The 54,601-nt window shown below is 71.0% G+C and carries 61 protein-coding genes and 1 pseudogene (1 of these 62 cut by a window edge); 21 read left to right on the top strand and 41 right to left on the bottom strand.

The features are described 5' to 3' along the window. Positions 1–763 carry the 5' portion of a TIGR03619 family F420-dependent LLM class oxidoreductase gene (locus ASE01_RS00310; protein ID WP_056747640.1) on the bottom strand. It extends 92 nt beyond the left edge of the window, so the window shows 763 of its 855 coding nt (coding positions 1–763); the start codon lies at positions 761–763; its stop codon lies off the left edge, out of view. 181 nt (positions 764–944) lie between these two features. On the opposite strand from ASE01_RS00310, the gene ASE01_RS00305 reads away from it, so the two are divergent. Beyond that, positions 945–1,793 carry an IclR family transcriptional regulator gene (locus tag ASE01_RS00305; RefSeq protein WP_082605674.1) on the top strand — a complete coding sequence of 283 codons (849 nt, stop codon included), beginning with the start codon at positions 945–947 and terminating at the stop codon, positions 1,791–1,793. 58 nt (positions 1,794–1,851) lie between these two features. On the opposite strand, the gene ASE01_RS00300 is transcribed toward ASE01_RS00305, so the two are convergent. The 3 genes from ASE01_RS00300 to ASE01_RS00290 are packed head-to-tail and all read right to left on the bottom strand — an operon-like array spanning position 1,852 to position 4,083. After that, positions 1,852–2,643, bottom strand: coding sequence for an SDR family NAD(P)-dependent oxidoreductase (locus ASE01_RS00300; protein ID WP_056747638.1), 792 nt, complete (start codon positions 2,641–2,643; stop codon positions 1,852–1,854). Position 2,644: 1 nt separating this feature from the next. Beyond that, positions 2,645–2,938: a hypothetical protein gene (locus ASE01_RS00295; protein ID WP_200958704.1), complete on the bottom strand. Its 294-nt coding sequence runs from the start codon at positions 2,936–2,938 to the stop codon at positions 2,645–2,647. 11 nt (positions 2,939–2,949) lie between these two features. Beyond that, positions 2,950–4,083: a Rieske 2Fe-2S domain-containing protein gene (locus ASE01_RS00290; RefSeq protein WP_056747636.1), complete on the bottom strand. Its 1,134-nt coding sequence runs from the start codon at positions 4,081–4,083 to the stop codon at positions 2,950–2,952. Positions 4,084–4,223: 140 nt separating this feature from the next. Here ASE01_RS00290 and ASE01_RS00285 point away from each other — a divergent pair, with 140 nt between their 5' ends. After that, positions 4,224–4,847 carry a TetR family transcriptional regulator gene (locus tag ASE01_RS00285; RefSeq protein WP_056747634.1) on the top strand — a complete coding sequence of 208 codons (624 nt, stop codon included), beginning with the start codon at positions 4,224–4,226 and terminating at the stop codon, positions 4,845–4,847. Further along, on the top strand, positions 4,844–5,623 hold the full coding sequence (locus ASE01_RS00280; RefSeq protein ID WP_056747632.1) for an SDR family oxidoreductase: 780 nt from the start codon (positions 4,844–4,846) through the stop codon (positions 5,621–5,623). The genes ASE01_RS00285 and ASE01_RS00280 overlap by 4 nt, the downstream gene beginning before the upstream one ends. A 127-nt stretch (positions 5,624–5,750) precedes the next feature. On the opposite strand, the gene ASE01_RS00275 is transcribed toward ASE01_RS00280, so the two are convergent. Next, positions 5,751–6,509: an SDR family NAD(P)-dependent oxidoreductase gene (locus ASE01_RS00275; protein ID WP_056747621.1), complete on the bottom strand. Its 759-nt coding sequence runs from the start codon at positions 6,507–6,509 to the stop codon at positions 5,751–5,753. Between the two features lie 100 nt (positions 6,510–6,609). On the opposite strand from ASE01_RS00275, the gene ASE01_RS00270 reads away from it, so the two are divergent. The 8 genes from ASE01_RS00270 (at position 6,610) to ASE01_RS00235 (ending at position 16,169) form a co-directional block, all read left to right on the top strand. Further along, a complete protein-coding gene (locus ASE01_RS00270) occupies positions 6,610–8,220 on the top strand; it encodes a class I adenylate-forming enzyme family protein (protein WP_056747620.1) in 1,611 nt (536 codons plus the stop codon). Further along, positions 8,217–9,488: an NADH:flavin oxidoreductase gene (locus ASE01_RS00265; RefSeq protein ID WP_056747619.1), complete on the top strand. Its 1,272-nt coding sequence runs from the start codon at positions 8,217–8,219 to the stop codon at positions 9,486–9,488. Before ASE01_RS00270 ends, ASE01_RS00265 begins: the two co-directional genes overlap by 4 nt. A gap of 20 nt (positions 9,489–9,508) precedes the next feature. Next, the gene (locus ASE01_RS00260; protein ID WP_157537009.1) at positions 9,509–10,462 is read left to right on the top strand and encodes an ABC transporter permease; all 954 of its coding nucleotides are present in this window, start codon (positions 9,509–9,511) and stop codon (positions 10,460–10,462) included. Further along, positions 10,449–11,495, top strand: a complete 1,047-nt coding sequence (locus ASE01_RS00255) for an ABC transporter permease (protein ID WP_082605673.1) — start codon at positions 10,449–10,451, stop codon at positions 11,493–11,495. The genes ASE01_RS00260 and ASE01_RS00255 overlap by 14 nt, the downstream gene beginning before the upstream one ends. Beyond that, the gene (locus tag ASE01_RS00250; protein WP_056747618.1) at positions 11,492–12,529 is read left to right on the top strand and encodes an ABC transporter ATP-binding protein; all 1,038 of its coding nucleotides are present in this window, start codon (positions 11,492–11,494) and stop codon (positions 12,527–12,529) included. Before ASE01_RS00255 ends, ASE01_RS00250 begins: the two co-directional genes overlap by 4 nt. After that, the gene (locus ASE01_RS00245) at positions 12,519–13,577 is read left to right on the top strand and encodes an ABC transporter ATP-binding protein (protein WP_056747617.1); all 1,059 of its coding nucleotides are present in this window, start codon (positions 12,519–12,521) and stop codon (positions 13,575–13,577) included. Before ASE01_RS00250 ends, ASE01_RS00245 begins: the two co-directional genes overlap by 11 nt. 5 nt (positions 13,578–13,582) lie before the next feature. Further along, a complete protein-coding gene (locus ASE01_RS00240; protein WP_200958702.1) occupies positions 13,583–14,989 on the top strand; it encodes an amidase in 1,407 nt (468 codons plus the stop codon). Between the two features lie 196 nt (positions 14,990–15,185). Further along, the gene (locus ASE01_RS00235) at positions 15,186–16,169 is read left to right on the top strand and encodes a type IV toxin-antitoxin system AbiEi family antitoxin domain-containing protein (protein WP_157537008.1); all 984 of its coding nucleotides are present in this window, start codon (positions 15,186–15,188) and stop codon (positions 16,167–16,169) included. Between the two features lie 161 nt (positions 16,170–16,330). On the opposite strand, the gene ASE01_RS00230 is transcribed toward ASE01_RS00235, so the two are convergent. Then, a complete protein-coding gene (locus tag ASE01_RS00230; RefSeq protein WP_056747612.1) occupies positions 16,331–17,953 on the bottom strand; it encodes an ABC transporter substrate-binding protein in 1,623 nt (540 codons plus the stop codon). 247 nt (positions 17,954–18,200) lie between these two features. On the opposite strand from ASE01_RS00230, the gene ASE01_RS00225 reads away from it, so the two are divergent. The 3 genes from ASE01_RS00225 to ASE01_RS00215 all read left to right on the top strand — a co-directional run bounded on the left by ASE01_RS00225 (position 18,201) and on the right by ASE01_RS00215 (position 21,373). Then, a complete protein-coding gene (locus tag ASE01_RS00225) occupies positions 18,201–19,013 on the top strand; it encodes an alpha/beta fold hydrolase (protein WP_056747611.1) in 813 nt (270 codons plus the stop codon). 34 nt (positions 19,014–19,047) lie between these two features. Continuing rightward, entirely contained in the window at positions 19,048–19,491 is a 444-nt protein-coding gene (locus ASE01_RS00220; protein ID WP_157537007.1) for a PaaI family thioesterase, read from the top strand. Positions 19,492–19,804: 313 nt separating this feature from the next. After that, positions 19,805–21,373, top strand: a complete 1,569-nt coding sequence (locus ASE01_RS00215) for a GAF domain-containing sensor histidine kinase (RefSeq protein WP_056747609.1) — start codon at positions 19,805–19,807, stop codon at positions 21,371–21,373. On the opposite strand, the gene ASE01_RS00210 is transcribed toward ASE01_RS00215, so the two are convergent. The 30 genes from ASE01_RS00210 to ASE01_RS00065 form a co-directional block, all read right to left on the bottom strand. After that, positions 21,354–21,650: a hypothetical protein gene (locus tag ASE01_RS00210; RefSeq protein ID WP_056747607.1), complete on the bottom strand. Its 297-nt coding sequence runs from the start codon at positions 21,648–21,650 to the stop codon at positions 21,354–21,356. The two genes, ASE01_RS00215 and ASE01_RS00210, sit on opposite strands and share 20 nt — an antisense overlap. Beyond that, complete coding sequence (gene flhA / locus ASE01_RS00205; RefSeq protein WP_056747605.1) at positions 21,647–23,716, bottom strand: flagellar biosynthesis protein FlhA; 2,070 nt, start codon at positions 23,714–23,716, stop codon at positions 21,647–21,649. The genes ASE01_RS00210 and flhA overlap by 4 nt, the downstream gene beginning before the upstream one ends. 106 nt (positions 23,717–23,822) lie before the next feature. Further along, the gene (locus tag ASE01_RS00200) at positions 23,823–24,953 is read right to left on the bottom strand and encodes a flagellar biosynthesis protein FlhB (protein ID WP_056747603.1); all 1,131 of its coding nucleotides are present in this window, start codon (positions 24,951–24,953) and stop codon (positions 23,823–23,825) included. 28 nt (positions 24,954–24,981) lie between these two features. After that, positions 24,982–25,749, bottom strand: coding sequence for a flagellar biosynthetic protein FliR (locus ASE01_RS00195; RefSeq protein WP_056747601.1), 768 nt, complete (start codon positions 25,747–25,749; stop codon positions 24,982–24,984). Positions 25,750–25,762: 13 nt separating this feature from the next. Then, positions 25,763–26,032: a flagellar biosynthetic protein FliQ gene (locus ASE01_RS00190; RefSeq protein ID WP_056747598.1), complete on the bottom strand. Its 270-nt coding sequence runs from the start codon at positions 26,030–26,032 to the stop codon at positions 25,763–25,765. 4 nt (positions 26,033–26,036) lie between these two features. Next, positions 26,037–26,792, bottom strand: a complete 756-nt coding sequence (fliP, locus tag ASE01_RS00185) for a flagellar type III secretion system pore protein FliP (protein WP_056747596.1) — start codon at positions 26,790–26,792, stop codon at positions 26,037–26,039. Continuing rightward, on the bottom strand, positions 26,789–27,307 hold the full coding sequence (locus tag ASE01_RS00180) for a FliO/MopB family protein (protein WP_056747594.1): 519 nt from the start codon (positions 27,305–27,307) through the stop codon (positions 26,789–26,791). Before ASE01_RS00180 ends, fliP begins: the two co-directional genes overlap by 4 nt. A gap of 6 nt (positions 27,308–27,313) precedes the next feature. Continuing rightward, the gene (fliN, locus tag ASE01_RS00175) at positions 27,314–28,129 is read right to left on the bottom strand and encodes a flagellar motor switch protein FliN (protein ID WP_056747593.1); all 816 of its coding nucleotides are present in this window, start codon (positions 28,127–28,129) and stop codon (positions 27,314–27,316) included. Next, on the bottom strand, positions 28,126–29,052 hold the full coding sequence (locus ASE01_RS00170; RefSeq protein ID WP_235535812.1) for a flagellar motor switch protein FliM: 927 nt from the start codon (positions 29,050–29,052) through the stop codon (positions 28,126–28,128). Before ASE01_RS00170 ends, fliN begins: the two co-directional genes overlap by 4 nt. A gap of 140 nt (positions 29,053–29,192) precedes the next feature. Beyond that, positions 29,193–29,630, bottom strand: a complete 438-nt coding sequence (fliL, locus tag ASE01_RS00165) for a flagellar basal body-associated protein FliL (RefSeq protein ID WP_056747589.1) — start codon at positions 29,628–29,630, stop codon at positions 29,193–29,195. After that, complete coding sequence (locus ASE01_RS00160) at positions 29,627–30,631, bottom strand: flagellar motor protein MotB (RefSeq protein WP_056747588.1); 1,005 nt, start codon at positions 30,629–30,631, stop codon at positions 29,627–29,629. The genes fliL and ASE01_RS00160 overlap by 4 nt, the downstream gene beginning before the upstream one ends. Next, complete coding sequence (locus tag ASE01_RS00155; RefSeq protein ID WP_056747586.1) at positions 30,631–31,401, bottom strand: motility protein A; 771 nt, start codon at positions 31,399–31,401, stop codon at positions 30,631–30,633. Before ASE01_RS00155 ends, ASE01_RS00160 begins: the two co-directional genes overlap by 1 nt. Next, on the bottom strand, positions 31,398–31,715 hold the full coding sequence (locus tag ASE01_RS00150) for a flagellar FlbD family protein (RefSeq protein ID WP_082605759.1): 318 nt from the start codon (positions 31,713–31,715) through the stop codon (positions 31,398–31,400). Before ASE01_RS00150 ends, ASE01_RS00155 begins: the two co-directional genes overlap by 4 nt. A 101-nt stretch (positions 31,716–31,816) precedes the next feature. After that, positions 31,817–32,665 carry a flagellar hook protein FlgE gene (locus ASE01_RS00145; RefSeq protein ID WP_056747584.1) on the bottom strand — a complete coding sequence of 283 codons (849 nt, stop codon included), beginning with the start codon at positions 32,663–32,665 and terminating at the stop codon, positions 31,817–31,819. Between the two features lie 27 nt (positions 32,666–32,692). Beyond that, positions 32,693–33,160, bottom strand: a complete 468-nt coding sequence (locus tag ASE01_RS00140; protein WP_056747582.1) for a flagellar hook assembly protein FlgD — start codon at positions 33,158–33,160, stop codon at positions 32,693–32,695. A 55-nt stretch (positions 33,161–33,215) separates the two neighbouring features. After that, positions 33,216–34,355: a flagellar hook-length control protein FliK gene (locus ASE01_RS00135; protein WP_056747580.1), complete on the bottom strand. Its 1,140-nt coding sequence runs from the start codon at positions 34,353–34,355 to the stop codon at positions 33,216–33,218. Continuing rightward, positions 34,355–35,305: a transglycosylase SLT domain-containing protein gene (locus ASE01_RS25475; RefSeq protein ID WP_056747578.1), complete on the bottom strand. Its 951-nt coding sequence runs from the start codon at positions 35,303–35,305 to the stop codon at positions 34,355–34,357. Before ASE01_RS25475 ends, ASE01_RS00135 begins: the two co-directional genes overlap by 1 nt. Next, positions 35,302–35,742 (bottom strand): flagellar FliJ family protein, encoded by a 441-nt coding sequence (locus ASE01_RS00125; RefSeq protein ID WP_056747576.1) that lies wholly within the window; start codon positions 35,740–35,742, stop codon positions 35,302–35,304. The genes ASE01_RS25475 and ASE01_RS00125 overlap by 4 nt, the downstream gene beginning before the upstream one ends. Beyond that, entirely contained in the window at positions 35,739–37,073 is a 1,335-nt protein-coding gene (locus ASE01_RS00120) for a FliI/YscN family ATPase (RefSeq protein WP_056747574.1), read from the bottom strand. Before ASE01_RS00120 ends, ASE01_RS00125 begins: the two co-directional genes overlap by 4 nt. After that, positions 37,070–37,717 carry a FliH/SctL family protein gene (locus tag ASE01_RS00115; RefSeq protein WP_056747572.1) on the bottom strand — a complete coding sequence of 216 codons (648 nt, stop codon included), beginning with the start codon at positions 37,715–37,717 and terminating at the stop codon, positions 37,070–37,072. The genes ASE01_RS00120 and ASE01_RS00115 overlap by 4 nt, the downstream gene beginning before the upstream one ends. 112 nt (positions 37,718–37,829) lie before the next feature. After that, positions 37,830–38,861, bottom strand: a complete 1,032-nt coding sequence (fliG, locus tag ASE01_RS00110; RefSeq protein ID WP_056747570.1) for a flagellar motor switch protein FliG — start codon at positions 38,859–38,861, stop codon at positions 37,830–37,832. Beyond that, the gene (gene fliF / locus ASE01_RS00105; protein WP_056747567.1) at positions 38,858–40,462 is read right to left on the bottom strand and encodes a flagellar basal-body MS-ring/collar protein FliF; all 1,605 of its coding nucleotides are present in this window, start codon (positions 40,460–40,462) and stop codon (positions 38,858–38,860) included. The genes fliG and fliF overlap by 4 nt, the downstream gene beginning before the upstream one ends. A 10-nt stretch (positions 40,463–40,472) precedes the next feature. Then, positions 40,473–40,802: a flagellar hook-basal body complex protein FliE gene (locus tag ASE01_RS00100; protein WP_056747566.1), complete on the bottom strand. Its 330-nt coding sequence runs from the start codon at positions 40,800–40,802 to the stop codon at positions 40,473–40,475. Then, the gene (locus ASE01_RS24885; RefSeq protein ID WP_056747563.1) at positions 40,802–41,194 is read right to left on the bottom strand and encodes a flagellar basal body rod protein FlgC; all 393 of its coding nucleotides are present in this window, start codon (positions 41,192–41,194) and stop codon (positions 40,802–40,804) included. The genes ASE01_RS00100 and ASE01_RS24885 overlap by 1 nt, the downstream gene beginning before the upstream one ends. Then, on the bottom strand, positions 41,194–41,565 hold the full coding sequence (gene flgB / locus ASE01_RS00090; RefSeq protein ID WP_056747561.1) for a flagellar basal body rod protein FlgB: 372 nt from the start codon (positions 41,563–41,565) through the stop codon (positions 41,194–41,196). Before flgB ends, ASE01_RS24885 begins: the two co-directional genes overlap by 1 nt. Positions 41,566–41,731: 166 nt before the next feature. After that, positions 41,732–42,211, bottom strand: a complete 480-nt coding sequence (locus ASE01_RS00085) for a hypothetical protein (protein ID WP_056747554.1) — start codon at positions 42,209–42,211, stop codon at positions 41,732–41,734. A gap of 37 nt (positions 42,212–42,248) precedes the next feature. Next, positions 42,249–42,608, bottom strand: coding sequence for a response regulator (locus tag ASE01_RS00080; RefSeq protein WP_056747553.1), 360 nt, complete (start codon positions 42,606–42,608; stop codon positions 42,249–42,251). 39 nt (positions 42,609–42,647) lie between these two features. Next, positions 42,648–43,145: a chemotaxis protein CheX gene (locus tag ASE01_RS00075; RefSeq protein ID WP_056747549.1), complete on the bottom strand. Its 498-nt coding sequence runs from the start codon at positions 43,143–43,145 to the stop codon at positions 42,648–42,650. Then, positions 43,142–43,534, bottom strand: coding sequence for a response regulator (locus tag ASE01_RS00070; RefSeq protein WP_200958733.1), 393 nt, complete (start codon positions 43,532–43,534; stop codon positions 43,142–43,144). The genes ASE01_RS00075 and ASE01_RS00070 overlap by 4 nt, the downstream gene beginning before the upstream one ends. Positions 43,535–43,545: 11 nt before the next feature. Continuing rightward, positions 43,546–44,388: a CheR family methyltransferase gene (locus ASE01_RS00065; RefSeq protein WP_056747545.1), complete on the bottom strand. Its 843-nt coding sequence runs from the start codon at positions 44,386–44,388 to the stop codon at positions 43,546–43,548. Positions 44,389–44,460: 72 nt separating this feature from the next. On the opposite strand from ASE01_RS00065, the gene ASE01_RS00060 reads away from it, so the two are divergent. Continuing rightward, positions 44,461–45,519, top strand: a complete 1,059-nt coding sequence (locus ASE01_RS00060; protein WP_235535811.1) for a protein-glutamate methylesterase/protein-glutamine glutaminase — start codon at positions 44,461–44,463, stop codon at positions 45,517–45,519. A 137-nt stretch (positions 45,520–45,656) separates the two neighbouring features. Here ASE01_RS00060 and ASE01_RS00055 read toward each other — a convergent pair whose 3' ends face one another. From ASE01_RS00055 to ASE01_RS00035, 5 genes are all read right to left on the bottom strand, one after another. Continuing rightward, positions 45,657–45,998 carry a hypothetical protein gene (locus tag ASE01_RS00055; protein ID WP_056747542.1) on the bottom strand — a complete coding sequence of 114 codons (342 nt, stop codon included), beginning with the start codon at positions 45,996–45,998 and terminating at the stop codon, positions 45,657–45,659. Next, the gene (fliS, locus tag ASE01_RS00050; RefSeq protein ID WP_056747540.1) at positions 45,995–46,387 is read right to left on the bottom strand and encodes a flagellar export chaperone FliS; all 393 of its coding nucleotides are present in this window, start codon (positions 46,385–46,387) and stop codon (positions 45,995–45,997) included. The genes ASE01_RS00055 and fliS overlap by 4 nt, the downstream gene beginning before the upstream one ends. 10 nt (positions 46,388–46,397) lie before the next feature. Further along, positions 46,398–47,732 carry a flagellar filament capping protein FliD gene (gene fliD / locus ASE01_RS00045; protein ID WP_056747538.1) on the bottom strand — a complete coding sequence of 445 codons (1,335 nt, stop codon included), beginning with the start codon at positions 47,730–47,732 and terminating at the stop codon, positions 46,398–46,400. Positions 47,733–47,845: 113 nt separating this feature from the next. Further along, positions 47,846–48,646 (bottom strand): flagellin, encoded by an 801-nt coding sequence (locus ASE01_RS00040; protein WP_056747536.1) that lies wholly within the window; start codon positions 48,644–48,646, stop codon positions 47,846–47,848. Between the two features lie 106 nt (positions 48,647–48,752). Next, positions 48,753–49,601 (bottom strand): sigma-70 family RNA polymerase sigma factor, encoded by an 849-nt coding sequence (locus ASE01_RS00035; protein WP_082605670.1) that lies wholly within the window; start codon positions 49,599–49,601, stop codon positions 48,753–48,755. A 249-nt stretch (positions 49,602–49,850) separates the two neighbouring features. Between ASE01_RS00035 and flgN the strand changes: the two genes are divergently transcribed. The 6 genes and pseudogenes from flgN to ASE01_RS00005 all read left to right on the top strand — a co-directional run. After that, complete coding sequence (gene flgN / locus ASE01_RS00030) at positions 49,851–50,330, top strand: flagellar export chaperone FlgN (protein WP_056748540.1); 480 nt, start codon at positions 49,851–49,853, stop codon at positions 50,328–50,330. Then, a complete protein-coding gene (gene flgK, locus ASE01_RS00025) occupies positions 50,330–51,724 on the top strand; it encodes a flagellar hook-associated protein FlgK (protein ID WP_056747533.1) in 1,395 nt (464 codons plus the stop codon). The genes flgN and flgK overlap by 1 nt, the downstream gene beginning before the upstream one ends. Continuing rightward, complete coding sequence (gene flgL / locus ASE01_RS00020; RefSeq protein ID WP_056747531.1) at positions 51,724–52,614, top strand: flagellar hook-associated protein FlgL; 891 nt, start codon at positions 51,724–51,726, stop codon at positions 52,612–52,614. The genes flgK and flgL overlap by 1 nt, the downstream gene beginning before the upstream one ends. 32 nt (positions 52,615–52,646) lie before the next feature. Continuing rightward, positions 52,647–53,036 (top strand): flagellar assembly protein FliW, encoded by a 390-nt coding sequence (gene fliW / locus ASE01_RS00015; RefSeq protein WP_235535810.1) that lies wholly within the window; start codon positions 52,647–52,649, stop codon positions 53,034–53,036. Positions 53,037–53,046: 10 nt separating this feature from the next. Beyond that, on the top strand, positions 53,047–53,289 hold the full coding sequence (gene csrA / locus ASE01_RS25515) for a carbon storage regulator CsrA (protein WP_056747527.1): 243 nt from the start codon (positions 53,047–53,049) through the stop codon (positions 53,287–53,289). 730 nt (positions 53,290–54,019) lie between these two features. After that, positions 54,020–54,601: pseudogene (locus tag ASE01_RS00005) on the top strand (hypothetical protein); the annotation flags it as partial.

Below are 54,601 nucleotides of genomic sequence, written 5' to 3'. Positions count from 1 at the left end.
CGCCGGCCGCGCGGGTGCGGGCGACGGCGCGACGGGTCCGGTCGGGATCGCCGAGGGGGTCGACCGGCCGCCCGGCGCCGAGGATGACCTCGAAGCCCTCGGGCAGCGGCGCCTCGTCGAGCATCGCCCGGAGCCGGTCGTGGGGGAGCCCGAACGGCACCCACCCGTCACCGTGCTCGCGAGCCCGACGCAGGCTGCGGGGCGTGTAGCCGCCGATCCAGAACGGCACCCGGTCCTGGACGGCATGGGGTTCGACGACCAGGCCCTCGAACGAGAAGTGCGGGCCGTCGTACGACGGCAGCCGCTCGCCGAGGCTCGCGCGGAGCGCTGCGAGGGCGTCGTCGGCGACGGCGCCCCGACCGGCGTACTGCGCGCCGAGGAGGTCGAACTCCTCCTCGATCGAGCCGACGCCGAGGCCGAGAACCAGGCGACCGCCACTGATCAGGTCGAGTGTCCCGAAGCGCTTCGCGATCTCCAGGGGGTGGTGGTAGCCGAGCACGAGGACCTGGGTGACCAGGCGGATCCGGGTGGTGCGGGCGGCGAGGTAGCTGAGGGTGGCGAGCGGGTCCCAGTACGTCCCGCCGCGCTGCTCGGCGATCTCGACGGGTACGGCGACGTGCTCGGAGCAGGTGAGGTGGTCGAAGCCGAGCCGGTCCGCCGTCTCGGCGATCCGGACCAGGTCCTCGATGCCTGCGGACCGCTCCCATGCGCCGAAGTGGCCGGGCAGGGCGGTGACGATCGGGCTGGTGATGCCGATGCGCAAGGGGTGCTCCTCGAGGTGGCGTGCCGGGGTCCCATCCAAGCGGTCGCGAGGTGGTCGGGGGAGGGTTCGGTCCCGATCAGCGGAAGTAGAATGAATTTCAGAAATGGTCTTCCCGGGCGTCGATCCCGGTGTTACGGTCGTCACCAGAATTCATTTCAGTTCTGGGTCCGAGGGAGGAACCATGTCGGCGCTCACGATGGAGCAGGCAGACGTCGCGACAGGCGTTGCAGCAGATGGTGCGCAGGGCGAGTCCCAGCGCAACCTGCCGCCTTCGATGGTCGAGCGGATGACGCTCATCCTCGATCTCTTCGCCAGCCGCGAGACGTGGCTGACGCTCGAGGAGATCGCCCGGACCACGCAGCTGCCGCGCTCCACCGCGCACCGGATCCTGGACCAGCTGGTCCGGCTGACCTGGCTGGACCACTCCGTGAGCGGCTACGGCCTGGGCCGTCGCTCGCTCGACCTCGGCGGCGGGGCCGACGACCACGCGGACCTGCGCTCCGCGGCGTCCCCCTACCTCCACGACCTGCTGCTCCGCACCGGCGCCGTGGTGCACCTCGGCGTCCTCGACGGCAGCCGGGTCCGCTACCTCGACAAGCTCGGTGGCCGGTTCGCCACCTCCGTGCCCTCCCGGGTCGGGGGCTCGGCGCCGGCCCACTGCACCGGGCTCGGCAAGGCCCTGCTCGCCTGGCTCGAGCCCGAGCACGTCGACGAGCTGGTCGGCGACCAGCTGCCGTCGCGCACGCCCGCGACCATCTCCGAGCTCGACGTCCTGCACGGCGAGCTCGCCCGGATCCGGATGCGCAGCGGCCTGGCCCTCGAACGCGGCGAGTGCTTCCCCGAGATCGCCTGCGTGGCGGCTGCCGTCCGTGGACCGCGCGGTCCCGTGGGTGCGATCTCCATCGTGGCCGCGGCAGGTACGGCGCTCGAGCGGGTCGCCCCGCTGGTGGTCGACGCGACCCGGCGCATCTCCGAGGACCTGTTCCCCGAGGCCGACGTCCGGAACCGGCGGCTGCACGTCGTCGACTGAGGGTCGACTGAGGGGCGGTGGCGGGTGCTCGTCACACCTCGACCATCGGGCGGATCGCTCAGGCGTGCGGCACCAGCGCGCGCATGACCTTCTCGGTGCCGGCGACCAGGCGGGCCCGGTCCGTGCTGCAGCGCATCTCGATCAGCCGCTCGTTGCCACTGATCACGTGCACCGGTCCGTCAGGAAGTGCGGCCAGGCCCTCGCGGGCGACGTCGGCGGGCTCGGAGACGTGCATGCCGGGGACGTCGAAGTTGAGGCCGGCCCGCTCCATCGCGGGGGTGCGAGTCACGCCGAGCACGAGCTCGAGGACGTGCACGTCGTACTCCCGCAGCTCCGCCCACAGGCCCTCGGCGAAGATCCGGCCGAAGGCCTTCACGCCGCCGTAGATGCCCTCGGTCGAGGTGCCGACGTAGCCGGCGAGCGAGCCGACCAGCAGGATCCCGCCGCGGCCTCGCGCCTTCATCGGTCCCGCGTAGTGGTGGGTCAACCCCAGCATGGCGGTGATGTTGAGGTCGATGACGCTCTGGAAGCCGGGCAGCTCGCCGTCGGTGAACCGGCGGCCGTAGCTGTTGGCGCCGGCGTTGTAGACCAGCAGCCCGACCTCGACATCGGCGGTGGCGGTGGTGATCGACGCGATCGCGGCCGGGTCGGTGAGATCGGCTGCCACGGTCCGCACCTCGACACCGAGCGCGCGGACGGTCGCCGCGGTCTCCTCGAGCGGTCCGGGCTTGCGGGCCACCAGGACCAGGTTGATCCCGGCGCCGGCCAGCTCACGGGCGAACTCGGCGCCGACGCCCTCGGAACCGCCGGCGATGACGGCCCACGGGCCGTAGGGGGTCAGGTCGTTCACGTCAGTGTGCCTCCGGGTTCGTCTTGAGGGGTTCGTCGTCGGTCACGGTGAGGGTGCCTCGTACTGCGGCTTCCCGGACCGAGGCGCGCAGGGCGGAGCAACCGGCGAACGCAGTGCGGTTGGGGCGGTTGCGGCGCTCCGACGGTTCGATCGGGGTCCGGCGTTCCTCGCACCGCTCCAGCGCCGCGGCCGTCCACTGCACGGTCGACTGGTCCCAGCTGCTCTTGCGCGCCTCCACCTGCGCCCCGCACGCCCCGCACTCGACGGGCTGCATCGGCGCGGTCTCGAGACGCACGTCGGGCCGGCTCACGACTGCCGGGCCGCCAGGTTCTTCTCGACCTCTGCGCGCCAGGCCTCGTTGGGCCGGGTGGTGTCGATCTCGAACTCGAAGCGGTCGGTCATCTCGGGCGTCACCTCGGCCGCGTCGACGTAGAACTGCTGGTACCACCGGCGCAGCTGGTAGACGGGGCCGTCCTCCTCGCACAGAAGGGGGTTGTCGATGCGGGCCTTGCTCTTCCAGATCGCGACGTCCTGCTCGAAGCCGTACTTGATGAACTTGCCGGTCTTCGCGGCCATCAGCTCGGCGTCCTCGTCGGAGATGCCGTCCTTCTTCTCCACGATGATCCCGTACTGCAGAACGAAGGAGTTCTCGTCGATCGGGTAGTGGCAGTTGATCAGGATCGTGTCCACGTCGAGGTCCTCGTAGTGGTAGGTCACCTCGTCGATCATGAAGCTCGGGCCGTGGTACGCCGCGACGCTGGTGGTGCCGAGGACCGTCGGGTTGTTCTTCGACGGCGTCGGGGGACGTACGTCGTCGCGGCCGTCGCCGTTCATGTACTGGTGGGCGGTGGTGCCCTCGAAGACGTTCTTGAAGTACGTCGGGAACGAGTAGTGGATGTAGAAGAAGTGCGCCATGTCCACGACGTTGTCGACGATCTCGCGGCAGTTGGCGCCCTCGATGACCGTCTCGTACCAGATCCAGTCGGTCCAGCGGTCGTCCTCGACCTGCGGGATGCGGGGGATCGTGACGTCGGCCGGAGGCGGGTTGCCCTCGGGGTCGTTCCAGACGAAGAGCATGCCGTCCTGCACCAGCGTCGGCCACGACGCCGTACGCGCGCGCAGCGGAACCCGCCGTGCATAGGGGATCTGCTTGCAGCGGCCGTCGCCTCCCCACCGCCAGTCGTGGAAGGGGCAGGCGATCTCGTTGCCCTTGACCTGACCCTGGGAGAGATCGCCACCCATGTGGCGGCAGTAGGCGTCGAGCACGCTGATGGTGCCGTCCTCGCCGGCGAACACGACGAGCTTCTGCCCGAACGCGTTGACCTGGTGCGGGGTGCCGTCGGCGAGATCGCTGGCGAGGCCGAGGCAGTGCCAGCCGCGGGCGAACCGTCGCGGGCCTGCGTCCACCTCGATGTGCCGGATGTCGTCGTTGCGCGTCATGGTTCCGAGTCTGTGACGGCAGGCGCGGTCACGGCCGGACAGGTCCCACTGAGCGGTAGCCTGCAGGGACCTCGAGGTGCACCCGGCACAGGATGGTCACCGGTCCGGCACTCGGGCCCACGACCACACCAGGAGCACGCGTGCCGAGAATCGCCGAGGCCAGGCAGCCCGCCGAGCCCACGTCGGCCGATCAGAAGGACCGCTACCAGCGGATCCTCAAGGCCGCCAGCAAGCTCGGCGCCGAGCACGGGCTCGAGCGGATGCAGATGAACGACGTGGCCAAGGAGGCCGGCGTCGCGATCGCCACCCTCTACCGCTACTTCCCGTCCAAGACGGACCTCTTCGTCGGCGTCCTGCACAGCCAGATCCAGCGGCTCGGCGAGACGCCCGCCGTGGTGTCGACCGGTACTCATGCCGACGCGGTCGCCGACATCCTCATCGCCGCCGGCCACCGGATGCTCGTGCGTCCCCAGCTGGCCACCGCGATGCTGCAGGCCAACAACGCTGCCCAGCTGAAGGGCGGCCGTGAGTACACCGAGGCCAATGCCGCCTTCCACCGGGTGCTGCTCGACGCCCTCGGTGTCGGCGTCGGCGCTGCCGAGGACCAGGACTTCCGGATGGTCCGGATCGTCGAGCAGACCTGGTACGGCGTACTGGTGTCCGTGCTCAACGGCGTGATCACCATGGAACAGGCCGACGAGGACGTGCGGCTCGCGGCCCTCCTGCTCCTCGGACCGCGCTACGACCAGGGGGACCGCGCATGAGCCGCACCGTCGTCGTCACCGGCGAGGCCTCGGGCATCGGCTCGGCCACCGCCGCGCTGCTCCGCGAGCGTGGCGACCGGGTGATCGGCGTGGACCTGTCCGACGTCGAGGTGTGCGCCGACCTGTCGACCCCCGCCGGTCGCGCCGCTGCCGTGGAGGGCATCGCCGCGCTCCTGGGTGAGGAGCCGCTCGACGGCCTGGTCACCTGCGCCGGCCTGAGCCGCGCCGGTGCGCCCCAGGTCAGCGTCAACTACTTCGGCACCGTCGACCTCGTCGCCGGCCTCCAGCCCCACCTGGCCCGTTCCACCGCCCCGCGGGTCGCCCTGGTCAGCTCGATCTCCTCCACCCAGCCCAGCGACGCTGCGCTCGTCGAGGCCTGCCTGGCCGGCACCGAGCCCGACGCCCTCCTCCTCGCCGAGGCCGCCGTCGCAGAGGGTCGCCCGCACGAGATCTACGCCTCCACGAAGACCGCGCTGAACCGCTGGCTGCGCCGGGCGGCGGTCTCCCCAGAGTTCGCCGGAGCAGGCATCGCGGTCAACGCGATCGCGCCCGGCGTCGTACTCACCCCGATGACGGCGGAGCTCGTCTCCAACCCGCAGTGGAAATCGGTCATGGACGCCGCCGTCCCGATGCCGCTCAACGGCTACGCCCCGCCTGAGGTGATCGGGCACGCGCTGTTGTGGCTCCTCGCGCCCGAGAACAGTCACATGGCCGGCCAGGTCGTGTTTGTCGATGGTGGGGCTGAAGTGGTGACCTGTGGCAGTTTCACCGCCTAAGCGGTGAAACTGCCTCTGGGCGCATGAAACTCCGTGTGCCCAGAGGCAGTTCTGTGTGCCCAGTTCGGCAGTTTCACCGCCTAAGCGGTGAAACTGCCGCCGGCCTGCCCGCCCACCGGCACCCCCCTCAGAAGTGAGCCTGCCCCCCATCAAGCGGAATCGTCGCCCCGGTCAGGTACGCCAGGTCCGGACCGACCAGCGCGACGACGGCACGACCGATGTCCGCCTCGGGGTCACCGATCCGCTTCATCGGGATCGCGGCGACGAACTCTGCCGCCTCCTCCGGGTGCGTCTCGGTCCACCACTTCAGGCCGGGGGACAGGGCGTGGGGTGCGATCGAGTTCACTCGGATCCCGTCAGGTGCCCATTCGACGGCGGCGGTGCGGGTCAGCGAGCGGAGCGCGGTCTTGGCGGCGGCGTACCCGCCGTAGTTCGTGGGGTCCCAGCGCACCATCGCCGACGTCACGAGGTTGACGATCGAACCGCCACCGGCGGCGACGAGGTGGGGGTGGGCGGCCTGCATGAAGGCGAACGCGGCGAAGGGACCGGAGACGAAGCCCTTGGTGAAATTCTTCAGGCTCATGTCGAGCAGCGGCATCATCACGCCGTCGTAGGCGTTGTTGACCAGCACGTCGAGCCGTCCGAAGTCGCTGACCACCTGTTCCACCAGGGGCGCGATGGCGTCGGTGTCGAGGAGGTCGACGGAGTACGCCTCGGCGCGCACGCCGCGTTCGCGCAGCAGCTCGCACGTCGACTCCAGCTTGGCGACGGTCCGGCCCACGACGGCGACCGAGACACCCTCGGACGCGAGGGCCAGCGCGATGCCCTGGCCGACCCCCTGTCCGGCGCCGGTGACGATCGCGACCTTGTCCTGCAGTGCACTCATGGCGTCACCTTCGCCCGTCGTCCGGCGGGTTCCGGCCCACGGTCCCGGTGACCGGGAGCCGCGCGCGCCCGAGGAGGCCGGCCCGACGAATACTCGCGACATGAGCGCGACGGCAGGTACGACGGTCAACAACGAGCTGGTGGTGGAGGACGTCCTCGGGGCGCCGGTGCAGGTGTTCGCGGATCGCTTCCGCGCACTGCACGAGGTGCTCGCCGCCTCGGTCGCCCACGGCGACCGGCCCTACCTCGTCACGCTCGACTCGACGCTCACCTTCGCCGAGCACGCACGCCGGGTCTCCTCGCTCGCCCACGCCCTGCGCACCGAGTACGACGTCCGCCCGGGTGACCGGGTGGCGATCGCCGCCGCCAACTCGCAGGCGTGGGTCGAGACCTTCTGGGCGACGGTGTCGATCGGTGCGATCGCGGTCGGGTGCAACGCCTGGTGGTCTGGGCGCGAGCTGGAGAACGCACTCGAGCTGGTGCGCCCGGCCGTCGTGGTGGTCGATGAGCGACGTCGCGCGCTGCTGCCTGCCACCGTCGCGGACGTCATCGGCATCGACACCGACCACGAACGGCTCGCGACGGCCCACCCCGACGCGCCCCTGCCGCACGCCGAGGTCGGGGAGGACGACCCCGCGGTCATCCTCTTCACCTCCGGCACGTCGGGTCGGCCGAAGGGTGCTGTCCACACCCACCGCAACCTCTGCTCGGTGCTCGGCTTCCACCGCAGCATGGACGCGATGGCGGCGCAGTACGGCGACCCGGTCGCCCCGCAGGACAAGGTCTACCTGCTGGCGATGCCCCTGTTCCACGTCGGCAGCCTGCACAACCTCGTCGTACCCCGCCTCGCGATCGGCAGCACCGCCGCGATGCACGTCGGCGCCTTCGATCCCGCGCGCGTCCTCCAGCTCGTCCAGGACGCACGCGTCACGCACTGGGGCGCGGTCCCGACGATGGCCAATCGGCTGCTCGACTTCGACCGGGTCCGCGACTACGACACCTCCTCGCTCTACGCCTTCTCGCTCGCCTCGGCACCGTCGTCGACGGCGTTCAAGGAGCGCCTGCGCACCCACCTCCCCTTCGCCGGCGCGCTCGTCGACAGCTACGGCCTGACCGAGTCCTGCACGGCGGTCGCACTCGCGACGCCGCTGGACCTGGCCGAGGCGCCCGGGACCCTCGGCACGCCGATCATCGGTGTCGAGATGGAGGTGCGTGATGCTCTCGGCAACGTGCTCCCCGCAGGGGAGGAGGGCGAGATCTGCGTGCGCAGCGCCTACAACATGCTCGGCTACTGGGAGAACCCGGACGCCACCGCCGCTGCGCTCGACGACGCCCGTTGGCTGCACACCGGCGACATCGGGACCTTCGACGACAAGGGCCGGATCCGCCTGTCCGCACGCCGTTCGGACCTCATAATCCGCGGCGGCGAGAACGTCTACCCCGCCGAGGTCGAGGGCCTGCTCATCGAGCACCCCGCGGTCCGTGAGTGCGTGGTGTTGGCCTCGCCGCACGACGACCTCGGCCAGGAGGTCGGTGTCGTCGTCGTCCCCGTCGAGGCCGGCGTGGACCCGGACCAGCTGGTCGCCGAGCTCAGGGAGTACGCCGCCGCGGGGCTCGCCCACTACAAGGTGCCCACGCACTGGCGGGTCGCCTCCGAGCCGCTGCCCCGCAACGCCACCGGCAAGGTCGTCCGACCGGCGGTGTCCCTGTGAGCGCCTCGACTCCCGACGTCTTCAGCCCGGGCCGGCTCGGCCCGGTGACGCTCCGCAACCGCACGATCAAGGCGGCGACGTACGAAGGCCTGAGCCATCGCGGGCGGGTCACCCAGGACCTGATCGACTTCCACGTCGCCTATGCGAAGGGCGGGGTCGCGATGACCACCGTCGCCTACCTCGCCGTCGACAAGGACGGGCGCACGGACCGGCACCAGATCCTCTGGACCGACGAGGCGATGCCCGGACTGCGCGCCCTCACCGATGCCGTCCACGCCGAAGGTGCGGCGGTCTCGGCGCAGATCGGTCACGGCGGCCCGGTCGCCGAGGCGCGGGGCAACCGCTCGCCGGCCCTCGCGCCGAGTGCCCGGCTCAACGCCATCGCGATGAACAAGTCGCAGGAGGCGACGGTCGCGGACCTGCAGCGGATCGTGGCCGCGCACGGCCGGGCCGCGGCGCGCGCGGTCGAGGCGGGCTTCGACGCCGTCGAGGTCCACCTCGGCCACAACTACCTGGCGAGCTCCTTCCTCAGCCCCAAGCTGAACCATCGCGACGACGAGTACGGCGGCGGCCTGCGCAAGCGGGCCCGGCTGGCCCGGGAGATCATGCAGGCCGTCCGTGACGCCGTCGGCGACCGGATCGCGATCGTGGCGAAGATGAACATGGACGACGGCGCCCCGGGCGGCTTCTGGCTCGACGAGGCCATCCCCGTCGCGCAGTGGCTCGAGGCCGACGGAACCCTCGACGCACTGGAGATGACGGCGGGCAGCTCGCTGCTGAACCCGATGTACCTCTTCAAGGGCGACGTGCCGCTGCACGAGTTCGCCGGCGTCATGCCGCAGCCGATCAAGGCGGGCGTGAAGCTGATCGGTCACCGCCTGCTGAAGGCGTATCCCTACACCGACGGCTACCTGCTCGAGGACGCCAAGCAGATCCGTGCGGCGGTCGAGCTGCCGATGATCCTGCTCGGTGGCGTGACCACCCGTGAGGTGATGGACACCGCGATGGCCGAGGGCTTCGGTTTCGTCGCCATGGCGCGTGCGCTGCTCCGCGAACCCGACCTGGTCAACCAGATGCAGGCCGACGCCGGACGGCGTTCGCTGTGCAACCACTGCAACAAGTGCATGCCCACCAACTACACCGGAACGCGCTGCGTGCTCGTCGATCGCGGCACCACGCGCAGCGCCAGCTGGGGCAAGCCGGAGGGCTACGCCGCCTCGGGCGCGGCGCCTTCCGGTGAGTGGGACACGTCACACCCGACACCGTGATCCGCTGCGAGATTTCTTCCGTGGCCCGCCGATTCCTCCTTCCCGTCCTGGAGCTGGTCGCGGTCCTGTTCCTGGTCAGCCTCGGGGTGTTCCTGCTGCTGTCGCTGGTCCCCGGTGACCCCGCCGTGGCCGTCCTCGGCGAGGGCCGTACGCCCGCCGAGTACGACGCACTGCGCGAGCAGCTCGGACTCAACGACCCCCTGTTGAGCAGGTACGGCGACTGGCTCGGTGGCGTGCTGCACGGCGACCTCGGGACGTCGCTGGTGCCGCCGCAGACCGCCGTCGCGGACCGCATCGCCTCCGCCCTGCCGGTCAGCCTCGAGCTCGCCGTGCTGGGCCTGGTCATGGCGCTGGCCCTGGCCCTCCCGCTGGCCATGTGGTCGGCGTACCACCAGGGCGGCCGTGCCGACCGGGCGATCAGCGCGATCACGTTCGGGCTGCTGTCGATGCCGTCCTTCCTCATCGGTCTCGTGCTCATCGCCGTGCTGGTGAACTCGCTGGGGATCTTCCCGCGCAACGAGTGGGTGCGACCCGGGGACGGCCTCGGCGCGAACCTGTCGCACGCCTTCCTGCCGGCGTTGACGATCGCGTTGATGGAGGCGGCGATGTTCACGCGGATCCTGCGCAACGACCTGGTCACCACGCTGCACGAGGACTTCATCCTCGCGGCCCGGGCACGCGGTATGTCGCCGCTGCGGATCATGGTCAGCGACGCCCTGCGCCCGTCCTCCTTCTCGCTGGTGACGGTCCTCGGGCTCAGCATTGGCCGGCTCGTCGGCAGCACCGTGATCGTGGAGTACCTCTTCGCACTGCCCGGCATGGGCAAGCTCGTCATCGACGCGGCCAACCAGGGCAACTACCCCGTGGTGCAGGGCGCCGTGCTCGTCATCGCCGTCATCTACGTCGCCAGCAACACGCTCATCGACCGAACCTACGGACTGCTCGACCCGAGGACCCGCCGTGCTCGCGCCTGAACCCATCGCCGTACGGCGTCGCGACACGCGGCCCGTCCTCCTGCTGACCGGCGCCCTGCTGCTGGCACTCGGCCTGGCCGTCGCCGGCTGGGCGGCCGGCACCACCGTTCTCGTCACCCTCGTACGGATGCTGGTGCTCGTCGCCGGGATCCTGGCCGCGATCGCCGGCCTGGGTCGGGTGGCTCGCGGGGTGCGGGGCAAGCCGGTGGACGTGGTGTTCTGGCTCGGGATGACCTGGCTGGTGCTGATCCTGGGCGCCGCCGCACTCGCGCCCCTGCTGCCGCTCGGCAACGCCGACGACTCGGTCGCAGGCCTGACCTCGCCGATCTTCGCGGCTCCCGGCGGCATCGGCGCGGAGCACCCGCTCGGCACCAACAACTACGGGCTCGACGTGCTCGCCCGCGCCGTCTTCGGTGCCCGGACCTCGATCCTGGTCGCGCTGATGGCCGTGTTGATCGGTACGACGGTCGGCGGGCTGGTCGGCATGGTGTCCGGCTTCGTGCGGGGCACCACCGACCGGATCGTCGGGATCTTGTCGAACGCGCTGCTCGCCGTACCCCCGCTGATCCTGCTCATCGCGCTCGGCACCGTGCTCGACCCGAGCATCCGCAGCATCGCGTTCGCGCTGTCCCTGCTGACGATCCCGAGCATGGTCCGACTGGCACGCGCCAACACGATCACGGTCGCCGAGCGTGAGTTCGTGCTCGCGGCACGGGCGCTGGGCGCGGGCCGGGTGCGGCTGCTGCTGCGCGAGGTGCTGCCGAACGTGGTGCTGCCGGTGCTGTCGCTCGCGGTCGTGATGATCTCGGTGCTGGTGGTCGCCGAGGCGTCGCTGTCATTCCTCGGCATCGGCATCGAACAGCCCGCACCCACGTGGGGCAACATGATCGCCGAGGGCCAGGGCGGCGTCATGGAGGACCACCCCTACATCGTCGTGGTGCCCGGCATCTGCCTGTTCCTGACGGTGTTCTCCTTCAACCTGTTGGGCGAGAAGGCCCAGAAGCGCTGGGACCCGAGGGCGGCGAAGCTGTGACCACTCCATCTGTTCCTGACCTGCTCGAGGTGACCGACCTCCGCACCGTCTTCCACACCGCGCGCGGTGACGTCCGTGCCGTCGACGGGGTCTCGTTCCGCCTCGCGGCCGGGGAGACCCTCGGACTGGTGGGGGAGTCCGGATCGGGCAAGTCCGTCCTCGGCCGCACCGTGATGGGCCTGATCTCGTCCGGCCCGACCACCACGGTCACCGGATCGGTGCGGATCGGAGGGCACGACGTGCACGCCCTCAAGCCGTCCGCGCGGCGCCGCCTGTGGGGTCCCGAGGTCGCGATGGTCTTCCAGGACCCGATGACCTCGCTCAACCCGGTGAAGCGCGTCGGCACCCACCTGACCGAGACCCTGCGCCGCCACCTGCACTGCTCGCGCACCGAGGCCACCGAGCGCGCCGTCGACCTGCTCCGCCAGGTCGGCATCCCCGAGCCGGCGCGGCGACTGCGGCAGTACCCCCACGAGCTCTCCGGCGGCATGCGCCAGCGGGTCGTGATCGCCACAGCCCTGGCCTGTGACCCGCGTCTGCTGATCGCGGACGAGCCCACCACCGCGCTCGACGTGACGGTGCAGAAGCAGATCCTCGACCTGCTCGGATCACTCGTCGCCGAGCGGGACATGGCGATGCTGCTGGTCAGCCACGACCTCGGCGCGGTCGCCGGACGCACCGACCGGGTCCAGGTCATGTACGCCGGCCGCACGGTCGAGTCCGGAGCCACCCGGCCGGTGTTCGCCGCACCCGAGCACCCCTACACGGAGGCGTTGCTCGCCTCGATCCCGAACCTCGCCCACCCGCCGCACACGGTGCTGCGCGCCATCGAGGGCAACCCGCCCGACATGGCGCGTCCTCCGCTCGGCTGCCGGTTCGCGCCGCGCTGCGGGCGGGCCGCGGCAGGCTGCACGGACGAGCTGCCGTTGCTGGTCGGCGTACCCGGGTCTGCCGGGGTGACCGGTCGCGAGGTCGCCTGTCACCACCCCGTCGGCCTGTCCGCACCCCTGGAAGGGAACCGTCATGGCCGGTAGCGGCACCGCGCACCTGCGCACCGACCGAGAGCGCTCGCTCGTCGTCGACGACCTGGTCGTCGAGTTCCCCGTCACGCACGGCACGGTCCACGCCGTGTCGGGCCTGAACCTCGACCTGTTGCCGGGGGAGACCCTCGGCATCCTCGGCGAGTCCGGTTGCGGCAAGTCCAGTGCGGGGCGGGCCGTCATGCAGCTGCCGCCGCCGACGTCGGGCTCGGTCCACCTGGGCGAGGTCGAGCTCACCGGCCTCAAGGCCCGCGAGATGCGGCGCGCGCGGGCCCGGATGCAGCTCGTGCTGCAGGACCCCGTGTCCGCGCTGAACCCGCGCCGCAAGGTCAAGGATCTCGTCGTCGAGGGCCTCGAGATCTGGGGATGGGCGGAGCGGCGACGCGACACGTTCGTCGACGAGCTGCTCACCTCGGTCGGCCTCGACCCGGAGTCGGTGCGGGAGAAGCGCCCGCACGAGCTCTCCGGAGGACAGTGCCAGCGGGTCTGCATCGCCCGCGCCCTCGCCCTCGACCCCGAGGTGCTGATCTGCGACGAACCGGTGTCCAGCCTCGACGTCTCCGTGCAGGCGCAGATCCTCAACCTGCTCGAGCAGGCCCGCGAGCGGTACGGGCTGAGCATGGTCTTCATCGCCCACGACGTCGCGGTCGTGAAGAACATCAGTGACCGCGTCCTGGTGATGTACCTCGGCAAGACCTGCGAGGTGCTGCCCTCCGACGGGCTGGAGCGCAACGCGCTGCACCCCTACACCCGGTTGCTGTTGGCCTCCGTGCCGAGCGAGGCCGACGCGGATCGTGCGCCTGCGGGCGTCGAGGCGGCCCCCGGGAGCAAGGCCGTCGAGCTGCCCTCACCGCTCGACCCGCCGTCCGGCTGCCGCTTCCGCACCCGCTGCCCGCTCGCCACCGACCGGTGCGCCGCCGAGGAACCCCGGTTGCGCGAGCTGCGGCCCGGACAGTTCGTGGCCTGTCACCACCCCGACCCGACCCTGGCCGACCCGACCCTGGCCGACCCGACCCTGGCCGACCCGACCCCGGAGGAATGACCCCGATGTACGACGACGCGATCGCGACCGCTGCAGCCATCCGCTCGGGAGAGGTGTCGGCCCGCGAGGTCGTCGAGGACGCCATCGGCCGGATCGAGAAGGACGGACCGACACTCAACGCCGTCGTCGCCGAACGCTTCGAGCGGGCGCTCGCCGAGGTCGACTCCGGCCTGCCCGCGGGCCCGCTCCAGGGGGTGCCGACCCTGGTCAAGGATCTCGGCATGCAGGTCGCGGGCCTGCCGCTGACCCGCGGCAGCCGACTGTGGGACGGGGACGTGCAGACCGTCGACAGCGAGCTGGTCCGTCGCTACCGCGCCGCTGGGATGGTCGTGCTCGGGATGACGAACAGCCCCGAGCTCGGCAAGAACGCCAGCACGGAGCCGCTGCTGCACGGCCCGACCCGCAACCCGTGGTCGACGGCGCACTCGCCCGGTGGTTCCTCCGGTGGCGCGGCTGCTGCCGTCTCGGCCGGCCTGGTGCCGGTCGCCCACGGCAACGACGGTGGCGGCTCGATCCGGATCCCCGCCTCGGCCTGCGGTCTGTTCGGCTTGAAGCCGAGCCGGGGCCGGGTGACGACGTACCCCGTCGCGGGAACGCTCGCCGCCCCGCTCTCCGCCAACCACGTGCTGACCAGGTCCGTGCGCGACAGCGCGCTCCTGCTCGACCTCTCCTCCTTCCCGATGCCCGGCGACGCCTTCGCCGCCCCGACGCCGTCCTCGCCGTTCGTCGAGCAGGCCGCGACGGCGCCGCTCCGGTTGCGGATCGGGCTGGTGACCCGCCGCGCCGACGGGGGAGTCGTGTCGCCGGAGGTGGTGGCCGCGGTGCGGCGTACTGCTGCGCTCTGCGAGGAGCTCGGCCATGTCGTCGAGGAGACCGAGCTCGCCTACGACGCCGACCTCGCGATGAGCGGATTCGCCACCCTGATGGGGGTTTCCCTGCTCGCGCAGGTCCAGCACCGGCTCGCGGAGCTCGGTCGCGAGCTGCGCGACGACGACCTGGAACCCTTCACCCGGATGATCCACGACCACTACCTCGCGACGATGACGCCGGTCCAGGTGTACGACGCCAACGCTGCGGTGCAGCAGGTCGGATGGCAGCTCGGCGCCCAGCTGCGCGAGTTCGACCTCCTGCTCACCCCCACCCTCCCGCTGCCCGTCCCCGAGCTCGGCGTCCTCGACACGACGGACCCGTCCGTCATGTGGGAGCGCGGCGGCGACTACTCTTCCTTCACGGCTGTCGCCAACGCGACGGGGATGCCGGCGATGTCCCTCCCCGCCGGCCTCGACTCCGCCGGCCTGCCGCTCGGTGCGCATGTCATCGGCGACCTCGGCAGCGAGGGCACCCTGCTCGCCCTCGCCACCCAGCTCGAGTCCGCCGCTCCTTGGGAGACCCTGGCTCCGTCGTACCGCTGACCCGCGAAGTGCGCCCTCCTCTCCGCCGAAGTGCGTGGGTTTCTCCATCGAGGTGCGCCTGAAGACCGGTCCCATCAGCCCCACGGGTGCCGAACGGAGCCGGGCGCCGTGATCCGGGGTGGGGATTGCGGCGGCGGTGCACAGCGTCTGGTCGGGGGCCTGCCCGAGGAGGGCTCGTCGACCCGAGCCTGTGGCGATGATCGACCTCTCCCTCTTCAACGGCCTCCCTTTCACCGCAGCGATGGCGCGCGACGCCGGGATCACGCGCAACCGGCTCCACAAGATGGTCGCGTCGGGGCTGCTCCGCGTCGTGCTGCACGGTGTGTACGTCGGCGCAGCGGTGCGCGACTCCCTGGACCTCCGCGCCCGGGCGGCTGCCCTCGTGCTCCCGCCGCACGTGGTGGTGGCCGATCGCGGGGCGTCGTGGTTGCACGGCATCGACATCCTCGACCTGGCCGAGCTCGACGCGATCCCGGCGCTCGACGCGGTGTCGACCGGCGGCAAGGGTCGTTCGAGACGAAGCGGAGTCCGCGGCGGGAAACGTGACCTGTCCACCGCCGAGGTCTGGGTGCTGCCGTCGGGGGTGCGGGTCACCTCACCGGTGCGCACCGCCTGCGACGTCGCCTGCCTCTTCGGCCGCTACCGCGCGATCGCGGCGCTCGACGAGTTCCGCCGCAAGCACGGCCTGTCGGTCGCGGACCTCTACGCGGCGCTGCCGCGGTTCCGCGGCCGGCGCGGCGTGATCCAGCTCAGGGAGCTGATCCCGCTCACGGTCGACTGCGCTGACTCCCAGCCCGAATCGTGGACCCGCCTGATGATCCACGACCACGGACTGCCGATGCCGCACGCGCAGGTCGACCTCATCGTCCCGGGATGGGGTGCCGCGCGGGTGGAGAACGCCTACCCCCACCTCCGGATCGCGATCGAGTACGACGGGGAGGAGAACCACACCTCGGACGAGGACCGCGAGCACGACCTGACCCGGAGGGCCGCCCTGGCCGCTGCGGGGTGGCTCGTCATCGTGCTGCGCAAGTCGGACTTCACCCCCGCTCGTCGGGCCGTCTGGCTCGCTGACCTCGCGTCCGCGATCGCCGAACGTACTCCGGTCCAGCCGAGCCGGCGGCACTACTCGCGGGGGCCCGACCACCCGTCGTACCCTCGCCGCCGGGCCCGGGCCTGACGTGCACCCGGGACACCTCGGAGGAGAAAACCGCGCACTTCGCGGGAGAAGACCGCGCACTTCGCGGGAGAAAACCGCGCACTTCGCGGGAAACGCGAACCCCCACCCGCTGACGCGGATGGGGGTTCGACGACCGTGCACGAAGCGCTGTTCCGGGAGGATCAGCCCTTCCAGGCGCCACCGAGGAGGAGCAGGGTCTCGGAGGTCGAGGTGATCCCGTGGACGTCCTCGTTCCACGGCATGAAGAACGCGCCGGCACCCATGGCGACACCGGGGACGGTCTCCTGCCACAGCTCGTTGATCTGAGTCAGCAGGTCGGTGGCCTCGTCACCGGAGGCCCCCTGCAGCTTGGCGATCAGGGCGTCCATGTCGGCGTTCGAGTAGCCCGACGGGTTCTGCGGCGACTGGCTGTTGAGGTTGGTGGACAGGCGCGAGTACGGGTCCTCGTCGGGGACGCTCATCGCGGACACGGCGAGGTCGTAGTCGTGGGTGACGTAGATCCGCTGGGTCTGGTCGGCGATGTTGCGCAGCAGGTCGGTCTCGACCTCGAAGCCGACGGCCTCGAGCATGGCCTCGACGGTGACGGCCTGGGTCTGCGAGGCCTGGTCGGACTGGCCGATGTAGGTCAGCTTGCCGTCGTACCCGTCGGCCTTGGCCTCCTCGAGCAGCGACTTCGCCTTGGCGACGTCGAAGTCGGCGGTGGTGATGTCGGCGAAGTACGGCGCGCTGGGGGAGTAGATGTTGCGGCCGGGCAGGCCTGCTCCGCCGTTGACGCGCTCGGCGACGACGGTGGGGTCGATCGCGTAGTTGATCGCCTGCCGCACCCGGACGTCGGATCCCGCGCGGCCCTCGCGGTTGTTCAGCCAGTACAGGCCGCCCAGCCCGCTCGGCGCCATGATGCCCGCGAAGCCGTCCTTGCGTGCCTTCTCCAGGGTCTGGGGCGCGCGGATGTTGGTGACGTCGACGGTGCCGTCGGCCAGCGAGGAGAGCCGGTCCGCGTCGCTGCCGAGCCACACGAAGCGCACGGCGTCGAGGTGCGGCTTGCCGTTCCAGTAGTCCGGGTTGGCGTTGAGCAGCAGCTCCTCGGCCGGCTTGTACTCGTCGAGCACGAAGGGCCCCGCGCCGATGGGCGTGAACTTCTCGGCCCCGCCCTTGTACGACGCCGGCGCCATGATCATGCCCGGCCCGCTGGCCAGCATGTTCGGGAACGTGATCCAGGCCTGGTTGAGCGTGAAGACGACCTTGGTCGCGCCCTCGGGCCGCATGTCCTTGATGTTCGTGGCGAGCAGGAGCGTGTTGTAGCCGGCGCTCTGCATGTAGTAGCCGATGCTGCCGACGACCGCGTTGGCGTCCAGCGGCGTGCCGTCGGAGAAGCTCACGCCCTCGCGCAGCTCGAGGGTCCAGGTGATGTTGTCCTCGGTGGTGAGGGACTTGGCCAGCCACGGCTCGAATGCGTTGGACGGCTGGTCGTAGCGCATGAGGACGTCGTAGACGGCGGCCAGGGCGTTGCCGCCGGCGGCGCCGTTCGGGATGGTCTTGGTCGGGTCGAGGCTGCGGGCCTCGGAGTAGTCGGCGAGGGTCAACGTGCCGCCCGTCTTCGGGTCGCCCTCGTCCTCGGAGGTGCCGACCACACCGGCGGCGTAGATCTCCTCCTTGCCCAGCGACGAGTCGCCCGACGACTCATCGCCGTCGCCGTCGCTCGAGCCGGCGCAGCCGGCCGCCAGCAACGTGGTTGCCAGGAGCGCGGTCGCGACCCGGGTCCGTGTGGTGATGCGGTTCCTCACTGAATCCTCCAGATTGGGGTTCGTCCGGACGCCACGAGATCGCCGGAGGTGTGTTGCGCGTCACGCTAGGAGCGCGGCCTCGACGGGCCGGTCGTCGATCCCACTCACCGGGAGGTCCGTCCGGACCCGGAATTTCTGTCCGGACAGGTGCTTGCGCTCAGCTAGCACTCGACCTACTGTCGGTATGCGCAACTACCAGTTGCACGTAAGTCGCACCAGCGTCGGTGCGCGGAATCGAGGACACGCCATGCTCGCCCACGAACGGATCGGTTCCGGAGAACCGCTGGTCCTCGTCCACGGGATCGGCCACCGTCGGCAGGCGTGGTACCCCGTCGTCGACCGCCTCGCCGAGCACCGCGAGGTCATCCTGTTCGACCTCCCCGGCCACGGCGAGTCCCCTGCCCTGGTGTCCGACGGTCGATCGGTCAAGGACCAGCTCCGCACTGTCCTCGAGGACTTCTTCGCCGAGCAGGACCTCGTCCGCCCCCACATCGCCGGCAACTCGCTCGGCGGCCGGATCGCGCTGGAGGCCGCCGCCGACGAGCTCGTCAGCAGCGCCACCACCCTGGCCCCCGCCGGCTTCTGGAACGACGGGCTCGAGTTCGCCTACATCCGCGCCGTCTTCGTCGCCCTCACCGGCGCCGCCACCCTCGCGCAGCCGGTCGCGCCCGCCCTGCTCCGCTCGCGCGCCGGCCGGGCCGCGGCGATGGGCCTGCTGATGACCCACGGCAGCCGGCTCGACCCCGAGCTCGCCCTCGGCGACCTGCGCGGCCTCGTCGCCGCCAAGCCCGCACTCCGCACGATCATCGAGGGCGGCGAGCCGTTCGACCGGGACATCGACCGCTCCGTGCCGGTCACCGTCGCCTGGGGCAGCCGTGACCTGGTCCTCCTGCCCTACCAGGCCAAGCGGGCCCGTACGGCGCTGCCGCACGCCACCCACATCACGCTGCCCAAGTGCGGCCACGTCCCCATGGTCGACGACATCGAGCTCGTCACGAAGGTGCTGCTCGAGGGCTCCGCGCACCCCAGGCTCGGCGCCGCGACGTACGACGTCGCCTGATCCACGCGGGGCCGGCGCTGAGTAGGTTGGCCCCGTGACCACACCTGAGGACCTGACTGCCCACGTCCGCCAGATGATCCCGATCTTCGCGGCGATGGAGCTCGAGATCGTCGAGGCCGGGCGGACGACCGTCGCGGCGCGGATCCCGGCGGGTCCGAACAGCAACCACTTCGGCTCGACGTACGCCGGCAGCCTGTTCTCGGTCGCCGAGGTCCTCGGCGGCGTCTATGCCAGCACCTCGCTCGTGCTCGAGGGCGCGGTGCCGCTGGTCAAGCAGGTCACCATCGACTTCCTGCGCCCTGCGACCTCCGCCGTGGTCGCGCGCGCCACCCTCGACGAGGACACCATCGCCCGGGTGCTCGCCGAGACCGCCGAGCGCGGCAAGTCCGACTTCGTCCTCGAGACCGAGGTGACCGACGAGGCCGGCGTGGTCGTCGCGCGGACGAGCGGGAACTACCAGCTGCGCAAGATGTTCTGATCATTGCGCGAGCGCGGCTTCGCCGCAGTGCGGGCAGCAAGCTGCCGGCGGCGGCTCTCGCCGCGCTGCCGCGCCGCGGTTGGCGTGGGTGGGTCCTGCCTTGGTCTGGCGGTGAGGCGGCTGTTGGTGGCCGGGGTCCCTGGTTCGGCGCCCAGCTGTCCTCACATGTGAGGACACCTGACCGGGACCACTCAGGACCGAGGTCCCGGTGCCGAATGGTTCGGTGTTCGTCGGTGCGTGACGAGTGCGCCGGGAGGGCCGAAAGGGATAACCTGTGACGTCAGCGATCGCTTTGGGAGGGGATCGACGCCTGATGGATCTCGAACTGCCGCCGGAGGCACGCGCACTGCTCGACGCGATCGTCGCGATCGGGTCGGACCTCGACCTGCGCGGCGTGCTGACGCGCATCGTCGAGGCCTCGTGCCGCCTCACCGACGCCGAGTACGGCGTCCTGGGGATCGTCGACGACAACGGTGAGTTCACCGACCTGGTCCCCAACGGCGCCGTCGCCGGGCAGTTCGACAAGATCGGCAAGATGCCCGAGGGCCACGGCCTGCTCGGTCTCGTGCCCCGCGAGCGGCGCGCGATCCGGGTCGACCACGTGGCGGACCACCCGGTCTCCACCGGCGCCTTCCCTGCCACGCACCCCGACATCGACAGCTTCCTCGGCGCCCCGGTGATGGTGGGCGAGCAGGCCTTCGGTCACCTCTACCTCGGCAACAAGAGCGGCGGCGCGCGGTTCACCGCGACCGACCAGGCGCTCGTCGAGGCGCTGGCTCGCGCGGCCGGCGTCATGATCGACAACGCCCGCGCCTTCGAGCAGGTCGAGTGGCGCCGTCGCTGGGTGGCGAGCACCGCCGAGGTCGGCAGTGACGTGTCCGGGACGCTGCGCGTGCAGGAAGCCCTCGACGAGCTCGTCGTCTCGCTGCGGGAGCTCTGCGGTGCCTCGTTGGTGGCCTACGTCCGCCGCGACGACGAGCAGCTCGAGATCCGGCAGGTCGCCGGCGACGGCGAGGCCGCTCCCGCGCTGGTCGAGCTCCTCGCCTCCGAGATCCGCGAGGTCGACACCTCGCGCGTTCCCCAACGTCTCCCGGTCGGCCCGGGCCGTGCGACGCTGATCGTGCCCGTCGTCACCCGCCTCGCCGGGTCCGGCGTGATCATCGTCGACCGCGCCGACGAGACGCCCTCGCTGCGGGGGATCATGCTCGAGCTCGTCGCCGTCACCGCGGTGCAGGTCGGGCTGATCCTCGACCGCGAGCAGGCACTGCGCGACCGGTCGCAGCTGCTCGTCGCCAAGGATCGCGACCGGATCGCCCGCGACCTCCACGACCTCGTCATCCAGCGACTCTTCGCGACCGGCATGCAGCTCCAGGGAGCCCGCAGCCTCGACGTCGCCGACATGCGGGACCGGGTCGACGGCGCTGTCGCTGATCTCGACGTCGCGATCAAGGAACTGCGCGCCGCGATCTTCGAGCTCGGCACCGGTTCGGGTCGTCCGTTGCTCGACGAGGTGCGTGACCTGTTGGGCGAGTACACCGCCCTGCTCGGCTTCCGGCCGATGCTGCGGATCACCGGACCGGTCGATCGCGCCCTCGTGCCCGAGGCCGGCAGTCACGTCCTGATGACCCTGCGTGAGGCCCTGTCCAATGTCGCCCGGCACGCCAAGGCGTCGTCGGTGTCCGTCGAGCTGACAGCCTCCTCGGCATGGTTCCGGGTGCGCGTCAGTGACGACGGCATCGGCTTCGACAAGGCCGCGATCCTCGAGGGCCACGGCACCGGCAACATCAGCGCACGGGCCGCCGACCTGGGCGGTCACGTCTCGGTCGACTCCGAGCTCGGTCATGGAACCACCCTGGAATGGGTCATTCCTGCCGTTGGCTGACCCCGGGGTCGACCTGGTCCTGGCCGGGAGCGACCTCCGCCGACGCCGAGGCCGACGTCGCGTTCCGCTCACCGGCGAGCACCGGCCACACCGTGCGCACGAACGCCAGCACCACGGTGCAGCCGAGCGCGACGAACAGGTAGCGGGTCAGCACCTGGTCGACCGAGAGCAGGCCCTGGCTCGCCTGCCACGCCGCCGGCGTCACCAGCAGGGCGGCCACCACCAGGACTCGTACGTCGATCAGGGCCGGCGTCTCCGGTGCGGGGCGGCGGCTCACGAGGCACCTGCAGCGGTGAGGGCGTGGTGGACGCCACCGGCGCCGACGACGGCGACCGAGCGGACCTGCCGGGCCGCGCCCAGCTCGGAGTAGGCCAGCACGGGCAGGCGTTCGACGGCTGGGCCGACCAGACGGCGTACCGCCGCCCGGATCTGGGGAGCGCACACCAGCACCGGACGGACGCCGGAGTTCTCAGCGGTCTGGGCTGCCTGGGCAAGACCGACCAGGAGGTTCTGGGCGACGTCCGGCCCGAGCACGATCACCGCACCCTGCTCGGTCGGGCGCAGGCCTTCGAGCATCTGCTGCTCCAGCGTCGGGTCGAGGCTGATCGCGTGCAGCGCCCCGTCGGTGACGTACGGCGCGGCGAGCGAGGGCTCGAGAGCGGTCCGAGCGGCATCGACCAGGCCGTCCAGGTCCTTCGAGGAGCCGGCGCGCACCGAGAGGGCCTCGAAGATGCTGACCAGGTCGCGGATCGGGATCCGCTCGTCGAGCAGCGCCCGCAGCACCCGCTGCACCTCGCCGAGCGGCAGCAGCGTGGGGGTGAGCTCCTCGATCACGACCGGGTGGGACCTCTTCACCATGTCGGTGAGCAGACGGACGTCCTCGCGCCCGAGCAGGCGGCTCGCGTGCTGGTGGACGACCTCGGACAGGTGGGTGGTCACCACCGACGCGCGGTCGACGACGGTCGCGCCGCCGATCTCTGCCTGGTGGCGCAGCTCGGCCGGGATCCACTTCGCCTCGAGCCCGAACACCGGCTCCTGCGTGGGCGTGCCCGGCAACGAGCCGAGGAAGTCACCGATCGCCAGCACGGTGCCGCGCGGGGCCTCGCCGCGGGCGACCTCCGCGCCGTACAACGTGATCGCATAGGTGCTCGCGGGGAGCTCGAGGTTGTCGCGGGTACGCACGGGCGGGATCACGATCCCGAGCTCGCCCGCGACCTTGCGACGCAACGCCTTCACGCGGTCCAGCAGGTCGCCGCCGGTGCGGGTGTCGACCAGGTCGATGAGATCGGCCGACAGCTCGAGTCCCAGCGGATCGACGCGTATCTCCGCGGCCAGTGCCTCGGGTGAGTCGGGGGACACGACCAGCTCGGCGCTCGCTCCTCCGGGTTCGCTGGCGCTCTCCCCGGGTTCCTCCTCGATCCTGCTCGCAGCGATCAGCATGATGCCGCCGGCGATGAGGAACGGCAGCTTCGGCAGACCGGGGATGATGCACAGCGCCAGCGCGCCGAACCCGGCGACGCGCAGCGGCATCTTGCGCGCGAAGAGCTGTCCGACGATGTCGGAGCCCATGTCGGAGTCGGCCACCGAACGGGTCACGATCAGGCCGGTCGCCACCGACAGCAGCAGTGCCGGGATCTGCGACACGAGGCCATCGCCGATGGAGAGGAGGGAGTAGGTCTCGATGGCCTCGCCGAACGGCATGCCGTACTGCGCGACACCGATCGCGAACCCGCCCAGCAGGTTGACCAGGGTGATCACGATCGCGGCGATCGCGTCGCCCTTCACGAACTTCGACGCACCGTCCATCGCCCCGTGGAAGTCGGCCTCGGCGTGCACCTCGGCGCGGCGGCGGCGGGCCTGCTCCTCGTCGATGAGGCCCGAGTTCAGATCGGCATCGATGGCCATCTGCTTGCCGGGCATCGCGTCGAGCGTGAAGCGGGCACCGACCTCGGCGACCCGGCCTGCGCCATTGGTGATGACGACGAACTGGATGACGAGCAGGATCGAGAACACGATCAGGCCGACGATCAGGGATCCGCCGACGACGAAGTGGCCGAACGTGTCGATCACCTTGCCGGCGTACCCGTCGAGCAGGACCAGCCGGGTGGCGCTCACGTTGAGGGCGAGCCGGAACAGCGTCATCACCAGGATCACCGAGGGGAAGGCGGCGAACTCGAGCGGCTTGTGGATGAACATCGCCACCATCAGGACCAGCAGCGCGCCGGTGATGTTGAGGGCGATGAGCAGGTCCAGCAGCATCGCGGGCAACGGCACCACGAGCATCACGACGATCATCACGATGCCCAGGGGGACACCGAGCTTGGTCAGCGACTTCACGGGCATGCGGCGGATCTGCCTCTCACGGGGCGAGCGCCGTCCGTGGCACTGAGGGTGGCGCCGTCCTGTCGCCGAAGGGCCCATCGGCGGCGCGGGGTCGCGGTTGAGGGATTCATGCACCGGCCACCCGCCGCCGCCGAGCCCGGTCCAGCACCTCCGGCAGCTCGTCGGTACGACGGGGCGTGCGGTGCTCCCCGCCGTACTGGCCGGCGTTGCGGCGACTCAGCACGAAGGCCAGCACCTGGGCCACGGCGGCCCACAGCTCGCGCGGGATCTCCTGGCCGACCTCGCAGTGCCGGTAGACGGCACGGGCGAGGGGGACGTCGCGCACGAGGGGGATCCGCTCCTCGGCGGCCCGTTCGCGGATCTTGGCGGCGATCGCGCCGGCTCCCCGGGCGACGACACGGGGAGCGCCGCGTTCGGGGTCGTAGCGCAGTGCGACGGCCACGTGGGTCGGGTTGACGAGCAGGACGTCGGCGGTGCTGACGTCGGCGATCATCCGGTTGCGCGCGGCGGCCAGCTGGCGGCTGCGGATCGCGCCCTTGAGCATCGGGTCGCCCTCGGCCTGCTTGTGCTCCTGCTTGATCTCGCTGTGGCTCATCCGGATCTGCTTGCCGATCCGGCGGCGCATCATCGCGTAGTCGGCGACCGCCATCACCAGGCCGGCGACGGCGACGGACAGCACGAGCTTGGACACCTCGTCGCCGACCTTGACGAGCACGGTCTCGATCGGCAGCAGGCCGCCGACCAGCGGCATCATGGCGCGGATCGCACCCCACGCGAGGAACGCCACGACGGAGCTCTTCGCCAGCACCTTCACGCCCTCCCACAGGGCGTGCGGGCCGAGGAGGCGCTTGGCGCCCTTCCAGGGGTCGAGCTTCTTGGGGTCGGGCTTGGCGAGCTTGGGGGAGAGGTAGAAGCCGCCCTGGGCGAGGGCCGACATCACGCCGATCACCATCACCATCGAGCCGAGGAGCACCAGGGTGACGAGCACGTGTTGCGCAGCGTCGCCGAGCAGGGTCATCGCGAGCGCGATGGAGGGACGCTCCGCGGCGCGCAGGTGCACGCCCATCATGGAGCGCAGGGCGTTGAGCTCGCGGTCGAGGAGCGGCCCCATCGCGAGGGTGACCACGAACAGGCCCATCCAGCCGCCGAGCTCGGGGGTCCGCGGGACCTGGCCGTCCTTGCGGGCCTTCTTCTTGCGCTGTGGGGTGGGTTTCTCGGTCTTCTCCTGGTCGCTCACCGGCTCACCTCCCGCGTCGAGACCGGCCTCATCCAGCGCCCGCCATCGCCGCCATCGCCTCGTTCGCGAGACCGACGAGCTTGTCGACCGCGGCGGGCAGCATCGGGAACGACATGCCGAGCAGCAGCAGGGTGAGCCCGACCTTGGCCGGGAACATGACGTTGAGGGCGTTGAGCTGCGGGGCCACCTTGGTGAGGAGCGCGAGCGCGAGGTCGGCGACGAACAGCACCGCGATCATCGGCAGCGCCATCTGGACCGCGATCGTGAAGAACATCGAGAACCCGGTGACCAGGACGCTCTCCCAGCTCGCGACGTCCGGCACCCCGGTCAGCGGCAGGTAGCGGAAGGTGCTGAGCAGGCCGCCGATCACCAGCAGGTGCCCGCCGGAGACGACGAGCAGCACGGTGGCGAGCATCTGGTGGAAGCGGCCGAAGACGGTGTTCATGTTCATGCCGAGCGGGTCCCACGCGGCGGCGAGCGCGAACCCGCCGAACAGGTCGATGAGTGCGCCGGCGGCGCCGATCGCGGCGAACAGCAGCATCGTCACGTAGCCCATCGCCACCCCGATCAGCGCCTGGGCGCCGGTGGCCATGAGGAGGCCCGGCGTCGTGCTCGGGAGGTCCTGGCCGGCCAGCGTCGGCGCCATCGACAGGGACAGGCCGATCGCCATCACCAGCTTCGCCATCGCGGGGATGCCCCGCGAGGAGAAGGGGGGTACGACGGCGAGCCACGCCACCACGCGCACGGAGGCGAGCAGCAGCGCCATCAGCTCGGCACCGTTGACGGTGAGGGTCACGGCCGGGCCCGCGTCAGACGAGCAGCTCGGGCAGGATGGCGAACAGCTCGGCCGTGAAGGCCATCAGCGTGTGCAGCATCCAGTTGCCGGAGAACAGCAGGGCCACGCCGACGCCGACGAGCTTGGGCACGAACGACAGCGTGAACTCCTGGATCTGCGTCATCGACTGGAACAGCGAGATCGCGAAGCCGATCACGAGCGAGGTCGCCAGGATCGGCGCGGACAGCTTGAGCGCCACCAGCATGGTCTTGAGGGCGATCTCGATGATCGCGGTGTCGGTCATGGCCTCAACCCGTCCCGTACGACGCGACGAGCGACTTGATGATCAGCGCCCACCCGTCGACCATCACGAAGAGCAACAGCTTGAACGGCAGCGACACCATCACCGGTGGCATCATCATCATGCCGAGACTCATCAGCGCCCCGCTCACGACGATGTCGATGACCAGGAACGGGATGAAGATGATGAACCCGATGATGAAGGCGTCCTTGAGCTCGGAGAGGACGAATGCCGGGATCAGGGTCGCGGTCGACACCTCGTCACGGTTCTCGGGGAGCTCGCGGTCCGCGACGCTGGTGAGGAGCATCAGCTCCTCGTCGTCGGTGTTGTCGAGCATGAAGGCGCGCAGCGGCTCCATGCCGTCGTGGAACGCCTCGGCCGTCTTCTTGTCACCGTCCAGGTAGGGCTGCACCCCGTCGTCGTTGATCTGGCCCAGGACCGGAGCCATGATGAACAGGCTCAGGAACAGCGCCAGACCGGCGAGGACCTGGTTGTTCGGGGTCTGCTGGAGGCCGAGCGCGTTGCGGGTCAGGCCCAGCACCACGAGGATCTTGGTGAAGCTCGTGCAGGTCAGCACGATCGCGGGCAGCAGGCTGAGCAGCGTCAGGGCGAGGAAGACGACCAGGCTCTGGCTGGGCTTGTCGGTCAGTCCGCCGAGGTCGATCTGCACGCTCCCGCCGCCGTCGGGACCGCCCGGCCCGTTGGGGCCGACCGGTTCGAGGACGCCGTGGACGGCGAGCACGAGGTGGTGGCGCAGGATCACGAGGCACGCTTCCCGGTGACGGCGGCGAGGGTCTGCTTCCAGGTCTGCGGGGACAGCACCGAGCCCGTGAGCGGGCCGGAGGGCATCGTCGGCATGGTGCGCAGCGCCGTCGGGATGCGGGGCCGAACGGTCTCGGCGCCGGTACGGCCGCCGGGACGGCCGTCGGTGTCGTCGTCGTGCTCCACGTCATCATCGAGCTCGCCGAGGTCCTCGACGTCCTCCTCCGCGAAGACGTCGATGCCGACCTCCTCGGGCTCGACCTCGGCCAGCAGGGTGATCTGGTGCTCGGTCGTCCCCAGCACCAGCACCCGTGTGCCCACCGAGACCACGGCCACGCCCTGACCGCGGCCGAGGGCCTGGCGGTGGACGACCTGGACGGTCGCACCGGCCGGCGCCTTGAACCTGCGGTTCACCCCGCGGGCGATCAGGAGCATCAGACCGACGACGACGATCAGCGATCCGAAGAGCCGGAAGGCCAGGTCGCCGATGCTCGGATCGGAGGTCAGGGCGATCATCGGAGCTCAGACGGACGCGGTGGCGTCGAGGATCTCGGTGACGCGCAGTCCGAAGTCCTCGTCCACGACGACGACCTCGCCACGGGCGACGAGTCGGCCGTTGACGAGCAGGTCGGCCGGGCTGCCTGCGGCGCGGTCCAGCTCGAGGACGGCGCCCGGCGTGAGGGCGAGCAGGTCGCGCACCGTCATGCGGGTGCGGCCGAGCTCGACCGTCACCTCCATGTCGACGCCGTGCAGCAGCTCGAGGCCGCGCTGCGGGACGATCGCGGGCGCGACGCCGAAGGCAGGCACGAACGGCTCGTCCACCACGGGGTCGGCCAGCTGCTCGGCGGCGCCGGGCAGCCCGGGCAGTGCCGTCGCGCTGGACTCGGTGATCGGCTCCCGGGCACCCGCGAGGGTCAGGTCGGGGACGAGGACGGCGGCGGCGATCCCGGTGCCGATGAGCGGCACCGTCTGGAAGCCGCCGGCGAGGACGGTGGTGATGTCGAAGTCGTCGGCCGCGAGGTCCAGGGTGCGCCCGCTGCGGGCCCGGGCGCCGAGGCGCAGGGCAGCGGCATCGAGGGCAGGCTGTACGGCAGCGGCGACGTCGAGGCCCCCCATCGGGCTGCTCGCCAGGGCATCGACGAGCTCGCGTCCGACGAGGACCACCACGCAACCGGGGACACCGCCGTCGAGGTCGGCGACCGCTCCGCCCGCGAAGGCGGCAGCCACGTGCGGCGAGCCGGGCTGGGCCGGGCCCAGGACGAGCGGCGTGACGGCCGGGAGGACCGCGGCAGCGGCCTCGGCGACGGACTCGGCGAGGGCGGTGGTGACGTCGGTCATGAGTTCTCCTCAGGCGTGGTGACGATGAGTGCGGCCAGACGCTGTCCGCGGGCGCCGGCCGTGGCATGGGCGAAGGTGGTGCCGGCGACGGTCACGTCCAGCGGCGCCGAGGCCGGGTGGGTGAGCCGCACGACCGACCCGGGACGCAGCTCCGCGAGGTCGGCAGGGTCGAGGCTGATCGGACGGAAGCGCACGGCGACCGCGACCGGGACCCGGTTGAACTGGGCCTGCAGCAGGGTGGCCGACTCGGCGCGCTGCGCGCGCTCGCGGTCCGAGACCGCGCCGCTGCCGGAGGCGTTGGTCAGGTGCGGCAGCAGTCCGCTGAACGGCAGGCAGACCGACATCCGGTGCCCGCGCTCCCCGATGCGGAGGTCGAAGGTGACCACGACCATCACGTCGGCCGCCGCAGCGACCTGCGCGAACTGGGGGCTGTACTCGACCCCGGTGACCGTCGGCTCGAGCGCCACGATCCCCTCGAGGGAGTACCTCATCTCGCCGAGCAGCCGCTCGACCAGCCCGCGGATCACGCCGTCCTCGATCTCGGTGAGCGGCCGGTCCGGCTGCTCGTCGGACCCCGGACCGCCGAGCATGTGGTCGACGCACGACATCGTCGCGAAGAGCGGGATCTCCAGCACGCCTGTGCCGGGCATGGGGTCCGCGGAGAACAGCGTCAGGTACGTCGAGACGCCCAGGCTGTCGACGTACTCCGCATAGGTGCGTTGCTCGATGCCCACCAGGGCCACCGTGCAGACCGTGCGCAGCGAGCTGGTGAAGACGGTCGTCGCCTGGCGGGCGAAGCCGTCGAAGCCCAGCTGCAGGGTGCGCTGGTGCTCACGACTGAGCTGGATCGGGCGCCGGAAGTCGTACGGCGTGGGCTCGGCCGTGCGCGCACGGCGTCGGGGCCGCTGCGGTGTGAGGGTCACGGATGCCACATCGTCGCGGCGTCGGGCGACCTGAGGGGTCGCTGGTACGCCGGGCGGTCAGGGTCCCGTGGTCACAACGAGTCATGGAGGGTCCCGGGGACGGTCCCGGGTCCGGGTGATCTGTGGTGCGGGTTCGCCCCCTACTGGGTGACGAACTCGGTGAAGTACACCGCCATCACGTCACCGTGGTAGCGGTGGTCGAGCTCCTTCTCGAGCTCCTTGCGCAGCTCCTCGCGGGCCTCGGGCTTGTTGATCTCGCCCACGGCCATCCCGCTGAACACGCCGATCGCCGCATCGAGGGCCTTGCTGCCGTCGACCTCGTGGGCCGTCTCGGTGAGCTGGAGCGCCATGCCCAGGCGCAGGTAGTGGCCACCCGCGAGGTTGACCTGGATCGGCTCGACCTTGACCACCTCACCGGGCTTCGGTGCGCTCTCGGGGGTGGGGCGCAGGAAGAAGTACCAGCCGGCGGCGCCGACGGCGATGACCAGGACGAGGATGCCGATCAGCTTGGTCCGGCCACCTCCAGCCGGTGCGGCCGCGGCGTCCGCGGGTGCGTTCGGGGTGAGAGTGGTGCTCACGGGAGCTCCTCCGTTCGGGAGTCGGGTCGTCCGGCCGCGTTGGCGCCGGAGGTGGGGTCGCTGTCGTCGTCGCTGGAGACGAGCTCGGGCAGCTCGTCGTCGTCGAGCCCGGCCTGGCGCCGCAGCTCGTCGTAGGCCTCACCCATCAGGGCCCGGGTCTCGCCTGGCGTCTGGCTGAGCACGATCACGTCGACCCGCTTGTTGATCTTCTGCGAGCCGGCGCGGGCCGGGTCGATCAGTGGCTTGGTGTGGCCGAAGCCGGTTGCCCGCAGTCGCGAGGTGCGGATGTCGTGGATCTCCTCCAGGCGGCGCAGCACGTGCACCGCGCGGGCCACGGAGAGCTCCCAGTCGGTGGGGTAGTACTTCGGCTTCACCTTCTCCTGGTTGGTGTGGCCGTCGAGCTCGATGGGCTCGGCCAGCTCGCCGAGCACAGGTGCGAGGGTGTCGACCACCCGGCGTCCCCGGGTGGTGAGCTCGGCGACGTTGGGCTCGAACACCACGTGCTCCGAGACCAGGCTCACGACCAGCCCGCGCTCGTCGATCGTCGCCCGGACGTCGTCGCGCAGGCCCTGGCGCCGCAACGCCCGGTCGATCTTCTGCCACACCTTGATCAGCCGCTCGACCTCGACCTTCGCGTCGCCGTACGCCCGCTCGCGGCGCAGCCGCTCGGTCTCGTTGACGATCGCCTGCACCATCTCGCGCTGGCCCTCGGGCACCTGCGACATGATCACCTGGTGGCTGGTCTCGCCCGGGTCGTCGACGCCCTTGGCGTTGGTGGCGGGGGTCGCGCCGTTGAGGATGGACTGCTCGCGGCCGAAGCCGACGGCCAGGCCCTGCTTGAGCTGTTCGTACTTCGTCTCGTCGACCTGGCTCATGGCGTAGAGCACGATGAACAGCGCCATCAGCACGGTGATCATGTCGGCGTACGACACCAGCCAGCGCTCGTGGTTCTCGTGCTCCTCCTCGTGTCCGCCCCTGCGGCGGTTCGGTCGATGGGACATCAGGCAGCCTCGTCGACCTGTTCGCCAGCAGGCAGCAGCGAGCGCAGCTTCTGGGCGACGACGCGGGGGTTCGCGCCGGCCTGGATCGCCGCGACGCCCTCGATGACGATCTCCATCCGGGTGCACTCCAGCTCGCTGAGCCGCTTGAGCCGGGCCGCGATGGGCAGCCAGAGGACGTTGGCCGACAGCACGCCCCAGAGGGTGGCGAGGAAGGCAGCGGCGATCATGTGGCCGAGCTCGTCCGGCTTGGCGAGGTTCTCCAGGACGTGGACCAGGCTCATCACGGTGCCGACGATGCCGATGGTCGGCGCGTAGCCGCCGGCGTCGGTGAAGAACTTCGCGGCGTGCTTGTCGGTCGAGCGCTTGGCGTGCAGCTCGGCCTCCATGATGTCGCGCAGCTCCTCGGGGTCGATCCCGTCGACGGCCAGCGTGACGCCCTTGACCAGGAACGGGTCGTCGATGCCCTCGAGGCGGCTCTCGAGGGCGAGCATGCCCTCGCGGCGGGCCGCGTCCGAGAGGCCGACGACGACGGGTACGACGTCCGCCGAGGTGGCGACCTTGCCGAACAGTGCGGTCCTGACCGAGGTGACGGCGTTCTTCGCGTCCGCCATCGTCCCGCCGGCGACGCTCACCAGCAGCGTGCCGCCGAAGACCAGCAGCAGCGGAGGCATCAGGAAGAGGCTCGCCGGGCTGCCGCCCTCGAGGATGTTGGCGAGCATGATGACGCCGAGGGCGCCGCCGATGCCGATGCTGCTCGCGAAGTCCTTCATGACTGCCCTCCCTGATGACGATCGCGGGGTCGATCGGTGCCACCGCTGCCCGGCAACGGCACGGCGCTCAGCCGCGGGGACCGCACACCTCCGCGAACCGGCGGCAGCATCGCAGCGTCCGGCAGGGCAGCGCGGGCGACGATCGCCGCGCGGTAGTCGACGACGGCCGCGAGGACCTCGTCCAGGGATTCCGAGACGAGGTACTTGGTTCCGTCCACCAGGGTCACCACGGTGTCAGGGGTGCAGTCCACGCGTTCGACGAGATCCGCGTTCAGCAGGAACGTGGTCCCCGAGAGTCGGGTCAACGAGATCACCGCGGCACCTCCGTGTGCGTGGTTTCGAAGCTCGAGTGCCATCCGTGGCACTACGTCGCTTCCATCGGCCCGGACGGCGCTGCCCTGAGAATTCCGGTGATTCAGCGCTTGATGTTGACGAGCTCCTCGAGGACCTGGTCGCTGGTCGTGATGACGCGCGAGCTCGCCTGGAAGCCGCGCTGGGCCAGGATCAGGTTGGTGAACTCGGCGGACAGGTCGACGTTGGACATCTCCAGCGCGCCGGCCATGATCTGGCCGCGCTGGCCCTCGCCGGCGACGCCGACCTGGACCGGGCCGGAGTTGGCGGACTCGCGGAAGGCTGTGTCGCCGATCTTCTCCAGGCCCATCGGGTTGGTGAAGTCCGCGACGGCGAGCTGGCAGACGTCGCGCTGCACGCCGTCGGAGAAGACGCCGCGGACCTTGCCGTCGGCGGCGATGGAGTACGACGTGAGCTCGACGCCCGGCGGCAGGGTGCCGTTGATCATGGTGAGGTCGACATCGGTCAGGCCGCCCGTCGGCAGGCCCGCGCCGTCCAGGGCGTAGCCCTGCACCCGCATGCCGCTCGGCGCCACGAGGAGGCCGGACTGGTCGAAGGTGAAGGCACCGGCGCGGGAGTAGACGTTCTCCGCGCCGTCACGCATCACGAAGAAGCCGTCGCCCTGCAGCATCACGTCGGTCGGGCGGCCGGTCAGCTGCGCCGAGCCCTGGCCGAAGTTGGTCGACGTCGCCGCCAGCTGCACACCCAACCCGATCTGGATCGGGTTGGTGCCGCCGCGCTCGGCGTTGCCGCCCGAGGACGCGGTCAGCATCTGGCTGAGCGTGTCGGAGAAGACGGTGGTGCTCGCCTTGAAGCCGGTGGTGTTGGCGTTGGCGATGTTGTTGCCGGTGACGTCGAGCATCGTCTGGTTGACGCGAAGGCCGGAGATGCCGGCGAAGAGTGAGCGAAGCATGGTGTTCTCCTTCGAGGTGCGGGTGGGTCAGGCGGTGGTGGTGCCGGTGCTGCCGGACGGCGGCGGGGGAGTGATGGTGGGTGCGCTGCCGACGCTGATGACGTCGGTGATCGGCACCTCGTGCCCGTCGACGCTGAGCACCGGGCCGGTCGAGAGGTAGGTCGTGCCCTGCACGGTGCCGCTCTGCTCGGCCCCGGCGTCGTCGTACCACCGCACGGTCTGGCCGATCATCGAGCTGGCGCCGAAGGACAGCTGGGCGCTGAGCAGCATCGCCGTCTGGTCGGCGACGGCCTGCATCTTCTCCAGGGCCGTGAACTGTGCGGTCTGCGCCATGAACTCCGAGGAGTCAGTGGGGTTGAGCGGGTCCTGGTAGCGCATCTGCGCGACCATCAGCTCCAGGAAGACCTGCTGGTCCCCGAAACCGGTCGTTGTCGCCGTGCTCTGGGCGCCCGAGGTCACGCCGTAGGTGACGCCCTCGGTGGGGCCGATCGACATGCTCCTGCTCCTCTGCTCGTCGTGCTTCGGTGGTGCTTCGGTGGTGCTTCGGGGGTCAGACGGTCCGGTCGAGACGACCGGTGTCGGTGACGGGTTCGTGGACGACGGGCCGGATCGGCTCGTGTCGCCGGGCCCGGTCGCCGCGCGGGTCGCGCTGGTCCCGGGGCTGGTCGCGCGACGCCTGGTCGCTGCGCCCCTCCTGCATCTGGGCGCCGGTGCCGGACTGGCCGGACTGGCCGGACTGGCCGGACGGGGTGCTCGGGGCACCCGGCGCGGTCGCGGTCGTCGGTGCGGTGCTGGTCAGCTGGCCGAAGGCATCACGCACACTGATCCGCGCCTCGGCGCCGGTGCGCTCGAGCAGCCGCTGGAGCTCCGGAGCCCCGCTGGCCAGCGCGCGGTGGACGGCGGCACTGTCGCCACCCTCCCCGCCGGCGAGCTTCACGTGCACGGACCCGTCGCGGACCACCAGGGTCACCCGCACCTCGCCGAGCTGTTCGGGCTGCAGGGTCAGCGTGATCCGGTGCGTGCCGTTGCCGGCCGTGGTCACGACCTTGGTCACCTCGGGGAAGACCTGCTGCACGACGGCCCGCTCCACCGGCGAGCTGCTGGTCTCCACGCGCGGGCTGGTGATCCCCACGCTCGAGCTGGTGGTGTGCCCGCCGAGTTGGGGGTTGTCGCCCGTTGAGTTGTCGGTTGTGCTCGCCGAGTTGTCGGTTGGCGCCCCCGAGCCGGTCGTACCGACGGCCGGGACCGCAGGGGACTCGGTCCTCCCTGCCGACTTCGCGCCGTCGTGCGCGGTCGGTATGTCGGCGCCGTCGGCCGCCGTGACCGGCCGACCGGTCGCCTGGCTCACCGCGATCACCGGTGGGATCGCGCCCGGCAGGCCGGGAGCCGCCTCGGCGGGTGGCTGACCCGTGGTCAGGCCGGCCGCCGTGAGCGGGTGGGGCGTCAGCGTCCGGTCCGGTGACCCCACTGGAGCAGACGGCTGGTCGGCCGAAACCCCCAACTCGGCGGGAGCAACCGACAACTCGGCGGGCACAACCGACAACTCGGCGGGCACGAGAGCCGCTCCCGCGAGAGCCGCCGCGAGAGCGTCGCCGAAGGCGGACTGGCCCTCCTCGGGCGGCGCGCCGGGCGTCGTACCGGCGCCGGGGAGGGGAGCCGGGAGACCCGGCAGGAAGGGTGCGATGCTCATCAGTTCCTCACCATCGCCATCACGTTGCGGACGTAGTTCTGGGTCTCGGGGTAGGGCGGGATGCCGCCGTAGCGGGTGACCGCCCCGGGGCCGGCGTTGTACGCCGCCAGGGCCAGCTCGGCCGTTCCGAACCGGTCCATGAGCGAGGCCAGCAGCCGCGAGGCGCCGTCGATCGCCTGGGCGGGATCGAAGGAGTTCTCGACGCCGAGGCTGCGCGCGGTGCCGGGCATCAGCTGCATCAGGCCCTGCGCACCTGCGGGGCTCACGGCCCGCGGGTCGAAGCCCGACTCCTGCCGCGCCACGGCGGCGAGCAGCTCTCCGGGCACGCCGGTGCGGGCGGCGGCGGTGTTGATCAGGTCGGCGTACGGCGTCTCGGTCCCGACCCGCGCGGCGGCGCCGCCCCCACCGGTGGAGCCGGTCGCGGCAGCCGCCGGGGTGTCGATGATCCGACGGATCATGTCGGGCGTGGACGGGACGTCGACGATGCGGACGTCGAGGCCGGTGCGCGGTGCCTCGATCATCTTGCCGTCGCCGATGTAGATCGCGATGTGGTCCGCACCGTTGTTGCGGCTGGAGTTGTCCCACGCGATCAGGTCGCCGGGCCGGGCGTCGGCCATGCTCGCGACGGGGGTGCCGGAACGTGCCTGGTCGGCCGAGACCCGCGGCAGGTCGTAGCCGAGCGCCTTGTACACGGACTGCACCAGGCCGGAGCAGTCGACGCCCTTCTCGATGCTCGTCCCGCCCCAGACGTAGGGCAGGCCGAGGTACTTCTTGGCCTCGTCGACCACGTCCTGCCCGCTGACGCCGTTGGCGTCGGCCGGGGTCGCGGCGGTGAGCTCGGTGGAGAACTCGGCGCCGGTGACCGCCGTGGTGGCGTTGGTCGTGGACGCGAACTGGGCCAGCTGCGCCTGGATCTGGCCGATCCGGGCAGTGACGAGATCGATGCTCATCGGTGGCTCCTCGCCCAGCGCTGGGCTGCGATGTCGTCGGCATCACGGGCTTCCCGCTTCGCCGCTTCCGTACGACGCCCGGTCGCCCGGTTCTCGAGGAGGTGCTCGACCGCGGCCAGCCGCGCGCGGTCGGCGCCCCACCGGGAGCGGGCCTCCGCGCTGATCACCTCAGCGGTCACCCGGGCAGCACGGGCCTCCTGGACGAGCACGCCGACGTTGGCCAGCGCGGTGTGCTGGGCGAGCAGGGCCGCGGGGGTGGTCTCGACCGGCACGGTGGCCGTGGCGATGGTGCGGGTCAGCTCGTCGAGGCGAGCGATGACGGCGGCCTCCTCGGCGAGGACGAGCTGGAGGCCGATCCGGCTGTCGCTCTCCCGGATGGAACGGACCCGGGCGACGGCGGCGAGTCCGCGGTCGTCGGGGTGGACGCGGCCGGTCATGACGACACCAGCTCGGACAAGCGGGACCAGGTCTGGTCGGTCGGGGTGATCTCGTCCATCGACTGGCGGAGGAAGGACTCGATCCGGGGCAGCCGTGCCAGGGCCGCGTCCGCGTGCTCGTCGGCGCCGGCGACGTACGCGCCGATCTCGACGAGCTCCTTGACCGAGCGGTGCGCAGCCAGCATCCGCCGCAGCCGGGCGGCGTCGGCCTGCTGGGCCGGGGTGGTGACGGCGCGGTGCACGCGGGAGATCGACTCGAGCACGTCGACCGCGGGGAAGTGGCCGGCGGTGGCGAGGTCGCGGGTGAGCACGACGTGGCCGTCGAGGATCGAGCGGGCGGTGTCGCCGATCGGGTCCTGGAGGTCGTCGCCCTCGACGAGGACGGTGTAGAGACCGGTGATCGAGCCGGTCGAGGAGGTGCCGGCCCGTTCGAGGATGCGGGGCAGGAGACCGAAGACGCTGGGCGGGTAGCCGCGGGTGGCAGGCGGTTCGCCGGCGGACAGGCCGATCTCGCGCTGGGCCATGGCGACCCGGGTGAGCGAGTCCATCATCAGCAGCACGTCGGAGCCGGAGTCGCGGAAGTACTCCGCGATCCGGGTGGCGGTGAACGCTGCCCGCAGCCGCTCGACGGCCGGTGCGTCGGACGTCGCCACGACGACGATCGAGCGGGCCAGGCCCTCGGGTCCGAGGTCGCCGTCGATGAACTCACGCACCTCACGGCCGCGCTCGCCGACGAGGGCGATGACGTTGATGGCCGCATCGGTGCCCCGCGCGATCATCGACAGGAGCGAGGACTTGCCGACACCGGAGCCGGCCATGATGCCGAGCCGCTGACCGCGACCGGCGGGCACGAGGGCGTCGAGGGCACGGACACCGAGACCGAGCGGTGCGGTGATCCGCGGCCGGGACAGGGGATCGGGTGTCTCGTGGTCGGTGGTGACGCTGACCAGGCCGGGCAGCGCATCGAGGGAGGGGCCACCGTCGATCGGGCGGCCGAGGCCGTCCAGGACGCGGCCGCGCAGTGCGTCGCCGACCCGGATCCGCAGCGGACCGCCGGTGGACCTGACGTGGTCGCCGACCCGGACGCCGGTGGTGACACCGACGGGGAGGCAGATCGCACCGGCGGCGCGGAGCGCGACGACCTCGGCCAGGAGCGGACCCCTGGTGGTGCGCACCTCGACCAGGTCACCGACGGCGACCGGGAGGCCGCGGACCTCGAGGTGCAGACCGACGAGCTCGCTCACGGTCCCGAGGTGCAGGGGTCCGGCGGCGACGAGGGCACGCTCACGGCGTACGGCGTCGAACGTGGGCGCCGACAGCTCGACACTCATCCGAGGACCCCCCGGACGCGCGCCATGGCCTCGTCGACCCGCAGGTCGGTGACCGAGCCGTCGGGGGACTCGACCAGGGCGTCGGCCCGTCCCAACGTGGGGTCGGGCAGGACGGTCAGGCCGCGGTCGGCGAGATCGCGGACGGAGCTGGCGTCCGCGACGGAGGGGTGCAGCCGCACCGTGCCGACCGGCGCAGCGGGCAGCACCTGCAGCACGCGGGCGACGACGTCCGGTGCGGTCGCGGTCGCAGCGCGGGCGCCGAGGATCTCGGCGGTCAGGGCGAGGGCGAGGTCGGTCGCCTGCTCCTCGATCGCTGCGGCCAGGCCGTCGAGCAACCCCCTCACCTGCTCGGCGGCCCGGCCCAGCGCATCGATCGCGGCGCGGTGCTCCGCGGCGCGACGAGACTCTGCGGCGGCGTGGGAGTCGACCCGGGCGGCCTCCTCGCGGAGTGCCTCCCCGGCGGCGGTACGACGCCCTTCCGCCCAGCCCACGGCATAGCCCTGGGCGCGAGCGGCCTCACGTGCCTTCTCCGCCAGGACGTCCAGCATCGACTCGGTGACCCGGTCCCCGAGGACGGCCGAACCGCCCAGGCGGGTCCAGTTGCCGACCCGCAGCTCCGGCACGGCGTGCTCGCTGGCTCGCACGCCGCTGGCCTCAGATTTCGAGACACGCGGTTCCGTCCTCGTTCCTCGGACGGACGCGCCCTCAATCTCTTCGGCCCACGCGCCGTGCTCGCTGGCTCGCACGCCGCTGGCCTCAGACAATGAACTCATCGTCGTTTCCTCGCCGGACCATGATCTGGCCCTGCTCCTCGAGCTGACGGATGGTCCGGATGACGCCCTGCTGGGCCTCCTCGACCTGTGCCAGACGGACGGCACCGAGCAGCTCGACCTCCTCGAGGAGGTTCTCGGCCGCACGCTCGGACAGGTTGCCGGTGATCTTCGAGCGGACGGCTTCGCTGACACCCTTGAGGGCGAGGGCGAGGTCCGCGGTGTCGACCTGGCGCAGCACCTGCTGGATCGAGCGGTCGTCGAGACCGACGACGTCCTCGAACATGAACATCCGGCTGCGGACCTCGTCGGCCAGGGCCGGGTCGAGACCTTCGAGGCCCTCGACGATCTGGCGCTCGGTCGGGCGGTCGGAGCGGTTGATGATGTTGACGAGGGGGTCGAGTCCACCGACCCGCGAGACCTCGGCGGGCTGCAGCATCGAGGAGAGCTTGCGCTCGAGAATGGCCTCGACGGTGCGCACGATCTCGGGCGAGGTCCGGTCCATCACGGCGATCCGGTGGGCCACGACCGCCTGCTGGTGGGCAGGAAGTCCACTGAGCAGCAGGGATGCCTTGTCCGCCGCCATGTGGGCGAGCACGAGCGCGATCACCTGCGGGTGCTCGTCGGCGATGAAGCTGCGCAGCTGCGCGGGGTCGGCGCGGTGCAGGAACTGGAAGGGCATCTGGACGGCGGCTGCGTGCAGCCGCTCCATGATCTCCTTCGCCCGCTCCGGACCGAGCGACTGCTCCAGGAGCTGCTGGGCGAACCCGAAGCCGCCCTGGGTCACGTGGGCGTGGGCCGTGGCGAGGTCGTGGAACTCGGTCAGCACCTGGCTGGTCTCGCTCGCCGACACGGCGTCGAGGCGGGCGATCTCGGCCGAGATGTTCTCGACCTCGGCGTCCGACAGGTGCGCCATGACCTGGGCGGCGCGCTCCTTGCCGAGCTGGATGAGCAGGATGGCGGCCTTGCGCACACCGAGCGAGGCGACGGTGCCGGAGCCGATCGCGAGAGTCGTCACGGTCGCGGCTCCACGAGCCAGCCGCGCAGCAGCGAGGCGACGTCGTCGGGCTGGTTGTCGACGAGTGCGATGAGCTCGTCACGCATCGACTCCTCCTCGTCGGACTCCGAGGACTCGAGTGCCGCGAGGGCGGGGCTCTCCAGCACCGGCGTGCGGTTCGCCGCGTCCAGGCGGAGCTGCTCGACGACGTACGACGTCGCCTCCTCGCGGGCCCGGGACCGGCGGCGTGCCTGCCACCAGGCGAGGAGCACCATCAGCATGATCCCGCCGCCGATGCTCAGGTTGCGCAGGAGCGTGTTCTTGCGGTCGGCCGCGGCAGCAGCGGCGGCGGCCGCGAGCTCCTTGGCGGCGGAGTCCTTCGCGCTCTGGTCGAACGGGAGGACGGAGACCTCGATGGTGTCGCCCCGATCGGCCTGCAGGCCGACGGCGCTGGCGATCTGGTCCTCGATCACCGCGGGCTGGACCTTGGCGGCGGCCGTCGCGTCGAGGGCGATGCCGAGGTTGAGCCGCTTCACCGTGCCGGGTGCGCTCTCCCGCGTCTCGACCTTCTCGTCGACGCCGTAGTCGCTGGTCTGGCTGGTGTTCGCGTAGCTCGAGTCGCCGTTGCCGGCTGCGGCGCCGGGGTCCATCTGGCCGTCGGGGCCGACGACACCGCCTGCTCCGTCGGTGCCGGTTCCGGCGGGGCCGGTGTACGTCTCGCTGTTCCTCGACTCGGAGAGCTTGGGGCTCTTCTTCTCGTCGTCGTAGGTGCGGCTGTTGATGGTCGCCTTGTCGAGGTCGAGGTCGGCGGTGACGGTCACCGTCGAGTTGCCCACGCCGACCCACTTGTCCAGGTCGGCCTGGATCTTCGCCTGCATCGCGTCCTGGAAGGCCTGGACCTCCTTGGCGCGCGCCGAGGCCGCGCCGGACCCGGAGGCCGAGCCGTTCGCGGTGAGCAGCGTGCCGGTGGAGTCGGTGACGGTCACGTTCTTCGGGTCGAGGCCGTCGATGCTGGACGCGACGAGGTGGATGATCGCCTGCACCTGCTCGTCGTCGACGTCGGTGCCGGGGGAGGTGTCGACCAGGACCGACGCGGTGGCCGGGTCCTGCTCGTCGCTGAAGACCTGCTTCTCCGGCATCGCGAGGTGCACGACAGCGGTCTCCACGCCGTCGATGGCCTCGATGGTCTTGCTGAGCTCGCCCTCCATCGCCCGCTTGAAGTTGGTGCGCTCCTGTGACTCCGAGGTCGACAGGCTCTGGTTGTCGAGCAGGTTGTAGCCACCGTCCGAGCTGGCCGGCAGGCCCTTGCCCGACAGGGCGATCCGGCTGGAGTAGACGTCCGCGCGGGGCACCATGATCGTGCCGCCGCCGCCGCTGATCTCGTACGGGATGCCCTGGGAGTCGAGCTCCTCGATCACGGCGCTGGCGTCCTCGCCGCTGAGGTTGGAGTAGAGCGGCGCATAGCTGGGCGCCGAGACCCAGCGGAACACCAGGAACACGGCGACGAGCAGGGCCGCCGTCCCCACGAGGGCGACGGCCTTCTGGCCGGCGGTGAACGCGCTGAAGGTGTCGCGGCCCCGGCCGAGGGCGCCGGTGAGTCGTTGCTGAACTGTCTGTGCCATCACTCAGCCCTCAGACCTGCATCCGCATGATCTCGTTGAACGCCTCGACCGCGCGGTTGCGGACGGCGACGGTCAGCTGGCTGGCGACGGATGCCTCGCTGGCCGCGATCGTGTAGTCGTGGATGTTGTCGAGGTTCCCGGTCGCCGCCTGGACGGCGAGCGTGTCGGCCTTGTCGGTCAGGCCCTCGAGCCGGTCGAGGCCGTCGAGCACGAGCGAGCCGAACTCGGTGTCGGCCACCGCGCCGATGCCCGAGGGGCCGGTGGGGGCGGTCGGTGCGGCCGCCGGGGTGATCGCTCCGATGTTGGGGATCGAGGGGAACTGGATCGGCACGATGTCCATCAGCGGGCACCGATCTGGAGTGCCGCGCTGTAGGTGTCCTGCGCGGTCTTGGTGACCTGGACGGACGCCTGGTAGCCGCGCTGCGCCATCACCAGCTCGGTCATCTGGGCGGACATGTCGAGGTCGGGCATCCGGACGTAGCCCTCCTCGTCGGCGAGCGGGTGCCCGGGGGAGTGGACCATCCGCCCCTCGGCGCTGGACTGGGCGAAGCCGGCCACGTCCACACCGCCGTCGGTGCGCGGGTCCATGACGACGTACGTCGCGCGGAAGGCCTCGCCCTCGGTGGACCGCACCGTGTTGACGTTGGCGATGTTGCCGGCGAGGGCGTCCAGCCAGACCTGGTGGGCGCCGAGCGAGGTGTTCGCGATCCGCAGCGTGTCGAAGGCCCCCATCACGCAGCCCCGCCGCTCATCAGGGACAGACGCGAGTGCCGGTCGCTGATCGCGCGGCCCATGATCTGGTACTGGTACTGGGTCTGCACCGCGGCGATGGACTCCTTGCGGAGGTCGACGTTGTTGTCGTTGGCACCGACGGGGGTGTCCGTCGCAGCGACGGAGATGCCCAGCGCGCCCGGCCCGGACGTGGTGGCCCGGCCCCGGTCGATCGCCCGCTGCAGGGTGGACTCGAACTCCACGCTGCGGGCCCGGAAGCCCGGGGTGTCGACGTTCGCGATGTTGTCCGCGATGACTTCCTGGCGCGTGGACAGCCCGGTGATCGCTGTGTGCAGCACGAAGCCGACAGCGTCGGATGCGGCGAAGGACACGACATCTCCTGATGAGGTCGATGCAAGTCGGTGCCGGTCCATCGGCGGGGGTGAGCAATCCGTCGCTCAAGAACCCCGATCGGTCGCCGGTCGGCGTACCTGAGCCGGGCCCGCTGGGACTTGATCCCGACTATCCCGGCCGTTCGGTCGGAGCCGGGGCGTCGGCCTACACGAGGACGACGGAGAGCGCACCCGAGCCGTAGCCGGCGATCGAGACCTGGAGGTCCTCGCGGCGCCCGAGCGTCATCGTGCTGATCCGCAGGGCGGGGTCCAGCGGGGGGCCTGCGGGGTGCAGGGCGTGCAGCTTCAGGTGGTCGGCGCCGGGCACGTTGAACAGCGACGCGGCGATGTTGAGCACCTCGTACAGGTTCTCGGCGAGTACGTCGGTGAGCTTGCCGTTCTCGATGGCGGCCTCGGACCCTCCGATCGGCACGAGGCCGATCGCTGCGCCGGCATGGGCGGAGAGGGTCAGGTCGCACACGATCAGCGCGCAGATCCTGAGGTGGTCGTCGACGTACACCGCCAGCGACGCAGGGGTGTCCGGGCCGGGGGCGAACGGCGGCGCGGGCTCGAGGGTGACCTCGCGGCCCAGGAGGTCGGCGAACAGGTCGCGCAGCTGCTTGGGCTGCGGCAGGTGAATGACCACGACGGGGCTCCCGGTGTCAGAGGACGGTCAGGTGGTGTCAGAGAACGGTCCGGAGGGCGTCGTCGAACGCCTCCGGGGTGAACGGCTTGGCGATGAGGAAGGCGGCTCCGGCCGACTCCGCGCGCTGGCGCATCTCGTCGGAGCCCTCCGAGGTGACGAAGCCGAAGGCCACGGTGGACCCGGAGGCGCGCAGGGCGGCCAGGCAGTCGATGCCGTTCATCTCGGGCATGTTCCAGTCCGACAGCACCAGGTCGGGTGACTCGGTCTGGACCTTCTCCAGCGCCTCGCGGCCGTTCTCGGCCTCGACGATGTCGTGCCCGCCGTGGCCGGCCTGGCGAAGGGTGCGGATGACGATCTGGCGCATCACGCGGCTGTCGTCGGCGATCAGGATCTTCATCGGGACCTCACGGCTGTCGGGACTGTCGGGGTGTCGGTGTCAGTGCGGGACATGGATGCAGACGCGGACCGGCTCGCCGCGCCAGGAGATGTCGACGCGGCAGGCCTCGACCAGGTCGCTGGCGAAGACGGCGCGGCCGGCTGCGACCGAGGGGAGCGAGAGTGCGCTCGGCCCCGGCATCAGGCTCTTGATGTTGCCGCCGATCATGTTGACCAGCTCGCCGACCGCGTCGGCCACGTCGCTGTCGGTGGCATCGGTGCCGGCGGGGATGTCGAGCATGTGGGCGGTCACGGGACGGGCGACGGAGTCGGCCAGCTCGATGGTGACCACGCCCTGCCAGCCGCCGCTGATGCTGGCGACGGCCGACCACACGCCGAGGGCGTCGAAGGGCGTGCCGGGCGGGACGAGCCGGGGCACCAGCACCTCCTGCTCGCCGAGCAGGGACAGCCACACGTCCTCGGTGACGGCCTGGACGTCGTCCACGCTCGGGGCCTCGGCGGCGCCGGCGTCGGTGTCGAAGAAGGTCAGCACGTTCATGCGGGCACCCCGCCCCCGAGGACGGCGTCCGGCTGCAGCAGGCCGAGGAGCGCGAGCTTGTCGACGATCGCGTCGGGCGTGAACGGCTTGATGACGTACTCGTGGGCACCCGCGGCGAGCGCACGCACGATGTTGCGCTGCTCGCTCTCGGTCGTGACCATCATCAGCGTCACGTCGCGCCAGTCGGGGTTGTCGCGGACCCGGGTGATGAAGGTGTAGCCGTCCATCACGGGCATGTTCCAGTCGACCAGGCAGATGTCGGGGACGACACCGGCGTTCATCTGGTCGAGCGCGTCCTGGCCGTGCTCGGCCTCGGAGGTCTCGAAGTCGAGGCCGGACACGATGCGGCGCAGGATGCTGCGCATCGCCCGGGAGTCGTCGATGATCATGGCTCGCACGATCAGGCTCCTGTCCTGGAGAGGGTCATGGCAGACGCGCGCCGGTAGGCCGGCACCCGTCCGATCTGGTCTCGCCGCCAGGAGGCGGTGAGGTCGGGTGGCATGTCGAGGGTGGTCTCCGACGAGCCGAGCAGCAGGAATCCGTCACCGGCGAGCATCGGCAGCATCCGGCGCAGGATGTCGGCCTTGGTCGTGGCGTCGAAGTAGATCAGCACGTTGCGCAGCCAGATCACGTCGAACGCACCCAGCGCGGGGTACGGCGCGGCGAGGTTCATGTGCCGCACGGTGATGCGCTCGCGCAGGCGCTCGGCGATCTCCCACTCGCGCCCGACCCTGGTGAAGTAGCGCACCAGGCTGGTCGCCGGCAGGCCGCGGTTGACCTCGACCTGGCTGTAGCGCCCGGCCCGCACCCGGTCGAGCATCTGGGTGGAGATGTCGGTCGCGACGATCTCGTACTCCCAGCCGGCCGGCAGGTGCTGGTCGAGCAGCATGGCGATGGAGTAGGCCTCCTGGCCGCTGGAGCAGGCAGCACTCCAGATGCGCAGGCGGCGCGTCATCGACCGGCTCTCGAGCAGTGGAGGCAGCATCGAGTCGGTGAAGGCCTGGTACGGCGAGTGGTCGCGGAACCAGCTGGTCTCGTTGATGGTCAGGGCGTCGATGACCTTGCGGCGCTCGTCGGCGTCGAAGGCCAGGCGGGCGACGTACTGCTCGAGGTCCAGGCCCTTGGCCTGGGCGAGCGGGTTCAGTCGCGCCTCGACGAGGTATTCCTTGCCCTCGTCGTAGACCATCGACGTCTCGCGGCGTACGAGCGCCGAGACGGACGCGAAGGCGGAGGGGGCAGTCATGGGAGTTTGTTCGGCGTCCTGCGGACCTTCCTGAGCGCTCATGCCCATGAAGAATCGGCCGATGGATGCTCCGTGACTCAGATCAAGGTGCTCATCGTCGACGACTCGGCCCTGGTACGACGCCTTGTCTCCACCGCGCTCGGACAGGCGAGCGACATCGAGATCGTGGGACTGGCCCGCGACGGCCTCGAGGCCGTCCGCATGGTCGACCAGCTGCGACCTGACGTCGTCACCCTCGACATCGAGATGCCCGTCCTGGACGGGCTCGGCGCGCTCACCCGGATCCGCGACAAGCACCCGCGCCTGCCGGTGATCATGTTCTCCACGCTGACCGAGCGCGGGGCGACCGCGACGCTCGACGCGCTCTCGCGCGGTGCGTCCGACTACGTGACCAAGCCGTCGAACACCGGGCAGATCGCGGACGGCATCGCTGCCGTGCGCGACCAGCTGGTGCCGCGGATCCGCGCGCTCGCGGGGATGCGCAAGCTCACCCCGGGCGCCGGGGGACCGATCGTGCGTCGTACCCGGCCGGTGCCGGCACCCACCCGGGTGGACGCCCTGCTGATCGGCTGTTCCACCGGCGGTCCCGACGCCCTTGCGCGACTTCTGCCGCGCCTGCCCGGCGACCTGGGTGTTCCGGTGCTCGTCGTCCAGCACATGCCTCCGGTCTTCACCGCGATGCTGGCCCAACGCCTCGACAAGCTCAGCGCGCTCACCGTGCGCGAGGCCGCCGACGGCGACCAGGTGCGCCCCGGCGAGGTGCTCATCGCACCCGGCGACCACCACCTGCGGGTCCGTCGCTCCGGCGCCAGCGTGCGCGCATTCCTCGACCAGGGACCGCAGGAGAACTTCTGCCGTCCCGCCGTCGACGTCCTCTTCCGCTCCGCGTTCGAGGTGTACGGCGCCGGCGCGCTCGTGACGATGCTGACCGGGATGGGCCAGGACGGGCTCGCCGGGACGCGTGAGCTGGCAGCAGCCGGAGCGCCGGTTCTCGTGCAGGACGAGGAGAGCTCGGTCGTGTGGGGGATGCCCGGTGCGGTCGCCGGAGCGGGCCTCGCCGACGACGTGCTCGCCCTCGACGCCCTGGCCGACCGGATCACCCGCACCATCCGGCGTTCCCGCGCGGCCTGAGCCCGCCCACGTGCCTCCCGCCCCGTTGGTCGAGGAGGTCGCGCAGCGACCATCTCGAGACTGCTGGCTCCGGTGCACCCGCCCGGTGGTCTCGAGACGGCCGCGGGCGGCCTCCTCGACCAACGGCGATGCGGGTGTCAGGCAGTGACGTCCAGGTAGACCGGCTGTGCCGGCCCGATGGTCGCGTCGGCGACCCGATCCGCCACCCGGCGCTGGTGGTGGTTGTCCGAGAGCATCGCCGGAATGGCGGACATCAGCTGGCGCTGGCGCTCCAGGAGGTGGCGGGCGCGCGGCACGAACTCGTCCGGGATGGGTCCGAGGTCGGACGGCGGCAACCAGGGCATCTCGTCCGGCGGCACCTGGCCGCGGATCATCTGCTCGGCACGGTCGGCATGGGCCTCGAGCCGGTCGAGCGCTTCGCGCCAGGTGACGGGTCGGCGCGGCGGGAGGTCGGGCGGGCCCGAGAAGGCGGCGTTCACTGGAGAGCCGCCGCCATCGCGGCTTCGCGCCACGTGTCGCACAGTTGGCGGGAGAGCCCGAGGGCCTGCTCGGTCGTCTCCGGGCTGCGTCGCACGTTCGCCTGGACGAGGGTGTTGCGCAGGAACTGGTAGAGCGCGGCGAGCTGGCGTCCACCGGTCATCCGGTCGGCGTCCAGGCTCGACTCGAGCTCGGCCACGATGTCCTGGGCGTGGAGCAGGTGCTGGTGGGCCGCGTTCCAGTCGCCGGCCTGCTGGGCGGCGAGCGCCCGCTCGCCGTCGAGCACGAGGCGCTCCACCAGCATCACGAGGAGCCGGGCCGGTGAGGCCGTGGCAACGGAGTTCTCGCGGTACGCCGACTGGGCGCTCCGCACGGTGGGGTTGGCGTACATCAGACGGTCCTCACTGTGTCGACGCGTTCAGGGAATCGAGTTGGCTGGAGAGCCAGGACGACTGGGACTGCAACCGGGACAGGGCGGTCTCCAGCGCGGTGTACTGCCGCTCCAGCGAGGTGCGACGCAGCTCGAGGCGGTCGTCCCATCGGGCGATGTTCTCGTTGAGGCGGGTGATCGCCGTGCTGTGGGTGGAGATCGCTGCGGTGACCGAGCCGTCGTACTTGTCGCTGGCCTTGTCCGCGACGGACTTGATCCGCGCCGCGAACCCGTCGGTGCCGGCGAACGCGGCCGCGACCTCGACCGGGTCGGCCTGGTAGGACGACGCGAACTTGTCCGCGTCGAAGGTCAGCTTGCCGAAGCGGTCGATCTGGATGCCGAACTTCGCCATCGAGGTGCCGTCGGTCGGGTAGATCGCGTCCTGCAGGGCGTTGGTGACGCGCCGCAGCGTGCTGTCGCCGGCGAGCGTGCCCTTGGTGTCCTTGCTCGTCGCGGTCAGGGAGCCGAGCTGGGTGAGCAGCGCGTTGACCTGGTCGACGAAGCCCTTGACCGTCGACGACTGCGCGGCAGCGTCACGGCTCACCGCGACGTCCGCGGTGCCGGTCGCGCCCGAGGTGAGGGTCAGGGTGACGCCGGGGACGACGTCGGCGAAGGTGTTGGTGGTCGAGGTGGCGGTGATGCCGCCGATGTCGATGACGGCGTCGCGCCCGGCCCGCACGCTCGCACCACCCAGCAGGGCGGCTCCTGCGGAGTCGGTGAGCTCGAAGGTCTGGGCGCCACCGGTCGTGGAGGACTCCACGAGCATCCGGTACTGGTCGGTGCCGCCGGAGGATCCGGTGCGGACGAGGGTCGCCCGTACGCCGGCGTCGGCGGCGTTGATCGCCGCGGCCAGCTCCTCGAGGGTGCCGTTGGCGGTGTCGATCTGGACGTCGGGCTCGCCGGCCCGCTTGAGCAGCACGCTGGTGGTCGCACCGGTCACGGTGTCGGTCTTCGCGTGCGCATCGGTGAACGCGACCTGATGGGTGAGCGCGGTCTGGCCGACGGTGACGGTGAAGTTCCCGGGGACGGCCGACGAGGTCGCCTTGACGCCCACGCCGGTGTTGCTGGACGTGCCGACCAGGTTGGCCCAGCTGCCGGTCGACGACGACGTCATCGACCCTGCGGCGGTCGCGAGCGCCTGCAGCGCGGTGTTCACCTTCTGCAGCGCGGTGATCTTGCCCTGCTCGGTGGTGACCTGGGTCTTGAGCTTGGTCTGCGGCACCGCCTCGAGGGCCATGAACTGGCTGATGATCGTCGCCGTCTCGAGTCCACTGGCGAGCCCGCCGATGCTGCTGGTCGCTGCCATGGTCGTCCCTTCGGGAGGTGCGCGCGCGAGGGGAGTGCGGGCGCGGTGGAGCTGGGGGAAATGCCGCGTACCGGTGGGGCCGGTGGCCCCACCGGTACGCGGTTGGTGCGAGATCAGCCGCGGAGCAGCTGCAGCACGCCGTTGGGGGCCGAGTTGGCCTGGGCGAGCATGGCGGTACCGGCCTGCGAGAGGATCTGCGAGCGGGTGAGGCTCATCATCTCCTGGGCCATGTCCGTGTCGCGGATGCGCGACTCGGACGCCGACAGGTTCTCGATCGCAACGTTGACGTTGTTGATCGTGTGCTCGAACCGGTTCTGGACCGCACCGAGCTCGGCACGCTGCGTGGAGACCTCGGTGACCGCGGCCTGCAGGGTGTTGCTGTCGGTGATGTCGATGGCGGCCACCGCGGCACCGGCCGTGAAGTCGGCGAGAGCGGTCGCGGCGATGTCGATCGTGTCGCCGTTGTCGTAGCCGACCTGGAAGGTGAGCGCCGCGCCGGCGAACAGGTCGACACCGTTGAACTTGGTGTTGTCCTTGATCCGGGTGATCTCGGTGTTCAGGGCGTCGAACTCCGCCTGCAGGGCAGCCTGCGAGTCGGTGTTCTGGGTGCCGTTGTTGTACTGCACCGAGAGGTCGTTCATGCGCTGCAGCATGGAGTGGACCTCGGTCAGCGCGCCTTCAGCGGTCTGTGCGACCGAGACACCGTCCTGTGCGTTGCGGACGGCGACCTTGAGGCCACCGACCTGCGAGCGCAGGCCCTCGGAGATGGCCAGACCGGCGGCGTCGTCGGCGGCCCGGTTGATCCGGAACCCGGACGACAGCTTCTCCATGGACTTCGAGAGCTGGTTCTGCGTGACCGACAGGTTGCGGTACGAGTTCGTTGCCTCGATGTTCTGGTTGATGCGAAGACCCATGATATTTCCCTCCTGGAATCAGGTCGTTCTCTGTTTCGGGTGACCATCCTTGGTCGCCCTTCGGGGTGGTGATCGGTTCGCCAGCCCCGGGCTTGAGGAGTTTTCTCTAACCGACTGCGTCGAGTGGCGTGACGACCGGACCACGGCGTACGCCGTCCGCGTGCCGCGCTGCGACAGCGGCGAAGTAGGACTCGCGCCGACGCTGGGCCACCCCGCCCGTCTTGCCGGCGCTGCGCACCAGGCCGGGCTCGAGTGCGTGGTTGAGGGCGTCGCGCAGCAGGGTGAGGGCCTCGGCCCGCATCTGCGAGATGCGGGAGTCGGTCACGCCGAGCTCCGCGGCGATGTCGGCCATCGGCCGCTCCGCGAAGAAGTAGTCCTCGACGACGACCCGGAGCCGCTCGGGCAGCTCCTCGATCGCCTCGCGCAGGTAGGTCAGTCGCTCGGCGTGCTCCACCAGCTGCTCCGGCGAGGGTGCCCGGGTGGGGAGCAGCTCCTCGACGGGCGTGGTGGTCGATCCCTGCAGGGACAGCACCTGGGCGCGGGACACGTCGTCGTCGTTGGCGGCGACCTCGTCGGGCGACATCCCGGCGGCCTGGGCCACCTCGGCGACCGACGGCGTCCGGCCGAGGACGCCGGCGAGCCGGGCCCTGGTCTCGGCGAGGTCGCGTGCCCGGCGTCGTACCGACCGCGACGCCCAGTCGACCGAACGGAGCTCGTCGAGCAGTGCGCCGCGGATCCGGGTCGCGGCGTACCGGTCGAAGGGAACCCCACGTTCGGGGTCGAACGCCCTCGACGCCAGCACGAGAGCGGTGAGACCGGCCGAGGTGAGGTCATCGCGACTCACGTGCGAGGGGACCCGGCCCATGGTCTCGCGCACGATGTGCCCGACCAGTGGCATGTGGGTCGTGATCAGCTCGTCCGTCTCGGTGGCGACGGTGCCCTCGTACTCGTTCACCTGGCCGACGTTGGGGCAGGCGAGGGGTGTGTCGCAACGAAATCTCGGCTTTAGGGCCCCTCGGTCCTGCAATTAGGGACGAGGTCCCGCCAGCCTCTGGTCCCGATGGGCACTCGTCGGTCGACCCTTCGGTCACAACACCCCTGAATACCGCTCAGGTCACCCTCACAACGGGCGATGGGAGAACCACTGGAAATGGACCCCGCATCTCGGGGGCGGACGAAAGGTCGGGACGGCGACGTGATGGAGATGGACAGGCTCTCTCAGATCCTGTGGCGTGAGCGCGAACTGCTCGAGACGCTCGCCTACCGGCTCGAGGTCGAGCGGATGGTGCTCACCGGCGGCCGTACCCGGTGGCTGGTCAACGTGACCCGCGAGATCGAGGAGGTCCTCGCGGACCTCCGTGCGACCGAGGTGCTGCGCGCCACGGCTGCCGACGAGGTCGCCGAACGGCTCGGCCTGACGCCGAACCCGTCGCTGGGTGCGCTCGCCGAGGCGGCTGCCGACCCGTGGGAGTCGATCCTGCTCGACCACCGCGACGCGATGCTGACGCTCGCGCGCGACATCGCCGAGACGTCCGAGGACGCCAAGGGCCTGATCACCGCCGGCTACCGCTCGGCGCGCGAGACGCTCCTGGCCATCGGGGGTACGACGACCTCGAGCTACACCCCCGGCGGTCAGGCCGTCGTCAACGCGGGCGGCGCCCGCCTCGTCGACCGGAGCCTGTGATGGCCGGGTCGTTCGGGTCGATCACCTCGGCCCTGTCCGCGCTGCGCTACCAGCAGGTCGCGCTCGACGTCGCGGGCAGCAACATCTCCAACGCGACCACCGACGGCTACGTGCGCCGCCGGGCCGTGGGGGAGTCGGTCAGCACGGCCGCCCCGGCCATGTGGTCGCGCTACGAGGGCCACGGCGACGGCGTCGCGGTCGGCGAGGTCCGCCGGATGGTCGACCCGCTCCTGGACACCCGGGTGCGCCGCGAGCACTCCTCACTGTCCTACCTGCAGTCCACCCAGGCGATCCTGGCCCGCGTCGAGGAGGGCATCGGCGAGCCCGGGACCTCCGGCGTGCACGCGGCCCTCCTGGACTTCCGCAACGCCTGGCAGGACCTCGCGCTCAACCCCGGCGGCGACGCCGCCCGCCAGCAGGTCATCGGTCGGGCCGAGACGCTCGCCCAGGCACTCCGCATCCAGGTCGCCAACATCACCGGCGAGGAGGCCGACCAGCGGGTCCACCTCAACAACGTCGTCAGCGAGGTCAACACCGCCGCGGCGGGCGTTGCCGAGCTCAACCACAGCATCCTGGTGACCGAGCAGAACGGCACCGACGCGGGCGCCCTGCGGGACCGGCGCGACCAGCTCTCGCTGCGTCTCGCCGAGCTCACCGGCGCGGTCACCACCGTTCGCGCGGACGGCCAGTTCGACGTCAGCGTCGGCGGGCAGCAGCTCGTGCAGGGCCGCGAGGCCGGCGCGTTCGTGGTCGCCTCGGGTGTCACGCCGACCGGCGACGCCGACGGTTCGCCGATCTCGTTCCGGATCGACGCGACCTGGGGCAGCACCGTGCTCGGCACGCCCGTGGGCGGCGAGCTCGGTGCGGTCACCGACGTCCTCACGACCGTCCTGCCGGCGTACCGCGTCGGCCTCGACACGATCGCCGCCGACATGGCCGCGGCCGTCAACACCCAGCACGCGCTCGGGTACGACGCCTCCGGCACCGCCGGCGGGACGTTCTTCTCCTACGACCCGCTCATCGGTGCGGCCAGCCTCACGGTCGCGATCACCGACCCCGCGCTCGTCGCGGCATCGTCGGTCACCGGCGGCGCCCGTGACGGTGCGAACGCCGACGCCCTCAGCACCGCCGGCGATGCGGCCAACGCCTACCAGCGGCTGGTCAACGGCTTCGGCACCCAGGTCGCTGCCCTGCAGCGGCAGACCGCCAACCAGAGCGCCCTGACCGGCGCACTCGATGACGCCTGGGAGCAGAACGCCGGGGTCAACCTCGACGAGGAGACGGTGAACATGGTGACCGCCCAGCGCGCGTACGAAGCCGCAGCCCGGCTGATGACCACCCTCGACGAGGTGCTCGACACGCTCATCAACCGCACGGGTCTGGTGGGCCGCTGATGGCCATCGGACGCGTCACCCAGCGGATGCTCACCGAGGGCTCCCTCGACCAGCTGCAGCGTGGCCTCGGCCGCCTTGCCCGGGTCCAGGAGCAGCTCTCGACGGGCCGGATCATCAACCGCCCCTCGGACAACCCGACCGGCACGACGACTGCGATGCGGCTCCGGTCCTCCATGGCCGACCAGACGCAGTACTCCCGCAATGCCCAGGACGGTCTCGGCTGGCTGACCCAGGTCGACGCCTCGCTGGACTCGGTGACGAGCACCGTGAAGCGTGCTCGCGACCTGGCCCTCCAGGGAGCCAACGCCTCCTCGGCAGGCCCTGTGGCCCGCGAGGCGCTCGCGATCGAGGTCGACGGCCTGCGCCAGGAGCTCCTGGCCCGCGCCAACACGAGCTACCTGGACAGCCCCGTGTTCGGTGGTGTCACCGGAGGCAGCCAGGCCTACGACGCGACGGGCACCTACGTCGGCACCATCGGCGACGTGAACCGGCGCATCGCCGGCGGCGTCGTGGTGAAGGTCGACGTCGACGGCCCGGACGTGTTCGGCGACGGCGCGACCTCTGCCTTCGCCGAGCTCGCGGCCCTCTCGACCGCACTGCGGGCGGGGGACCAGGCAGGCATCAGTGCGGCCATCGGCACGCTCAACACCCGCATCGACACGGTGACGGGAGCGCGGACCGCCGCCGGCACCAGGTTCCAGCGACTCGAGCAGGCCGAGCAGGCCGCCGCGGACGCACGCATCTCGCTCGAGAACCAGCTCAGCACCGTCGAGAACGCCGACCTGGCCGAGACCACGGTCGAGCTGAAGCTGCAGGAGGTGGCCTACCAGGCCGCCCTCGCGGCGACGTCCCGCGTCATGCAACCGAGCCTGCTCGACTTCCTGCGATGACGGCGAGCGCAGCAGCGGGGACAATGACCCGCATGGACATCCCTGTCATCGAGCTGGCCCACCCGATGCCCGGGTTCCCCGACGACGCGCGCTTCGCACTCGTGCGCCTGGACGAGGAGGGCGTGCTGCACAGCTTCCGCTCCCTCGACAGCGACGGCCTGCAGTTCGTCGTGGTGCCCCCGGCGCCGTTCTACCCGGACTTCGCTCCCGAGATCGGCGACGACGTCGTCGCCGACCTCGGCATCGATCCGGCCGCCGCGGACGACGTCCTCGTGCTGCTGGTGGTCCGCGCCGGGGCGACCCTCGCGGAGACCACGGTCAACCTCCGTGCGCCCCTCGTGGTCAACCCCGCCACCCGCCGGGCGTGCCAGGTCGTCCTCGATGACGCAGCCCTCCCGCTCGCCGCACCGCTGAAGCGGTAACCTCACCGACGTGCTGGTTCTCTCCCGTCGTGTCGGCGAAAGCGTCGTCATCGGTTCCGGTTCGCCCGACGCCGTGACGATCACCGTCCTCGAGGTGCGGGGCGACGTCGTACGGATCGGCATCGACGCCCCCCGCTCGGTCGCCGTCCACCGGGCCGAGCTCCTCGCCGAGCTGGCCGACACCAACGCCGAGTCCGCCTCCCCGACCCCCGACGCCGTGGCGTCGCTCACCGAGGCGCTGCGCGGAGACTGACCCCGCTGCCGTGGGTCGGTGGCTTGGTTCCGTCAGGGCACCGACGAGGGAGTACGGCGGACGGCCACTGTTGGTCGAGGAGGCCGCCCGCGGCCGTCTCGAGACCACCCGCTCCAATGCACCCGCCTGCCCGTGGACGAGTTCCAGCACCGGATCACCAGGTCTCGAGACGGTCGGTGCGCGACCTCCTCGACCAACGGGGTGGTCACCGGTCCCGCCGTTGGTCGAGGAGGCCGCCCGCAGCCGTCTCGAGACCACTCGCTCCGGTGCACCCAACTCCCCACGTCCGGGTTCCGGCACCGGCTCGCCAGGTCTCGAGACGGTCGCTGCGCGACGTCCTCGACCACCGGGGATGCCGCCGACCCCGGACTGCGGTTGGTCGGTGGTGGCGTTCCGGGGGGCAGCAACGAGGGAGTACGGCGGACGGCCACCGTTGGTCGAGGAGGCCGCCCGCGGCCGTCTCGAGACCACTCGCTCCGGTGCACCCGCCTACCCACGCCTGGGTTCCGGCACCGGGTCACCGGGTCTCGAGACGGTCGCTGCGCGACCTCCTCGACCTCCGAGGAGATCACCGGTCCCACCGTTGGTCGAGGAGGCCGCCCGCGGCCGTCTCGAGACCTCTTGCCACGGTGCACCCACTGCCCGTGGACAGGTTCCGGCATCGACTCACCTGGTCTCGAGACGGTCGCTGCGCGACCTCCTCGACCACGGGTCGTGATCCAATATGGGTATGGATCTCGGGACCGCTTCCACCGCACTGATCGGCCGCTACGACGGCTGCTCGGTCGGTGAGCTGTTGACCGAGCTCAGCGCCGAATCCAAGGCCCGTCTGGCCTCCGAGATCCGCGAATGGGTCGCCATCGTCGCATGGGCGGACCAGAACGTCGTGGAGACCGTTGAAGGCGCCGCCACTGTCCTCGCGGGCGTGGTCGACACGGGTGTTCCGATCGCCGGCCCCGGCGCCCCACTCGTGTCGGAGTTCGAGCTGATGGAGCTCATCGCTGTCCTCGGTCGCACCCCTGACGGGGGTCGGATGCACGTCGGACGCATCATCGAGTGCGCCTGGCGACTCCCGTCGGTCTACGCCTCAGTCATCGCGGGCCGGATCCCGCCGTACAAGGCCCACCGCATCGCCGACCAAACCCGCCCCCTCACGCAGGACGCCGCGGCGTTCGTCGACCGGCAACTCGCCGCCGTCGCCGACGTGAGCTGGGCGCAGCTCGACCGACTCATCACCGAAGCGATCATCCGGTTCGACCCCGAACGAGCCGAGGCCGAGCACAAGAAAGCCCAGGAGCACCGGTTCTGCGAG

Origin of the sequence: Nocardioides sp. Root190, from assembly GCF_001428565.1 — a bacterium.
Classification (GTDB): domain Bacteria; phylum Actinomycetota; class Actinomycetes; order Propionibacteriales; family Nocardioidaceae; genus Nocardioides.
The sequence above is the reverse complement of the archived record's forward strand: the minus strand, read 5'-3'. Positions and strand labels throughout refer to the sequence as shown.

What these genes read in the sequence shown, in the direction of transcription:
- ASE01_RS00145 (WP_056747584.1), bottom strand. Translation starts at nt 32,665, where the DNA reads ATGCTTCGCTCACTCTTCGCCGGCATCTCCGGCCTTCGCGTCAACCAG.
- ASE01_RS00215 (WP_056747609.1), top strand. Translation starts at nt 19,805, where the DNA reads ATGGATCTCGAACTGCCGCCGGAGGCACGCGCACTGCTCGACGCGATC.
- ASE01_RS00160 (WP_056747588.1), bottom strand. Translation starts at nt 30,631, where the DNA reads ATGTCCCATCGACCGAACCGCCGCAGGGGCGGACACGAGGAGGAGCAC.
- fliD (WP_056747538.1), bottom strand. Translation starts at nt 47,732, where the DNA reads ATGGCAGCGACCAGCAGCATCGGCGGGCTCGCCAGTGGACTCGAGACG.
- ASE01_RS00245 (WP_056747617.1), top strand. Translation starts at nt 12,519, where the DNA reads ATGGCCGGTAGCGGCACCGCGCACCTGCGCACCGACCGAGAGCGCTCG.
- ASE01_RS00120 (WP_056747574.1), bottom strand. Translation starts at nt 37,073, where the DNA reads ATGAGTGTCGAGCTGTCGGCGCCCACGTTCGACGCCGTACGCCGTGAG.
- ASE01_RS00235 (WP_157537008.1), top strand. Translation starts at nt 15,186, where the DNA reads ATGATCGACCTCTCCCTCTTCAACGGCCTCCCTTTCACCGCAGCGATG.
- ASE01_RS00225 (WP_056747611.1), top strand. Translation starts at nt 18,201, where the DNA reads ATGCTCGCCCACGAACGGATCGGTTCCGGAGAACCGCTGGTCCTCGTC.
- flgL (WP_056747531.1), top strand. Translation starts at nt 51,724, where the DNA reads ATGGCCATCGGACGCGTCACCCAGCGGATGCTCACCGAGGGCTCCCTC.
- ASE01_RS00155 (WP_056747586.1), bottom strand. Translation starts at nt 31,401, where the DNA reads ATGAAGGACTTCGCGAGCAGCATCGGCATCGGCGGCGCCCTCGGCGTC.
- fliF (WP_056747567.1), bottom strand. Translation starts at nt 40,462, where the DNA reads ATGGCACAGACAGTTCAGCAACGACTCACCGGCGCCCTCGGCCGGGGC.
- ASE01_RS00140 (WP_056747582.1), bottom strand. Translation starts at nt 33,160, where the DNA reads ATGTCGATCGGCCCCACCGAGGGCGTCACCTACGGCGTGACCTCGGGC.
- ASE01_RS00040 (WP_056747536.1), bottom strand. Translation starts at nt 48,646, where the DNA reads ATGGGTCTTCGCATCAACCAGAACATCGAGGCAACGAACTCGTACCGC.
- ASE01_RS00270 (WP_056747620.1), top strand. Translation starts at nt 6,610, where the DNA reads ATGAGCGCGACGGCAGGTACGACGGTCAACAACGAGCTGGTGGTGGAG.
- ASE01_RS00305 (WP_082605674.1), top strand. Translation starts at nt 945, where the DNA reads ATGTCGGCGCTCACGATGGAGCAGGCAGACGTCGCGACAGGCGTTGCA.
- ASE01_RS24885 (WP_056747563.1), bottom strand. Translation starts at nt 41,194, where the DNA reads ATGGGGGCCTTCGACACGCTGCGGATCGCGAACACCTCGCTCGGCGCC.
- fliS (WP_056747540.1), bottom strand. Translation starts at nt 46,387, where the DNA reads ATGTACGCCAACCCCACCGTGCGGAGCGCCCAGTCGGCGTACCGCGAG.
- ASE01_RS00290 (WP_056747636.1), bottom strand. Translation starts at nt 4,083, where the DNA reads ATGACGCGCAACGACGACATCCGGCACATCGAGGTGGACGCAGGCCCG.
- ASE01_RS00065 (WP_056747545.1), bottom strand. Translation starts at nt 44,388, where the DNA reads ATGACTGCCCCCTCCGCCTTCGCGTCCGTCTCGGCGCTCGTACGCCGC.
- ASE01_RS25475 (WP_056747578.1), bottom strand. Translation starts at nt 35,305, where the DNA reads ATGAGCATCGATCTCGTCACTGCCCGGATCGGCCAGATCCAGGCGCAG.
- ASE01_RS00125 (WP_056747576.1), bottom strand. Translation starts at nt 35,742, where the DNA reads ATGACCGGCCGCGTCCACCCCGACGACCGCGGACTCGCCGCCGTCGCC.
- ASE01_RS00280 (WP_056747632.1), top strand. Translation starts at nt 4,844, where the DNA reads ATGAGCCGCACCGTCGTCGTCACCGGCGAGGCCTCGGGCATCGGCTCG.
- ASE01_RS00190 (WP_056747598.1), bottom strand. Translation starts at nt 26,032, where the DNA reads ATGACCGACACCGCGATCATCGAGATCGCCCTCAAGACCATGCTGGTG.
- ASE01_RS00070 (WP_200958733.1), bottom strand. Translation starts at nt 43,534, where the DNA reads ATGATCATCGACGACTCCCGGGCGATGCGCAGCATCCTGCGCCGCATC.
- ASE01_RS00100 (WP_056747566.1), bottom strand. Translation starts at nt 40,802, where the DNA reads ATGGACATCGTGCCGATCCAGTTCCCCTCGATCCCCAACATCGGAGCG.
- ASE01_RS00240 (WP_200958702.1), top strand. Translation starts at nt 13,583, where the DNA reads ATGTACGACGACGCGATCGCGACCGCTGCAGCCATCCGCTCGGGAGAG.
- ASE01_RS00075 (WP_056747549.1), bottom strand. Translation starts at nt 43,145, where the DNA reads ATGAACGTGCTGACCTTCTTCGACACCGACGCCGGCGCCGCCGAGGCC.
- fliN (WP_056747593.1), bottom strand. Translation starts at nt 28,129, where the DNA reads ATGACCGACGTCACCACCGCCCTCGCCGAGTCCGTCGCCGAGGCCGCT.
- flgN (WP_056748540.1), top strand. Translation starts at nt 49,851, where the DNA reads ATGGACAGGCTCTCTCAGATCCTGTGGCGTGAGCGCGAACTGCTCGAG.
- ASE01_RS00080 (WP_056747553.1), bottom strand. Translation starts at nt 42,608, where the DNA reads ATGAAGATCCTGATCGCCGACGACAGCCGCGTGATGCGCCAGATCGTC.
- flhA (WP_056747605.1), bottom strand. Translation starts at nt 23,716, where the DNA reads ATGCCCGTGAAGTCGCTGACCAAGCTCGGTGTCCCCCTGGGCATCGTG.
- flgK (WP_056747533.1), top strand. Translation starts at nt 50,330, where the DNA reads ATGGCCGGGTCGTTCGGGTCGATCACCTCGGCCCTGTCCGCGCTGCGC.
- ASE01_RS00135 (WP_056747580.1), bottom strand. Translation starts at nt 34,355, where the DNA reads ATGAGCATCGCACCCTTCCTGCCGGGTCTCCCGGCTCCCCTCCCCGGC.
- ASE01_RS00180 (WP_056747594.1), bottom strand. Translation starts at nt 27,307, where the DNA reads ATGATCGCCCTGACCTCCGATCCGAGCATCGGCGACCTGGCCTTCCGG.
- fliW (WP_235535810.1), top strand. Translation starts at nt 52,647, where the DNA reads ATGGACATCCCTGTCATCGAGCTGGCCCACCCGATGCCCGGGTTCCCC.
- ASE01_RS00275 (WP_056747621.1), bottom strand. Translation starts at nt 6,509, where the DNA reads ATGAGTGCACTGCAGGACAAGGTCGCGATCGTCACCGGCGCCGGACAG.